Below are 55,243 nucleotides of genomic sequence, written 5' to 3'. Positions count from 1 at the left end.
GGCTGTCTCCGTCTTCGTCAATCCGACCCAGTTCGGGCCGTCGGAGGATCTTTCGACCTATCCCCGGGACCTCGCGCGTGATCTCGACCTGCTCGCCGACGCCGGCGTCGACCTCGTGTGGACTCCTCGGGTCGAGGACATCTATCCCGGAGGATTCTCGACCTATGTCGACGTCGAGGGGGTCACCGACGTCCTCGAAGGCGCCGAACGGCCCGGGCATTTCCGGGGTGTCGCGACGGTCGTGAACATCCTGTTCAACGCGGTGCGACCGGTGGCGGCGTACTTCGGCCAGAAGGACGCCCAGCAGTGCGTCGTGCTCCGCAAGATGGTGCGCGACCTCGCGATGGACGTCGACGTGGTCATCTGCCCGACCGTCCGAGAGGCCGACGGACTCGCGATGAGCAGTCGGAACGCCTATCTCGACGAAACCCACCGCGCGGCGGCGACCGTCCTCATCCGCGCCCTGCGCGCGGCCGAGTCGGCCTGGGCTGCGGGCGAGACCGATGCCGACGCGCTGCGGTCGCGGATGCAGACGGTGCTGGCCGCGGAGCCACTCGCGCAAGTCGGCTATGTGAGCATCGCCGACACGGACGACCTCCGGGAGATCGATGCGATCGACCCGGCCCGGGGTGCGCTGGCCTCGCTGGCGGTCAGGGTCGGCAAGCCGCGCCTGATCGACAACCTTCTGCTCACCCCGCGCTGACCGCACGGAGCGTCACCGCCGTCGCGACCGCGGCGGTGGCGGCCTCGTGACCCTTGTCCTCGGCCGAGCCGTTCAGGCCCGCCCGGTCGAGAGCCTGCTCCTCGTTGTCGCAGGTGAGGACGCCGAACCCGACGGGTACGCCCGTGCGCACGCTGACCTCGCAGAGCCCGTTGGTGGCGGCCGAGCACACATATTCGAAATGCGGCGTCCCACCACGGATCACCACACCGAGCGCCACCACGGCATCGTGGGCGGCCGCGAGCCGGGCAGCCGCGACCGGGAGCTCGAAGGAGCCCGGGACGCGCACCTCGGTCACCTCGCTCACGCCGGCCTCGGACAGCGCGCGGCGTGCGCCGCCGAGCAGTCCGTCCATGACCGTGGTGTGCCAGCTCGCGGCAACGATCGCGACGCGCAGACCGCTGCCCTGCGGCGAGAGGGTGGGTGCTCCGTGGCCGGCCATGTCAGGCTCCTTTCCGGGCCCGGAGGCCGTTGTCGGGGATGGCCAGCAAGTGGCCGAGTCGGTCTCGTTTGGTGTCGAGGTACGCCCGATTGTGCGCGGTCGCACCGACCTGGCTCGGCATCCGTGTCACCGCGAATCCCGCCTCAGCCAGGGTGGTGAGCTTCGACGGGTTGTTGGTGAGCAGCCGCAATCGGTCGATGCCGAGGTCGTCGAGGATCGCGACAGCCGCGGCGTACTCCCGCGCGTCCACCGGCAGACCGAGTGCCAGCTGCGCGTCGATCGTGTCCAGTCCGGAGTCCTGGCGTTCGTAGGCGGCGAGTTTGTTGGCGAGACCGACGCCGCGCCCCTCATGGCCCCGCAGATAGATCACCGCTCCCGGCTCGCGCGCGATCCGCTCCAGGGCGTCGTCGAGCTGGGGGCCGCAGTCGCAGCGCGCGGAACCGAACGCGTCACCGGTGAGGCACTCCGAGTGCACCCGCACCACTGGGTCGCCGGTCAGGCCATGGGGCGAGACGAGCACGAGATGGTCGGCGCCGGTGCGGAGATCGGCGTACGCGGTCGCGCTGAACTCACCCGCCCGCGTCGGAAGCGAACCGGATGCGCCGCGGCGCACCCGGTCATGGCGGTCCCGCCAGGAGACCAGGTCGGCGATGGTGATGACCGGGAGATCGTGCTCGGCACCGAGCGCCAGCACGCCCGGGGTGCGCAGCATCGACCCGTCCTCGGACACCAGTTCCGCGATCGCGCCGACCGGGGCCAGCCCGGCCAGGCGACAGAGGTCGACGGCTGCCTCGGTGTGACCGCGGCGCGTGAAGACGCCACCCCCGCGGGCCCGGAGAGGGACGACATGACCGGGGCGGATCAAGTCGCCCGGCGTGGTCGTGGGATCGGCCAGGACGCGCAGCGTCCGGGCACGGTCCGCGGCCGAGATGCCGGTGGTGATCCCTGCGGCGGCGTCGACGGTGATGGTGTAGGCGGTCCGGAGGCGGTCCTCGTTGTCGGTGACCATGAGAGGCAGTCGGAGAACGTCGGCGGTGGCCTCCGGCAGGGGCGCGCACAGATAGCCGGACGTGTGGCGGATCGTCCAGGCCACCCAGGCATCGGTCAGGGTCTCGGCGGCGAGGATGACGTCGCCCTCGTTCTCCCGGTCGGCATCGTCGAGGACCAGGACCGGGCGGCCGGTGCGGAGCGCAGAGAGAGCGTCCTCGATCGGTGCGATGTTCACCGGTTGTCCCTCGGACCGGTGAGGCGCTCGACGTACTTCGCCAGCACATCCACCTCCAGATTCACCATCTCGCCGGGCTGCTTTCGGCCGAGCGTGGTGAGCTCCAGGGTGGTCGGGATGAGCGAGACCTCGAAATAGACATGGTCGCTGTCGTCGCGGCCCAGGTCCGAGACGGTGAGGGACACCCCGTCGACGGCGATGGACCCCTTTTCCACGACATAGCGGGCAAGGCTCTCGGGCAGGGCGATGCGCACGACCTCCCAGTTCTCCCCCGGCGTGCGGGAGACGATCTCGGCGACCCCATCGACATGTCCCTGGACCAGATGGCCGCCGAACCGACCGTCGGCGCGCATGGCCCGTTCGAGGTTCACCGGGTCGCCGACCCGGAGCGCGCCCAGGCTCGAGCGCTTCAGGGTTTCGGCCATGACGTCGACCGTGAACGTCTCGGCATCATGCGCGACAACGGTCAGGCAGACGCCGTTGACGCTGATCGACGCGCCGTGCCGGGCGTCACTGACCACGGTCGGGCCGTGCAGCGTGAGGGTCGCCGACTCGGCGCCCAGAGTGAGCGCGCGGACCTCGCCGAGCTCTTCGACTATGCCGGTGAACATGTGCAGGTCTCCTTGCTGTTTGGTGTCGTGTCCGAGATGGGGTCGGGGCCGGATGGTCGTCGGCGGACGTCGGCGACGATGACGACATCCGGGTCGAGGTGCTCCACCGTGCGGATCGTGAGGCGGCAGGCATCGGCGAGGGTCCCGATGCCGAAGTCGCCGAGGGTCGTTCCGGCGCCGAACAGCGCGGGGGCGAGATGGAGTTCGATGCGGTCCACGAGTCCGGCACGCAGAAAGGCTGCGGCGAGCGTGGGGCCGCCTTCGAGCAGAACTTGGCGTACGCCTCTGTCCTGCAACTCGGCCAGCGCACGGGCCGGATCGCGATGCCGAAGGTGAAGCGTGGGCGCCGAGTCGTCGTGGAGTGCCGCGGCCGGGGGCAGGGCCCGCCGGCCCAGCACGACCCGCAGCGGCGGCCGTGCCCGCCCGTCGGGCATTGCCCCGCCGGGCTCGTCGGCCAGGCGGACGGTGAGCGAGGGGTTGTCGGCGAGCGCCGTGCCGGTGCCGACCAAAATCGCACCGCATTCCGCACGCAACCGGTGGCCCCGGGCGCGGGTGTTCGGGGCGGTGATCCACTGGCTCGAGCCGTCGGCGGCAGCGCTGCGACCGTCCAGCGTGGTGGCGGTCTTCCACACCACCCGGGGGCGGCCGTGGCGCAGCGCGAACGCCCACGCCTCGTTGAGCGCGGCGGCCCGCGCGATGACGGGATCTCCCGCCGCGGGCGAGGCAACCGCCACCCCGGCCGCGCCGAGTTCGGCTGCGCCACCGCCCGCTCGCGGATCGGGGTCCGGCTGGGCGAACACCACGCGGGCGATGCCGGCCTGGATCAGCGCGCGGGTGCAGGGGCCGGTGCGGCCGGTGTGGCGGCACGGTTCGAGGGAAACGTACGCGGTCCCGCCCGACGCCCGCACCCCCGCCTCCGCCAGCGCCACGGTTTCGGCATGGGCTGTCCCGGCGCCGCGATGCCAACCCTCCCCCACCACGTCGCCGGTGGCGTCCACGATCACCGCTCCGACTCGCGGGTTCGGATCGGCAGCCGGACCGTGCGCAGCAAGGGCGACGGCCTGCTCGAGGTGGACGCGGTCGGCGAGGGACAGCACCGGAGCGCGTGCAACGCTGCCGGCAGAGGTCACCGGATCATCGGTTGTTCGTGGGTGCATCATCGCCCTCCGTTCGCTCCTGCGAACTCCGGGCGGACGGGCGTGCAACCCAGCGGATCGCCCACCGATCACCGCGACCCACGCCGGACACACCGGCGCGACGGCCCGGCCTCGCCTGAACGACCACCGACGCTGACGCCGACCGACGGACCAACCACCCTGCGGGCCATGGACCCGTCGGCTCGTGCTGCCTCCCATCCGGACTTTCACCGTCGGTCCTGGAATTTCACCAGGTCAACCGGACGCAACATCGTGCCTGGCTGGCACGCGCGGCGTCCGGGTCGCGGACTCTCACCGCCGGTTCGGATTTTCACCGACCCCGGAGCACGTTGCGGCCACCCTAGCGGGTGCACCAGCCGGGGTCGACAGGAAGGCCGGGCAGACTGCGATCGGACATCCGTCCCAACGCGGCTAATCTTCGCCCATGGAAGTGTTGCCGCTGGCCTTCACGTCGGGCTGGGCCTCCGGGCTGAACGCTTATGCCACCGTGCTGGCGCTCGGTCTGCTGGGTCGTTTCGCCGACCTCGATGCGGTGCCCGACGGCCTGCAGCGCACCGATGTGCTGATCGTCGCCGGAGTGCTGGCGCTGATCGAGTTCGTCGCGGACAAGGTCCCCTATGTGGACACGATCTGGGACGGGCTTTCGACGGTCCTGCGCCCGGTCGCCGGGGCCACCATCGGCGCACTGCTCGCCGGTTCCCAGGGCGACCTCGTGACCGTCACCCTGGCGGCGGTCGGTGGAGTGACCGCGCTGGTGTCCCATCTGGTCAAGGCGTCGCTGCGCATGGCGATCAACACGTCACCGGAGCCGGTGACGAACATCGGCGCCTCCGTCGCCGAGGACACCGCAGCGGTCGGGGTCACGACCTTCGCCGTCCTCTTCCCGATCCCGGCGGCGATCATCGCCGGAATCCTGCTGCTGGCCGGCATCGTCGTGGCGGTGTGGGCGCTCAACCGGGTGCGGCGCGGGTGGGCGGCTTTCCACAGGTGGTACGCCAAACGCACCGCCGATGCCGAGATGCCGGCCAACTGATGCCCGCCGTCACCGTCCGCGGCGGCACGCTCGCGGGGATGGCGGTCGCTGCCCGGCTGGCCAAGGTCGGTCACGACGTGACCCTCGTGCACGACGACGGACCGCTCGGCCCGGAGAACCTCCCGGACGTGTTCACGTTTCCCGCGCCCTGGCGGGACCTGTTCACCAAGTCCGGGCGCACGCTGGCCGCCGAGTTGGCCCGCACGGGGCATGAGCTCACCGCCGTCGCGGCCCGGCCGGTCGGCGACGGGCTCCTGCTGCCCGCCGAGCGCGGCGGACAGTTCGCCGTTCTCAGCGAGGCCTTCGGCACCGCGGTCGCCGAGCGCTGGCGGGACCTGCTGGATGCCCTGGACGACGTGTGGCAGGCCCGTCGCCCGTTGGGTCTGGAACAGGAGTTCGATGCGGCGCGCTTCCGGGCCGCCCGCAAGGAACTCTGGTGGGGCACATCGGTGGAGCGGCTCGCCCGCCGGTTCGGTCATCCGGTGCTCGCCCAGGTGATCCGGCAGTCCGCGGAGGGCGAGCCACGCCGGTCCCCCGCCGACGAGGCGATGTGGCTCGCGGTCGAGCGGACGTTCGGCCTGTGGCAGGTCACCACCACCGCCGGTGAGCCGGCGGGCAGCGGCGTACTCGTCACCGCCCTCACCGAACGACTCCGCACCCGGAAGGTCACGGTGACCGACCGCGAACCCGCGTCCTGCGACGCCGTCGTCACCGCCCACGGACCGCTGCCCCGCGGCTGGCGGGGCCCGCACCCGTGGCCGCGGCGGACGGGCAGCCGGGTGGGTCCGGGACGGTACACCTGCGGGGACCACACGCACGCCGGTCGCACCGTGGCCGGCCAGCTGCTGTCGGCCGCGCTGGCCGCCTATGCCGTGCATCTGGACCTCACCGGGGAGAACATCCACCCGACCAACAAGGACCGCCGGCGGGGAAAGCGGACTCGTCCCGGTCCACCCGGTGAGCAGCCTCATCATGGACCCACGGGCCCACCGGGAGAGGGGTAGACTCAGGTGTCCGTTTTTTCCGGGGAAGGACTGGCCCGACTTGACTGCAGACCCGACTCCCGACAGCGCCGTGATCGAGCGCGAGTTGGCCGTTGAGCAGGCGCATATCGATGCGGTGTACGCGCGGTTGGAGGAGGCGACCAGATCCGCCGAACAGGTGGCGACCGAGGGCCGATCCCTGTTCCAGACCGACCGCTCGAGTTTCGTCCGCGAGGAGGACGGCACCGGACTGTTCGAGCGCGACGTCTTCGCCTTCCAGGCGGCGAAGCGGCTCGCGGTCCTCGACGCGGAGCACGAGGGGCTGGTGTTCGGCCGGCTGGACCGCACCGACGGCGAGATCCGTTATATCGGGCGGATCGGGGTGCGGGACGAGGACTACGAACCGCTGGTGATCGACTGGCGCGCCCGGGCCGCGGAACCGTTCTATCGGGCGACCCCGACCGAGCCGATGGAGGTCGTGCGGCGTCGGGTGCTGCGGTGTCGCGGCGACAAGGTCATCGGGATCGAGGACGATCTGCTCGACTCCACGAGCACCGACACGGATCTGGTCATCGTGGGTGAGGGCGCGCTGATGGCGGCCCTCTCCCGGGCGCGTGGTCCGCAGATGCGCGACATCGTGGCGACCATCCAGTCCGAGCAGGACGAGGCCATCCGTGCGCCCTATCAGGGCTTCACGATCATCTCGGGCGGCCCCGGCACCGGAAAGACCGTCGTGGCGCTGCACCGGGCGGCCTATCTGCTCTATTCGCACCGTCGCCGGTTCGAGAACGGCGGCGTGCTGGTGGTGGGCCCGTCGCGGGTGTTCATGAACTACATCGAGCGGGTGCTGCCGAGCCTCGGTGAGGACTCCGTCACCCTGCGCGCGATCGGCTCGGTGGCGTCCGATGTGCTCGGTTTCCGTGCGGAGCGGGTCGATTCCGCTGCGCTGCACGTGATCAAGGGCTCCACCCGGATGCTGCCGCTGCTGCGCCGGCTGGTCAACGAGCCGCTCGTGGCGCAGTCGGCCGACCAGGCCCGGCTGCGGGTCGTGATCAAGGGAGAGGTGCTCACCCTGTCGGCCGACCGGCTGGCGAGCATCCGCGAGAACGTGCTCCGGCACCACAAGCTCAACCAGGGTCGCGGCGCTGCCGAGCAGGGCGCACTCGCGGCCCTCTGGGAGCTGAAGCCCGACGAGATCGAGATCGAGCGCGACGAGTTCGACGATCTCGTCACCGATCAGGCGGCCTATCGCATGTTCATGCAGTCGTGGTGGCCGAGCCTGAGCCCGGTCCAGGTGCTCGTCCGTCTCGGCGATGCCCGTCTCACCGCGCGGCTCGCGCACGACATCCTGTCGCGGGAGGAAGCCGAGCGACTGGCCGCCAGCTATGTCGAGGCGGCCGACTGGTCGGTCGCCGACGTGGCACTGCTCGACGAACTCGGCGCGATCCTGGGCCCGGTCGTCGAGGAGGCCGAGGCGGACCCTCTGCTGTTCCTCGCCGACGGCGCCGATGTCGCTGAGGTGGTGACCACCGCCGACCGCGCCGCCCAGCGCCGCGAGGTCGACCCGTTCGCCGACGCCCACGAGACCTTCGCCCACGTGCTCGTGGACGAGGCCCAGGACATCACCCCCATGCAGTGGCGCATGCTGCGCCGCCGCGGTGCGCAGGCCAGCTGGACGATCGTCGGCGACCCGGCCCAGAGTTCCTGGCCGGACCAGGAGGAGAGCGGCCGGGTGCTGAACGACCTCATCGGCCGAGCACCGCACCGGAACTTCCGGATGAGCACCAACTATCGCTCTCCCGCCGAGGTGTTCGAGCTCGCGGCGAAGGTGGTGCAGACCGTCGCCCCCCACGCCGATCTGCCGCGCGCCGTGCGCCACACCGACATCGAGCCGCGGCTGTTGGCCACCACGCTCCTCGACCAGGACGGGGCGCTCGTCGACGAGCTCCGCGTGCTGGTCGGTCAGGTGGAGGGCACGATCGGCGTCATTGCCCCGCCCTCGCGCATCGGCCACGTCAACAGGGTTCTCAATCGATCCGCGCTGACCGAACACGCGGACCGCATCAGCGTCGTGACGCCGCTGGAGTCCAAGGGCCTGGAATACGACGCGGTGTTCGTGCTGTCGCCGGACGAGATCGTGGCCGAGTCACCCGGCGGGGTCCGGGTGCTCTATGTGGCCCTCACCCGTCCCACGCAGCGGCTGGTCACCCTCGACGTCACCTCCGACGGACGCGCCGGGGAGTGGCGCGGAACTCTCGATTGACCGTCAGCCGACCAGCTTGCGGCTGAGCGGCCGCGACGCCTGGAGGTTGGCATAGATCGCGCGCGTCGCCGTCGACCGGTTCAGGGTGAAATAGTGCAGCCCCGGCGCCCCGCCGTCGAGCAGTTTCTCGCAGAGTTCCGTCGCCACCTCGATGCCGATCGCACGAATGCTCGCTGGATCGTCCGCGTGCGCCCGCAGCCGGGCCACCAGGGAGGCCGGCAGTTCGGCACCCGACAACTCGGCGAACCGCTCGATCTGCTTCACGTTGGTGACCGGCTGGATGCCCGGAATGATCGGGAGGTCACACCCGTGGGCGCGCACCCGTTCCACGAGTTCGAAATAGGCATCCGCATCGAAGAACAGCTGGGTGATCGCGAAGCTCGCGCCGGCCTCGGCCTTGTCGACGAGGATGCGGGCGTCGAGCTCGGGGTCCATCCGCTCGGGGTGGATGTCGGGGAACGCCGCGACACCGATGCAGAAATCACCGAGGGACGCGACAAGCCGCACCAGTTCGGTCGCATTGCGCAGACCGTCCGGGTGCTGGACCCACGGGGCGGTCGGACCACCCGGAGGGTCGCCGCGGACTGCGAGGATGTGCCGCACCCCGGCGTCCGCGTACGCCCCCACGACGCGGCGGACATCCTGGCGGGACTGGCTCACACAGGTGAGGTGGCCCATGGTGCGCAGGGTGGTCTCCTGCGAGATCCTGCGGGTGACGTTGATCGTGCGATCCCGGGTCGAGCCGTTGGCCCCATAGGTCACCGAGATGAAGTCCGGGGCCAGTGCCTCGAGCTCGCGGATCGTGCGCCAGAGGATCGTCTCCGCCTCGGCGGTCGCCGGCGGGAAGAACTCGAAGGAGAAGAGCGGTCGTTCGGCGTACGCCAGCATCTCGTCGATCTTCGGGATGATCGACGGGAACGGGTAAGGCCGGCTGCGCCCACCGGCGGAGCCGCCTGCGGCGGAGATGCTTGGCATGCGCGACACCCTAAGTCAGTGATCATGGCCCGAGCCCCCTAGGCTCAAGCTGTGAGCACTCTCCTGGATCCCCGCGACCCCCTGTCCACCGCCCTGCGGGATCAGATCGGCGCCGAGATCGCCCAGTTCATCGACGACCGCCGTGGCCTGCTCACCGATGTCGGTTCCGAGGCGCTGGTGCTCGGCGAACTGGCCAGGGCTTTCACTGCCGGGGGCAAGCGCATGCGACCCGCCTTCGCGGTGTGGGGTGCGGTCGCCGCCGGCGGACTGCCGCGGGACCCCGCGCCGGCGATCCGTGCCGCCGCCAGCATCGACCTGCTTCACACCGGCATCCTCGTCCACGACGACGTAATGGACTCGTCGGACACCCGCCGTGGTCTGCCGGCCGCGCATCGCCAGTTGGCGGCACGGCACGCCGACGAGCAGCTGCTCGGCGCGGCCGACGAGTTCGGCCAGGCCGGCGCGATCATCCTCGGCGATCTTCTGCAGTTGTGGTCGATCGAGATGCTCGACACCTCGGGGCTCCCCGCGTCGGATCTGGCCCGGGCCCGACCCGCTCTGGCCCGCATGCGGACCGAGGTGACCTGCGGGCAGTTCCTCGATGTCCACCTGCAGCACGAGCCGATCACCGATGGCCAACACGCGTTGTTGGCCGCCGCGCGGGTCGTGGAATACAAGACCGCGAAATATACGGTCCAGCGGCCGGTCCAGTTCGGTGCGCTGCTCGCCGGCGGCACCGACGAGTTGCTGGGCGGTCTCGAGGCCTATGGGTCCGCACTCGGCCGGGCTTTCCAGTTCCGCGACGACCTCCTCGGCGTGTTCGGCGATGAGGCGACGACCGGCAAGCCGGCGGGGGACGATCTGCGGGAGGGCAAGCGGACCGTGCTCGTCGCGCATGCCTTTTCGGGCACCTCCGACGCCGGCCGCACGCTCCTCACGCGGCTGCTCGGCGACCCGGACCTCGACGACGACCAGATCGCGGAACTCCGCGCGCTCATCGTGGAATCGGGTGCGCCCGAGTTGGTGGAGGCGATGATCAGCGAGGGCTTCGAAGGAGCGCTCGCCGCCCTCGACGTCCCGATGACCGATGACGGTCGCACTGCGCTGGTCACGCTGGCACGGGCGGCGACACAGCGCACCGCCTGACCCCCGCCGCTGGGCGTTTGGCCACCGCCGCGGACAGGCCTAACGTTTGGTGCATGAAGGCATTGCAGGTCATCTATTCGTTCTTTCTGGGGCTTGCCCTGGCCACGTTTGTCGGCATCGGCATGGCAACCTTCTATCCCCGGCCGGAGGCGAATTTCGACTATCCGGTCGAGGAGAAGTCTCCGGCCGAGATGGAAGCCTATCGCGCCGAGTCAGAGGCCTATGCGGCCGTGCTCGACACGTGGAGCCTGAACACGAGCATCGTCCTGTTGGTCCTCGCGACGGTCATCCTCGTCGTGGCTCTGGTGCTGGGGGAACGTCTGGTGGTGCTCAGCAACGGCATGCTCATGGGCGGCCTGTTCACCCTTCTCTATGCCGTTGCGAACTCGTTCTCGAACAGCCAGAACCTGCTGCGTTTCGGCGTCATCGCGGTGGCCTTGGCGGTGACGATCGTGGTCGGCTGGATGAAGTTCCGCACCGGTCCTTCGGTGGAGGCCGCGGACAGGGTCGCGGCGACGGCTGGGGGTCCGGGTGACGCGACGCTCGAGGGGAGGGTCGCCGAACTCGAGGAACGGCTCGAGTCGATGCGGAAGGCGTTGGGCGACTGATTTCGTGCGGCTGTTGCTCGTGCGGCGGGTCAGACGAGGACGACCGCGAACGGCGGTTCCTGGGTGACCCGATCGCCGAGGACGTGCCGGAGACGTGCCCAGTCGTCGGCGTGATAGACGGCGAAGTCCTGCCAGCCTTCCCAGATCAGCACGGTCGGACGCGTCAGATCGGTGAGGCAGTCCCACAGGGCATCGAGGTTCTGCCCGTAGTAGTCCGGAAATCCGAGAGCCCGCCCGATCCCCTCGAGCACCCCGGCGCGGTCGGTCACGCGGGCGAGTTGGCCGACGGCCCAGCCGTGACCTCGCAGCCGGCGAATCAGGTCGTTGGGCGGCCGGCTCATCCGATAGACGCCGGGCGTGCCCCGGACGAGGCCGGCCGGGATGTCGAGGGGGCTCATCGTCGAATCCTCTTGAACGTTTCGTAGTGATCGTCGGTCCAGTAATGGATGCGATCATTGTCGCCCGTGACGATGCGGCGTGCCCCGCGATTGCGTGAACCGGGGGTGTCGACCGTATACTCCCGGTAATATCCGCGCCGCTCCTGCGGCAGGATCCCCTCGAAGTTGCCGAACGTCGAGCCGTCCTTGTCGTAGGGGAACGGGCCACCCCGGTCGATCAGCGTCAGCGTCTGCCGGGCCTCCCGCGGCAGGTCCGCCACGGCTATCCACGGCAATCCGGAGACTGGGTCGATGGTTTCGGCGCGGGAAGCCTGCGTACGCCTCGGCGGGGTGGGCCGACCGGTCTGCGCGTCCGTTGCGGGTTGGCCCGGTGTCGTGGTGGGCGGCGACGAGATGGACGTGGGTGCGGGTGTCGTCTGCGTACGCGGGTCCTCGCCCCCGCCCCCGCCCAACAACCACCACGCGCCCAGCGCAACCACCAGCAGGACAGCGACGAGGGCCCACGAACGGGGCCCTCGACGGGTGCCGGGCGACGGTGTGCCGGCGGTCACTGGATCGTCGGTGAGCCGTCGGCCGGAGGCTTCTCCTGCACGGGAATGAACGGATCGGCCTGCAGGCCCTGTTTGAAGACCGAGCCCAGGAACTCCTGCATGTGGGGATCGTTGTTCCAGGCTTCCCGGAGCTTGCGGGACAGGCGGCCGGCCGCGGCCTCTGCGTCGGGTGCGCGGGTGATCGCCCTGGTCACCCAGACCCGGCGGGCCCCCGCGGCGAGGACGTCGTCGATCGTCTCCTCGTCGATGCCTCCGCTGGCGAACCACGGCTTCGATTCCGGGTCCCCCGGGGGCTGCACGGTCGCGGTGAACCGCACGAGGTCATGTCCCGGTGCCCGGAACTGCGGGTGGGACTGGGACAGATAGACCGGCCCGATCGACAGATAGTTGACCTCCTGGTCGCGCACGGCGGCGTTGACCTGGTCCTCGTCGTGCGCCGACTGGCCGATGAGCGCCCACTGGTGGAGCTGGGGCCGGGCGACCTTGGGCGTGGTGTCGATCTGTGAGAGATGCAGCACGTCACCGTTGAACTGCTTGGCCAGTGCCGGGGACCCGTTCACCACGACCAGACCCTGGTAGTGGTAAGCCACCGTCCGGGCAAGATCGAGGGCATCGAGCAGTTGCTCGTCGGAGGCGTCGTCCTGGCGTACCTGAAGAACGTCCACCCCGCCCGCGAATGCCTTCTCCACGAAGCTCACGAAGTCCCCGGTCTCCGCGCGCAGATCGGTGCTCAGATAGAGTCGCGCAGTTTTCAGCCGGACATCGAGTCCCATGAGTGCTGTCACGGGAGTCAGCCTAGGACAGCCAACGGGTGTCCGACACCCCGCATCGGTTGGACATGTCCACCGGATTCCCTGCCTAGACTGCGGGGCAGGCTTTGCACGAGTGCCACCTTCCTCTACTTGTGTTCGGAGCGTGACGTGACGACAACCAGCATCGGTGACCCCTTGGTCGGCGTTGTGCTGGACGGTCGGTACCAAGTTCTGCAGCGTCTCGCCCGAGGCGGCATGGCGACCGTCTATCGGGCCACCGATATGCGGCTCGGACGGGTCGTTGCCGTCAAGGTGATGCACGAGGGACTCGGCGAGGACGACGACTTCACCCGGAAGTTCGACCGCGAAGCGCGTTCTGCGGCGAAACTGTGCCACCCCAACGTCGTGTCGGTGTTCGATCAGGGGCACGATGCCGGGCGGCCTTACATCGTCATGGAATATGTGGAGGGGTGCACGCTGCGCAATGTCATCAGCGCCGACACCCCCATGGAGCCGCTGAAGGCCCTCGAGCTGATCGATCTGATCCTCGCGGCACTCTGCGCGGCCCATGAGAACGGTCTCGTGCACCGCGACATCAAGCCGGAGAACGTGCTGATCTCGGCCAAGAACCACCTCAAGGTCGCCGACTTCGGGTTGGCTCGGGCGGTCAGCGCCCACACGACCGCGACGCAGGGCGTGCTGATCGGAACCGTTTCCTATCTGCCGCCCGAATTGGTGCTGCACGGGAAGGCCGATACCCGGTCGGATGTCTATTCGACCGGGGTCGTGCTGTTTGAACTGCTGACGGGCACGAAGCCCTATACGGGTGAAACGCCGATCCAGGTGGCTTATGCGCACGTGCACAACCGGATCCCGGCGCCCTCCACGCGGCTGGATACGCATTGGCAGGTGTCTCGGAACGGGATTCCGCCTTATCTTGACGCGCTGGTCCGTGCGGCGACCCAGCGCGAGCCCGATCGGCGGCCGCGGGACGCCCGCGAACTCCGCACGATGGTCGGGCGCGCCAGGGAGGCGCTGTCGAAGGGGATCATGGATGATCCCGCGCTCACGGCCGCCTTCACCGCACGGTTCGTCGATCAGGAAGACACCCAGACCCATATCCGCGGGAGCGTCGACGAGGTTGATCTGCCCGCCCTCCCTGTCGTTGCCGAGGCGCGAGAGGCATCCCGGCAGGCGGCCGGATCGCCAATGTCGCCGTCGCGACCCGAGCCCGCGCTCCCACCGACGGTGCGGCAGCCTGCGGTCCGGAAACAGAAGCACCGGACGCAGCGCGATCAGCGCTCCGAGAGCGTGCGGAAGCAGGCTGCTCGGCCCTCGCCTGTCGCGGTTCGCCGTCGTCGTTTCGTGACGCTGCTGCTGTTGATCGCTCTCACGATCGGCGGGACGGGCGCGTGGTGGATGCTCGACGGCCGTTTCGTCGAGGCTCCCGAGATGGCGGGGCTCACCCAGGCGGACGCCACGCGAGTCGCCGAGGAGAGGGGTCTCACGACCGAGACCACCCAGGACTTCAACGAGAATGTCCCGGCCGGCACGGTCATCTCGACCGAACCGGTCGCCGGTGCGGACGTCCCACGCGGGGGCAGCGTGGCGATGGTGGTGTCCAAGGGGCCGGAGCGGTTCTCAATGCCACGGGTGATCGGCCTGACCAAGGATGATGCCGAGAAGATGCTTGAGCAGGCGAACCTCGCGGTCGGCACGGTCAACGAGGACTGGCACGAGGAGCTCGCGCCGGGGCTGGTCACCGAGACCTCCGCGGAGTCCGGCACCCCGATGCGCCGGGATGCCCGGATCGACCTGACGCTGTCGAAGGGCCCCCGTCCGATCCGGATCGTCAACCAGTCGGGGCGCCCGGCGGATCAGGCGCAGGCCACACTCGAGAACGCCGGTTTCAACGTCGTCGTGAAGACCGCCCATTCACCGTCGGTGCCCGCGGGCCATGTCGTGTCCCAGGATCCGGCGAGCGGCACCACCCATCGCGGCCGCACTGTCACGATCGTCCGCTCGCTCGGCCCGGCGATGGTCAAGGTGCCGGACGTCCGGGCGCTTCCTGTTCAGGAGGCGGCGGACCAGCTCACGAAGGCGGGCTTCCGCGTCGAGACCAAGCACGGCGAGAACTTCCTCGACCTCGGCTTCGCCCAGCGCACCGATCCCCCGGCCGGCCACGAGGTCCCGGAGGGGTCGACGATCACGTTGTTCTTGGTCTAGGCAGGGACTAACTCCGCGACCCGCGAGCGACGACGTGAGGAGCGCAGAGCGAGCCCCGCGAGCGACGACGTGAGGAGCGCAGAGCGAGCACGGGGGTCCGGGGGTCGCCCCCCGCGCGGCGCGGCAGCGCCGCACTACACAGCGTGCGGCTGGCCGTCCCGATAGTCGTTGAGGCGGGTTTCGGTCATGTCGTTGATGCGGTTGACGACCAGGTTCCAGCCGCGGTCGTTGATGAGACCGTCATGGATCGGGAAGCCGAGGGGGGCTCCGATGGTGCGGGCGAAGTCGATGTGCTCTTTCATAGCTGCCCAGGGCCCCATGGCCGGGAGCGCGAGCACATCGATGCCTGGCGGGCAGGCAGCGAGTGAGTCGCCTGGGTGGAACAGGGTGGGGTGGCCCTCGGCGGAGACGACGACGCCGACGTTGCCGATCATCGGGATGTCGCGGTGGATGACGGCGTGCTGGCCGCCGACGGTGTGCAGGAGGACGGCGCCAATGCGGATGCTGCTTTCCGCCGGGATGCGCTCGGCGGTGGGCAGATCGACTTCGCCGGGCACGCCGGGCTCCACGAGGAGTCGGGCCTCCGGATTGGCGGCGACGAGCGCGGGGACGTGCTTGGGGTCGACGTGGTCGGGGTGCAGGTGCGTGATGACGATGGCGTCAAGCTCGGTGAGTCCGTGCCAGTCCTCGGAGAAGTTGCCCGGGTCGAGGAGGATGCGGACTCCGTCGACGTCGAGGAGCACCGTGGAGTGGCCCAAGTGTGTGATCTCCATGACAGCACGCTAGCTCACGGGATCAGGCGAGCAGCGCCCCGAGGGTCTCGCCGGCGCTCCTGGCCTCCTTGACGGTGACGTCGAGGTGGGTGACGGCACGGATCATCCGGGCGCCCAAGGCGGACACCGCGACACCGGATTCCAGTGCCCGGCCGGCGATCTCGGCTGCCCGGTGGTGTCCGGTGTCGAGGACGACGATGTTCGTTTCCACCTGGGCGGGGTCGACGGCGGTGGGCGTACGCTCCGCAACCGCTGCGGCGAACGCCTGCGCCGCTTGGTGGTCGTCGGCCAGTCGGTCGATGTGGTGGTCGATGGCGTACGCGGCCGCGGCCGCCAGGACACCTGCTTGACGCCAGCCGGCGCCGAGGCGCTTGCGGAGGATGCGGGCGGTGTCGATGCGTTCCCGGGAGGCGACGAGCATGGATCCGACGGGCGCACCGAGCCCCTTGGAGAAGCAGACCGAGACGGTGTCGAACAGGCGGCCGTAATCCCGCATTCCCACCCCTGTCGCGACGGCGGCATTCCACAGTCGGGCGCCGTCGAGATGGAGTCCGACGCCCGCGTCGCGACACAGTGCATGGACAGCCTGCAGATGGTCGAGCGGCTGGATCGTGCCGCCGCCGAAGTTGTGCGTGTTCTCGAGTGCAACGGCGGCGGTCGACACCAGATGGGGCCCGGCGTCCGGTTCGAGCAGCGCTTCGATGGCGGCCGCATCGGCCACCCCGCGCGATGACGTCCATGTCCGCATCGTCACTCCGAACACCGCGCCGTGGGCCCCGAGTTCGGCCCGGGCGATGTGGGCGCGGGCATCGCAGAGGACCTCCTGTCCGGGCTCCACGAGGAGCCGGACGCCGAGCAGGTTGGCCAGCGATCCGGTGGCGCAGAACAGTGCGGCTTCGTGGCCGAGCAGGTCGGCGACGCGCTCCTCGAGAGCGAGCACGGAGGGGTCTTCGGCGTACACGTCATCCCCCACCTCCGCCGCCGCCATCGCGGCCCGCATGCCGGGCGTGGGCTTGGTCAGGGTGTCACTGCGGAGGTCGATCACGGCGCCACGATACGGCCCACCGACCCCATGTCGCCCACGGCGCCCGAACCGGGAGAGCACCGGTGAGGCACGATGGAAGGACAGCGGCGCGCGTCCGGGCGGGACCCTCGGGCGAAGCAGTACGCCGGCAGAGTCGCCGGACGCTGCCCGCACTGCCCTGATGTCAGACACATCAGCTGAGCGAAGGACGAGACGTGAGCACGAATCCGGACAGCTTCGGCGCCAGGGGCACCCTGACGGTCGGAGAGAGCAGCTACGAGATCTACCGCATCGGCGGACTCCCGGGAGCCGCCTCGCTCCCCTATTCACTGAAGGTGCTGCTGGAGAATCTCCTGCGCACCGAGGACGGTGCGAACATCACCGCCGACCATGTCAACGCGTTGGCCGGGTGGGATGAGAACGCCGACCCGGACACGGAGATCCAGTTCACCCCGGCGCGGGTGATCATGCAGGACTTCACCGGCGTCCCCTGCATCGTGGACTTGGCCACCATGCGCGAGGCGATGGTCGATCTGGGCGGCGACCCGACGAGGATCAACCCGCTCGCACCCGCCGAACTGGTCATCGACCACTCCGTGATCATCGATGTCTTCGGCCGGCGGGACGCGTTCGAGCGCAACGTGGAGATCGAATATCAGCGCAATGGTGAGCGCTATCAGTTCCTGCGGTGGGGGCAGACCGCGTTCGAGGACTTCAAGGTGGTGCCTCCGGGCACCGGCATCGTCCATCAGGTCAACATCGAGCACCTGGCCAAGGTGACCATGACCCGCGACGTCGAGGGCACTGTGCAGGCGTACCCCGACACCTGCGTCGGCACGGACTCCCACACCACGATGGTGAACGGGCTCGGGGTGTTGGGCTGGGGTGTCGGCGGCATCGAGGCCGAGGCCGCGATGCTCGGCCAGCCGGTGTCGATGTTGATCCCCCGCGTCGTCGGGTTCAAGCTGACGGGCGCTGTGCCGCCCGGCGCCACCGCCACGGACGTGGTGCTGACGATCACGGAAATGCTGCGCGAGCACGGTGTCGTGGGCAAGTTCGTCGAGTTCTATGGCGAGGGTGTGGCTGCCGTCCCGCTCGCCAACCGCGCCACGATCGGCAACATGAGCCCCGAGTTCGGCTCGACCTGTGCGATCTTCCCGATCGATGACGTCACGCTCGACTATCTGCGGCTCACGGGCCGTGCGGAGGAGCAGGTGGCGCTGGTGGAGGCGTACGCCAAGGAGCAGGGCATGTGGGCGAACCCGCAGGCCGAGGCCCGCTACAGCGAACGCCTCGAGCTCGACCTGGCGACAGTCGTGCCCTCGATCGCCGGACCCAAGCGCCCGCAGGACCGCATCGACTTGGCCCAGGCCAAGCAGCAGTTCCATGCGGACCTGCAGAACTATGTCGTCGACGGCCAGGGCATCGAGAAGAGCGCGGTCGATCAGGAACTGGCCGACACCTTCCCGGCGTCCGACGCGCCCTCCCACGATCCGCGCCACCAATCGCAGGCCGCCGGACACCCGTCCCACTCGTTGGCGTTCAACGGTGAGCGAACCAGCACCCCCACTCCGGTCGAGATCGGCGCCGAACAGGTCGAGATCGACCACGGACACGTGGCGATCGCCTCGATCACCTCGTGCACCAACACCTCGAACCCCTCGGTGATGATGGCCGCGGCGATGCTGGCGAAGAACGCCGTCGAACGGGGGCTGAGCGTGCCGCCATGGGTGAAAACCTCGATGGCGCCCGGCTCGCAGGTTGTGACCGGCTATTTCGAGAGCGCCGGCATGTGGCCCTATCTGGAGAAGCTCGGGTTCCACCTGGTCGGCTATGGCTGCACCACCTGCATCGGCAACTCCGGTCCGGTGATCGACGAAGTTTCGGAGGCGGTCAACGCCGCTGATCTGGCGGTGGTCTCGGTGCTGTCCGGCAACCGCAACTTCGAGGGCCGGATCAATCCCGATGTGAAGATGAACTATCTGGCGTCTCCGCCGTTGGTGATTGCGTACGCCTTGGCGGGGACGATGGACTTCGACTTCGAGAGCGAACCGCTCGGCCGGGACAGCGACGGCAACGACGTCTTCCTCGCCGAGATCTGGCCCGACCCGGTGGCCGTCGAACGGACGATCGCCGAGTCGATCAGTCGCGAGTTGTTCGTCGCGGACTATGCCGATGTCTTTGCCGGGGATGAGCGCTGGCAGTCGCTGCCGACGCCGGAAGGTGACACGTTCGAGTGGGCGACCGACTCGACCTATGTCCGCAAGCCGCCGTACTTCGACGGCATGCAGGCCCGGCCCGAGCCGGTCGCGGACATCGCCGACGCACGGGTGCTGGCCAAGCTGGGCGACTCGGTCACCACCGACCACATCAGCCCGGCGGGATCGATCAAGGCCGACAGTCCCGCGGGGCGCTATCTGTCCGAGCGCGGCATCAAGCCCAAGGACTTCAACTCCTATGGCTCGCGGCGCGGCAACCACGAGGTGATGATCCGCGGCACGTTCGCGAACATTCGGTTGCGCAACCAGCTGCTGGACGGTGTGGAGGGCGGCTTCACCCGCGACTTCACCCAGCCGGACGGGCCGCAGACGACGATCTTCGAGGCGGCCGAGGCGTACGCGCGGGCGGGCACGCCGCTGGTGTTGCTGGCCGGCAAGGAGTACGGCTCCGGGTCCTCCCGTGACTGGGCGGCGAAGGGCACCCGGCTGCTGGGTGTGCGGGCGGTCATCGCGGAGTCCTATGAGCGGATCCACCGCTCCAATCTCATCGGCATGGGCGTGTTGCCGCTGCAGTTCCCCGAGGGCGAGAACGCCGACTCGCTGGGTCTCGACGGCACTGAGACGTTCACCATCACGGGCGTGACGGAGCTGAACGAGGGGCGGACGCCGAAGACCGTGCACGTCGTCGCGGCGAAGGACGACGGGCAAGCGGTCGAGTTCGACGCGATCGTGCGGATCGACACCCCCGGTGAAGCGGACTACTACCGCAACGACGGGATCCTGCAGTTCGTGCTGCGCTCGCTGGTCGACGGCTGAGAGAGCGTCCGGGCGATCACGGTCAGAGGTCGACCGGCACGAACTCCTGGATCGGGTTCGGGCGCTTGATGCGGCCGTCGGTCAGGCGCTCGGCCACGGTGAACGCGAGTTCCAGCGACTGGTTGCGGTTGAGACGCGGATCGCAGACGCTCTCGTAGCGGTTCTCCAGATCCGTCTCGTTCACCTCGCCCACGCCGCCCACGCACTCGGTCACGTCGTCACCGGTGAGTTCGATGTGCACGCCACCGGGCCACGAGTCCATCTGGTCGTGGACGTCGAACCAGCCGTTGAGCTCCGCGACGATCTGGTCGAAGGCCCGGGTCTTGAAGCCGTTGGACGTCGAGAAGGTGTTGCCGTGCATGGGGTCGCACACCCACACCGGCGTGCGGCCGGCGTTGTGCAGGGTCTCGATGATCGGCGGCAGCGCGTCCTTCACGTTGTCGGCGCCCATGCGGGTGATGAACGTCAGGCGGCCCGGCTCGTTGTCCGGATCCAGCCGTTCGGCCATCGCCAGGGCATCCGCGCCGGTGACCTTAGGCCCGAGCTTCACCCCGATGGGGTTGCGGACGTGCCGCAGGAGCTCGACGTGAGCACCGTCCAACTGCCGCGTACGCTCCCCGATCCAGATGAAGTGACCGGAGGTGTTGTAGGGCTGCTGCGAGCGCGAGTCGATGCGCGTCAGAGCGTGCTCGTATTCGAGGAGCAGGGCCTCGTGGGACGCATAGAAATCGACCGTGCGCATGTGCTCGTCGGAGATGCCGCAGGCGACCATGAAGGCCATCGCCCGTTCGATCTCGTCGGCGAGCGCCTCATAACGGGCTACCGCGCCCGAGTTGCGCACGAAGTTCGAGTTCCAGTTGTGGATCGTCCGGAGGTCCGCGAAACCACCGGTGACGAACGCCCGCGTCAGGTTCAGGGTGGCCGCGGAGGCGTTGTAGACCCGGAGCAGCCGGTCGGGATCCGGGATCCGGGACTCGGGGGTGAACTCGAAGCCGTTCACGGCGTCACCGCGGAAGCTCGGCAGCGACACGTCACCGCGGGTCTCGGTGGTCGAGGATCGGGGCTTGGCGTACTGACCCGCGATCCGGCCGACCTTCACGACCGGCACCTGGGCGGCATACGTCATGACGACCGCCATCGCCAGGAGCACCTGCAGCTTGTTCTTCACGTTCTGCGCGGTCACTCCCGCGAACGTCTCCGCGCAGTCACCGCCCTGCAGGAGGAAGGCCTCGCCACGGGCGACGGACGCGAGCTTGGTGCGCAGATCGTCGCACTCTCCGGCGAACACCAACGGCGGACGGGTGGACAGGTCGCGGCTCACCGCATCGACAGCTGCCGGATCGGGATATTCCGGCTGCTGCTGCGGGCTGAGTGCGTGCAACTGCTCCAGGCTGGGGAAAGACACGAGGTGAAGGATAGGCGCTGCTGTCAAGCGCGACCGGTGATGCCAGAGACCGGACCGTGGCGCACGCGGGCGCCCGGTGTCGTGGTGAGAGTCTGCGCGCCGGCCTTGGGTGTCAGCCCTCGGCTCAGACGGTGTATCCGCGCTCCACGGCGTACAGCGCCAACTCGACGCGGTTGTGGAGTTGAAGCTTGCGGAGCACGTTCTGGACGTGGTTCTGCACGGTGCGGTGGGAGACGAAGAGTTCGTCGGCGATCTCGCGATAGGCCATGCCCTTGGCGACATAGCGCAGCACCTCGATCTCGCGGGCGGTGAGCGCCGGGCCCGGATCGTTGTGGGCCTCGGCATTCGTGACCATGCGGCGGAACTCACCGAGCACCAGGCCCGCCAGGCTCGGGGTGAACACGGCCTGACCGAGGGCCGTCTGTCGCACGCCGTCCAGCATTTCCTGAGGTGTGGCGGACTTGAGCAGATAACCCCGTGCACCCGCCTTGACGGCACGCAGCACGTCACCCCGCTCCCCCGACGCGGACACGACGAGCACCTTCAGATCGGGAAACTCCTGCATGAGGATCTCGGTGCAGGTCGCACCGTCGGGTTCGGGGATCTGCAGGTCCATGACGAGGACATCGGGGCGCGTCGCCCGGGCGCGGATGAGGCACTCCTCCCCCGCCCGAGCCGTGGCGACGATCTCGAACCCGTCGTCCTCGAGGTCGCCACCCATCGCTTCCAGCCACATGGGGTGGTCGTCGACCAGCATCACCCGTCGTGGCATGTCCTTGGCCTGCTTCATCGTCCTCTCCGCGTTGCTCGTGCCGTCGACGCCCGTCGTCAGGTCCCAGCTTCGATCGGCACGCGGAACTCCCACTCGACGCCCCGTCCGGGCGCCGTGCGCATGGTCGCGGTGCCGCCAAGATCGCGGATGCGTCCGTGAATCGAGTCTTTCATGCCGAGGCGACCAGCGCGCATTGCCGCGGCAAACTCTTCAGGCTCGCCGCCCACGCCGTTGTCCCGGATGGAGACGACCGCATCGGTCCCCTCGACCTCCAGAAGCACCCAGGCCCGGGCATCCGGACCGGCGTGCTTCTCCACGTTCGCGAGCGCCTCACCAATCGCCGCATCCAGTTCCATCGAACGGCGGGACTCGATCAGCAGCGGTTCAGCCGGTGTCGAGACCGTCACGGTTGCACTCGCGTGGCGGTCGAGCGCGGCGCAGAAGTTGCGATGGGTCACCTCGCGCGAATCCCCCGCGGTTGCGTCGGTCTCGTCCCGGATCAGCGCCCGCAGCTGGCTCTCCTGTTCGCGTGCCAGCCGGGCCAATCGCTGACCCCGCGGGCCCAGCCCGGGCGCTTCCCGTTCGACCATCGCCAGCACCTGCAGGACTCCGTCGTGCACGATCCGGGAGAGTCGTTGGCGCTCGGTGCTGAGGGCGGTGGCGGCACTCAGCCGCTCGTGTTCCGCGGTCACCCGGTGGAGCTGGTCGACCATGAAACCAAGACCGCCGGCGCCGATGACCAACACGACCAGCAGACCCCAGCGCTCCGGGTTGGGATCCGGATTCTGCGCGAACGTGATGAGACACATGGCAAGCGCCGCATTGCCGCCCGGCAGCCAGCCGCGACCGAACGCGATCGCCAGTGGGGCGGCAGCAGTCCAGAACCCGGTGATCGGCACCGTGTCCCCCGGCCCCAACACCGCCGGTGAGAGCGCCAGGAGGATGAACGTGCACGCGAAGTCGAGCCCGAGCACCCAGCCCGGAACGCGGCACTTCCCTGCATACAGCCGATGCAGCAGCACCGACACCACAATCATCACCAGGCAGAAGATGACGACCGCCACCGGCATCAGCGCGCGGTCCAAGCGGGCCATGTTGACGACAACGGTCAGCAGGACGAGGACATAACGCATGGAGGCCAACGCGGAGAACAGCGGCGGGGTGACCTCGGTGCCCGGATGGGCGCTGCCCCGTCCGAACATCGGCATGGTCATCCGGCTGTTTCCTTGGCCTTCTCGCGGGCCACCGTCGCATATTCGTCGACGTATTCCTGCCCGGAGAGCTCCATGATCGCGTACATCACCTCATCGGTGATCGATCGCAGGATGAACCGGTCCTCGCTGACGTCTGCGTACCGGGAGAAATCCAACGGCCTGCCGAACTTGACGATGGGCGTCACGACCCGGCCGAAGTGTTTGTCGCGGGGAGCGATGAGATCGGTGTTGATGACCGCCGCGGGGATGACGCTCACGCCCGCCTCGAGCGCCAACCGAGCGACTCCGGTGCGCCCCTTGTAGAGCCGCCCGTCGTGACTGCGCGTTCCCTCGGGGAAGATGCCGAAGAGTTCGCCACGATTGAGTACGCGGAGTCCGGCGCGCAGTGCGCCCTTCGACGCCTCGCCTCCGGAGCGGTCGATGGGCACCTGTCCGGTGCCGGCGAAGAACTTGCGTTGCAGCAGCCCTTTGAGGCCGGTGCCGTTGAAATAGTCGGACTTCGCCACATAGGTGATGCGCCGCCGCAGGGCGAGCGGCGTGAACAACCAGTCTGCGATCGACAGGTGGTTGCTGGCGATGATCGCCGCGCCCTGCTCCGGGACGTTGTCAGCGCCCTCGACAACCGGACGGAAGATGCGCTTGATGCCCGGCCCGAGCAGAATGTTCTTGAAGAGCCAGTAGGTCCCACCGCCCGAGCCGTCACCTTCCTCGCCGACCCGGACCACGGCATCGGTCGCGGTCGGGTCCGGCCGAGGGCTCTTCTTCATTTCTGCTCCGCCGCGTCCTGCTCGGCCTGAGCAGCCAGCTCACCAGTGGTCGGCGGCACACGGTTGCCTGCGCCTGGCCGGACCATGACCTTCTCCTCGATGTTGCGGCCGTCGAGGGCACCGGACTTGATGGAGGTTGCGTACACGTCCACGTATTCCTGGCCGGTCAGTTCCTGGATGGCGGACATGATCTCGTCGGTGACCCACCGCAACACCTCGCGATTGTTGGGTTGATCGAAGTACTGACTGAAATCGAGCGGCTTGCCGATGCGAATCCCGGGGCGGCGCATATAAGGAATGCCGAACCAACCCTTGACGAACTGCGTGCTCACCGTGCCGACCGGCAAGACCGGCACCTGGTGGGCGAGAACCAGCCGGGCCACCCCGGTCTTGCCCTTGTAGAGCCGGCCGTCGGGGGAACGCGTGCCCTCTGCATAGATCCCGACGATCTCCTGGGACCGCAGAATCTCGCCGACGTGGTCCACCGAGTCGGCGGAGGCGCGACCGCCGGAGCGGTCCATCGGCAACATGCCCACGTTGCGGAGGAACCAGGACACGACCTTGCCGCCGAAGGACTTGCCCCGGAACAGTTCAGCCTTGGCCGGAAAGGTGATCTTGCGCTCGACGATCGCGGGCAGGATCACGGTGTCGCCGTAGGACAGGTGGTTGCTCACGAGGACCGCAGCGCCCTTGCTCGGGATGTTCTCGGCACCCTCTAGCCACGGCCGGCACACGGCCTTCAGGACCGGCGCGAACAGAAACCACTTGAAAAGCCAGTAGTACACAGTCGAAACCCTAGGCCACAAGGGCGACAGCGGTACACCTCTTGCGGGCCACGGACTGCGCGCGGTGGGTAGCATGACAACCGTGAGATGGCGCAGTCGCCCGACAACGAAGGCAGGTGTCCGCGAGAACGCGGTCGGGTTCACCGGCGGCTCCGGCCGCGTCGGGGTGGTTCTGTGCCACGGCATCACTGGATCGCCGTTCTCGCTGCGCGCATTCGCCGATCACTTGGTGGCAGAGGGTTATCGGGTCGCGCTCCCGCTGTTGCCCGGGCACGGCACGTCGTGGCAACAACTCAACCGCACGTCGTGGCACGACTGGTTCGCCGTGGTCGACGGGGCGCTGCGTGCACTGCGCCGGGAGTGCGACGAGGTGTTCGTGATGGGGATTTCGATGGGTGGGGCCCTCGCGCTTCGGCTGGCCCAGGTCCATCCGGACGATGTGCGCGGGATCGTTCTGGTGAACCCGTCGCTGGGCACCGCGGACAAGCGCTATCTGTTCCTGCCGTTCCTCAGCCGCTTCGTTCCCTCGCTGGCCGGGATCACCGACGACATCGCCAAACCCGATGTGACCGAGCACGGTTATGACCGCGTGCCGCTCAAGGCGGTGGTGTCGATGATGGACCTGTGGACGACGGTGCGGGCCGATCTGCCTCGGGTTGAACAGCCGATCCTGATGTTCCGATCCGAAACCGATCACGTCGTGGACGACACCTCGGCGAGGATCATCCACCATTCGGTGGCCTCCGCCGAGGTCACCGAGCGACTGCTCACCCGCTCGTTCCACGTGGCGACACTGGACTTCGAGGCCGAGGACATCTTCAGCGAGTCGGTCGACTTCATCCGCGGCCACAGCGCGTTTCACGGCGATGCTCCGGACGGGATTTCCGCCGGCACCGGAGTCCCCGATGAATGACCGGCGCCAGGAAGACTTCGATCGCGATTTCACCGAGATGGTCTCCGGTCTCACGATGGAGGGATTCGGGGAGGCCTCCCACACGACGCGGCCCGTCGACCCGCCGGATCTCCGGGATTCACCCCGGCCCTTCGACCCGTCCGGCCCCACAGCAAACTCGGCCCCTCGTCCGCCCCGCCCCGCAGCCGAGCCACCAAAGGCCTTCAGCTTCGATTCCGCGATGGCCGAGGCGGAGCCGGACGACCCGGATCCCTCGGAATACACCCCGCCGCCACTGCCACCGCTGCGCACGCCGCGCGGATGGGCCGCTCTGGGGTGGGCGTGCGCGGCCTACGTCCTCGCTGCGCTCCTGTTGACGATCGTGGGCGTACGCCTGCCTGGGTGGGCCGGCTGGCTCGCAGTCATCGCGTTCGTGGCCGCAGTGTTCATCGGTTGGCGATCGCTGCCGAAGGATCGGGACCCCGATGACGACGGGGCGGTCGTCTGAAGCCCAGACGACCGCGCGTACGCCGGCAGAATCCAGAACTGCGTCACTGCCTTCCCCCAGGAGACAGTGACGCAGAAGAACTGGTCCAGATGAGGCTCAGCGCCCCAAGAGTTTGCCGAGGAACCCACCGCCGGAGCTTGCCGGCGCCGAGTTCTGGTCACAGGTGCAGCGGTCCGCCTTAGCGACCCCGGACATCACTTGGTCGACATGCATGCCGCAGCCGGCCCACGTCGTCTTGCCACACTTCCGACACTTAACCGCACGGCACATGCCTGCCTCCATTTCACTGGATCTCGAATCATCCTTCCCCCTTTATACCCTAGGGGGTATCAGCGATCAAGTCGCTTGCCGTGCACCGCCCATCCGATCCAGGTGAGGCGTGGAGCGCGCACCGCCGCGCACGGACCGCGTGAAGCGCTCAGCGAGAGCGATGTGACGCGCGATCAGGCCGCGTTGCTAGATTCGATGCGAGGTCGCACCGCACAAAGGAGTCCCTGATGAGCCAGACCGTGAAAGCAGTCATCGCCCGCAGCAAGGGCGCCGACGTGGAAGTCGTCGACATCGTGATCCCCGATCCGGGCCCCGGCGAGGCCGTGGTCAAGATCCAGGCCTGCGGGGTCTGCCACACCGATCTGCACTATCGCGAGGGCGGCATCAACGACGAGTTCCCCTTCCTGCTGGGCCATGAGGCCGCCGGCGTGGTGGAGTCGGTCGGCGAGGGCGTGACAGAGGTGGCACCCGGCGACTATGTCGTGCTGAACTGGCGCGCCGTCTGCGGCCAGTGCCGGGCGTGCGCCAAGGGCAAGCCGTGGTATTGCTTTGCCACCCACAACGCCAAGCAGAAGATGACACTCGCCGAGGGCGACCCCGATGCCGGCAAGGAACTCTCACCCGCGCTGGGCATCGGGGCATTCGCCGAGAAGACGCTGGTGGCGGCGGGACAGTGCACGAAGGTCGACCCGGCCGCCGCGCCGGAAGTCGCCGGCCTGCTGGGCTGCGGCGTGATGGCAGGCCTGGGTGCCGCCATCAACACGGGCAACGTCGGGCGGGGCGACTCCGTGGCGGTCATCGGATGCGGCGGAGTCGGCATGGCATCGGTCGTCGGCGCCAGGCTGGCCGGCGCGGCGACGGTCATCGCGGTCGACACCGACTCGCGCAAGCTCGAGCAAGCGATGGCGCTGGGGGCCACCCACTCGGTCCACGCCGACGGCAAGCTCGATGTGATCGAGGAGATCAAGAAGCTCACCGGTGGGCACGGCGCGGATTGTGTCATCGACGCGGTCGGCCGGCCGGAGACCTTCACCCAGGCGTTCCAGGCCCGGGACCTCGCGGGGACCGCAGTCCTCGTCGGCGTGCCCACACCGGAGATGACCTGGGAAGTCCCACTGCTGGACGTCTTCGGCCACGGCGGTGCCCTGAAGTCGTCGTGGTACGGGGATTGTCTGCCCAGCCGGGACTTCCCGATGTTGGTGGACCTCTATCTCCAGGGCCGCTTGCCGCTGGAGGCGTTCGTTACCGAAAAAATCGGCATCGGCGACGTCGAGGCAGCATTCGAGAAGATGCACCACGGAGATGTCCTGCGCTCCGTGGTCATGGTTGACTGACCGCGATCGCCAGGAAAAAAACTAGAAAACGTGACTATAAAAGAGGAAAGAGGCATCTGATGGGCGAGGTCCGCATCGACCACTGCGTCACCAAGGGCACCTTCAGCCTGGACGGCGAGACCCACGAGGTGGAGAACAACGTCTGGATCATCGGCGACGACAAGGAGTGCTTCGTGCTCGACGCTCCCCACAGTGTCGACGACATCATGGCGGTGGTGGGTGACCGGGACGTTGCGGCGATCTTGTGCACGCACGCCCACGACGACCATGTGGGGGCGGCGGTGGATCTTGGGATCAGGACGAACGCACCGATCCTGCTCAACCCGCGGGACCTGCGGCTGTGGAAGCAGACGCACCCGAAGGTCAATCCCGACAACGAGATCAACCACAACGACGTCTTCTACATCGCCGGCACGGGCGTGCGGGTCCTCCACACCCCGGGCCACTCCGAGGGCGGCGTCTCGCTGTATGTGCCGAATCTCGGCGTCGTGTTCTCCGGGGACACCCTGTTCAAGGACGGGCCCGGAGCGACCGGCGGCAGTTTCTCCAACAAGGAGGTCCTGCTGGATTCGATCCACAAATACCTGTTCACCCTGCCCGACGAGACGATCGTTCACACGGGCCACGGTGAGTCCACCACGATCGGTGCGGAGCGGGCCAAGACGGAGATCTACGGCGAAGCCTGATCCCAGCGCTCCCTGCTGAATCGGCGGCGGTCACCCCAGGTCGAGCACCTGGCGGAGGACCGCCGCCGTCGTCGTTGGTGAAAAGCTCGTGGCCACGTGGGCACGTCCGACCTCACCCATCGCGCGGGCGCGTGGCAGATCCGTCAGCAGTTCGAGGAGGACGGCAGCCAAGCCCGCCGGGTCGTCCGGTTGCACGAGAAGACCGGAGGCTCCTGGCACGAGTGTGTCCCCGGTCCCACCGGAATCCCCCGCGATGACCGCCAGGCCGGCAGCAGCGGCTTCGGCGAACACCATCCCCAGCCCCTCGGGGTTCAGCCCCCGGAACCTGGTGCGGACCGGCAGCGCGAACACATGCCCTTCGGCCAGCAGTGCCGGCATGAGGCGATGCGGCACCGGCCCTGCGAATCGCACGCAGTCCGATTGGGTCAGTCGCGCGGCCTTGGCCATCAGGCGCTGCCGCAGTGGTCCGTCTCCGATGAGCACCAGCTCGGGGGACCGGCGTTCGACCGGCCACGCAGCCAACACGAGGTCCCAGGCTTCCAGAAGTGTGTCGAAACCCTTCTGACGGATGAACCGGCCGGCGGCGACCACTGTCGGACGCGCCGCTCCCCCGGTGCCAGCCGGACGGAATCGGGTGATGTCCACCGGCGGTGCCAGTCGCACCATCGCACTGCGTGCCTCCGGGGAGAGGGCCGGGGCGATCGCGGCGCGGGTGAAGCCGGAGATATAGGACAACGCGTCCACGTTGTCACCGATTCGCCGCAGCATCGCTCGGCTCACCGGCAGCCGCGCCCACCACGTCTCGTGTCCATGGGTGATCGCGAGCAGGTGAGTGGCGCCGGCCCTGCGCAGCGCCGGTGCCAGCAAACCGAGTGGCGCAGCTGCCCCGAAGATGATCCGGGTCGCCCCATGACGAATCATCAGTGCCTCTGCTGCGCGGCGGGTGCCGCGATCCGGCAGGAGGAGGCGGCCGTGCCGGTGCACGGGGAATGGCAGGGTCCCGTCGGCGGTGCGGGCACCGGGGTGTCGGCGCGTGAGCACCACCACATCACCGAGGAGCTCACAGATCTGGGCGACGAACGCTTCGATGCCCCCGATGGTGGGCGGGAAGTCGTTCGTGATGACCAGGGTCGTCGGCATGGCGTGGTCCTGTCAGCCCGTGAGGCGGCGCAGTTCGGCGTGCACCTCGGACTGAAGGGAGCCCCGGTTCCAGCCTTCGTCCTCCAGGGCCTGGTCCAGTGCGGCACCCGACTGGACGGCCGCATGGATCCGATCGGCCGTTCCGGTGTTGCGGTCGAGCACCCGCACGGTCAGCCAGGCCCGCTGATAATGGGCATCGACGCGGGGATTGCCGGGGTCGAGGTCGGCGTCACTCACCAAGGCATCGGCGATCCCGTGCCGCCGCTGATCGGCCGCCAGGTGCGCTTCGTGCGCCGCCCGGACCTCGGGATGAGCCGAGAGCGCGACCAGATCTGCGTACCCCTCCGACAACCACAACAGACCACGACGCTGCACCGACCCCGACGCGACATGAACGGCCTCATGGGTCAGCAGCACCTGACGTGCCTCTGCCCGCAGCGACCTCGTCGCGAGCGGGTTCACGACGATGTGCGCCGTTTCGCCGAACGGCCAGGTCGAGGCCGCGACGGCGCGGTGACTGTCGGCGTGCACTCCGAGAACTCGTTCGAAATCAGCGGGCGAATCGGGCAGTTGGACCACGAGCGACGAAGGGTCCAAGTTGTGCTGGCGGAGCTCAGCACGCGCGGTGGCCAGCCCTGCGAGCCATGGCCCTGCGTCGCGGTCATCGGCGGCGAGAACCGCATCCGATCCATCGACCACCACGCGGGTTTCCTGGAGGAGCCACAGCGGGACAGCACCCGAAGGCCCATCGGTCAGGCCCGCCAACCGGGGGCTGCCGGTGTCGGTTGTCACCGTGAACCACACCGTGTGGGTAGCGGCGGGAAACCCGGGGACGGCCCAGTCAACCCGCGCGGCCTGCACGGTGGCGCTCGACCCCAGGAGCTCACGCCGTGCCGCCGAAAGCGGGTGCGTCCGGCCGGTCGGGGTGATCGCCACCTCGAGCTGGGCGAGGTTCGCCCGCAGTTGGTCCGCCCTCGCCGCGAACTCGGGATCGCGCCTGTCGAGCAGGACTTGCCAGGCGGCGGGATCCGCCCGCTTCGCGACCAGCACACCCAGGAAATCCTGGAGCTGGGACCCGGTGAGAGGCCCGGCGGGACCTTGAGCAGCGGTTGGCGTCGTGACGAGGCCGGGCGGAGCGTGCTCGGGCGGCCGAGCCGTGTCCGCAGGTCCGGCACAGGCCAGCAACGGGACGACCCCCAGCAACATCACGAGGATGCGGCTGGGGGTCGCGCGGAGACTGGTCGCGTCAGCCAACCCGACGGGCGCCGGCGATCGGCATGGACCGCAGGGGGTCATAGCCGATGGGCTTCCCCGGGCGGGAGGCGTGGACGATCTGGCCTCCGCCGGCATAGATGGCGACGTGGCTGATGCCGGAGTAGTAGAACACGAGGTCACCCGGCGCGAGCTGGTCGATCGACACCGGACGCCCGGCACCGAACTGTGCCTGCGACGTGCGCGGCAGCGACACGCCTGCGGAGCGCCACGCAGCGCCGGTCAGGCCGGAGCAGTCATAGCCCGACGGGCCGGTGCCGCCGTAGATGTAGGACTTGCCGATCTGGGCACGCGCGAACGCAAGGGCCGCCAGTCCCCGAGAGGTGGAGGTGGCAGCCGGCGGGGCTGCAGGGGCGGGGGGCTGCGTCGCGGCACGTGCCGGACGCGGCTCGGGCCGCGCGGGCTCCGGGGCGGCGGGCGTCCGGGTCGGGGCCGGCGTGCGCTCCCGGTCGCGGGACGCGGACTGCTCGCGCTGTGCGGCCTGCTGGGCCTGGGCCCGCTCTGCTGCCGCGGCGGCCTCGCGGGCCTGACGCTCTTCCTCCGCCTGCAGGCGGGCGCGCTCCTCGGCAGTCAGCCGGGCCAGCACCTTTTCCGCATCGTCAAGCTTGCTGGCCGACGCGGCACGTGCTGCCTTGATCTCTTCGGTGGACTTGTTGATGGTCTCGACGTCCGCGGCGGCGCCACGCTTCATGTCCGCGAGGTTGGCCTGCTCGGCCTGGAAATCCTGGAGGGCGCCGTTCTGATTCGCCGTGACCTGCTGAATAGTCGCGTACTGGCTCAGGAACGTGTCCGCATCCGCCCGCAGCAGGAGCTGAGTGGTCGGATCGAGGTCCCGGTTCTGGAACTGCGCGAGCGCCACCTGACCGACCTGGGAGCGCATCACCGCAACCCGCTCGGTCTGCTTCTTGACGTCGTCCTCGCGGGTGGCGAGGCGCTTCTGGGCTTCGTCCAGCTTGCCCTGTGCGGCGAGTGCGTCCTGATCGAGCGCGGCCGCCTCCATCGCAAGCTTGTCGACCTCGGCCTTCGCCTTGGCAACGGTGTCCGGATCCGCATGACCTGTGACGGGAAAACCGGTGACCACCAAGGTCGCGATCGTGGCCCCGAGGACCCCCGCTCGCAGCGCCTTCTGCCTGCGTGTAGCCACGCCCGTTCCCTTCGTCGACCAACAGAAATAGACCAGCAGTGGCTGAACCACCGCGAATCACCATAAGTCACGGTTAGATCACGCGCAAAACGATCGATTCACTCAGCGAAACGCTCGTCCAGCCAGGGTTGAGCGTCACCGTGCCGCGGCCGATCGACCGCGCGCACCAGTCTCAGTGGCGGGACCAGCCCTGAACCAGCAAGCGCGGCCAGGGCCTGCTGCTCGTCATCCCCCAGTTCCAAAGCGCCACCGCTGTCCTCCGGCACCCCCAGCAACACGGAAATGACGCAGTCCGAGCAGCCGGTCCCCCGCACCACACAGTCGTTGCAGTCCACACGCAAGATCTCCATGACAAGAGCATGGCGAGAGCGTCCGACAGTTTGTGTCGCGCCGGGTGCTGTCGCGCCGGTCGGATGCGGAGAGGGCCACTTTCGCAAACTGAATGTCGGACCCGCTCCCTACGGTCCGGGTCATGAGCGCGCACGCATTCCAACCCGCCCTCGACGAGGGCACCCCGTTGATCGACACGACCTTCGTGGTGGTCGACCTGGAAACGACCGGCAGCGGATCGGATGCGTCGATCACCGAGATCGGCGCCGTGAAGGTGCGCGGAGGCGAGGTCGTCGGAGAGTTCCAGACGCTGGTGGATCCACTGACACACATTCCGGCGCTCATCCAGGTCCTGACCGGCATCACGGACCGCATGGTGGCCGGCGCGCCGCGGCTCGGCGCGGTGCTGCCCGGGTTCCTCGAGTTTGTGGGCGATGCCGTCCTGGTCGCCCACAACGCCGGTTTCGATATCGGTTTCCTCAAGCGGGCGTGCGCCGCCCACGACGCGCCCTGGCCCGGGAACACCGTGATCGACACCGTCGGGCTGGCCCGCAGCGTGCTGCTGCGCGACGAGGTGCCCAACCACAAGCTCGCGACGCTGGCTCGTCATTTCTCGTCTCCGACGGCTCCCGACCACCGTGCGCTCACCGATGCTCGCGCGACGGTCGACGTGCTGCACGGGCTGATTGCCCGCATCGGCAATCTCGGTGTTCATTCGCTTGAGGATCTGAAGGAGTTCACCCGGCGTGTCCCCGCGCAGCGACGGGCCAAACGGACCTGGGCCGACGGTCTGCCCGAGTCCTGCGGCGTCTACTACTTCTACGACCATGTCGAGACGGACGAGGGGCGCGACCGGCGGATCCTCTACGTGGGCAAATCGGTCAATGTGCGGCGTCGGGTCCGCAGCTATTTCACGGCGGCAGAGACCCGTCGGCGCATGGACGAGATGGTGCGCGTCGCCGCCGGGGTGGATGCGGTGGTCTGCGCGACCCCGCTGCAGGCCGAGATCGTGGAGTTGCGGATGATTGCGCAGCATGCGCCGCGCTACAACCGGCGGTCGAAGAACCCACACAAGGTGCAGTGGCTCAAACTCACCCAGGAAGCTTTCCCCCGCCTCTCCGCCGTGCGCAAGGTGGCGGCGGACGGCGCTGCATACTTCGGGCCTTTCCGCACGCGCGACGGCCTCGAGCGGGTCGCGTCGGCTCTGCACGATGCGTATCCGATCCGTCGCTGCACGGATCGGCTGTCCCCGCGGCGGCCGCGAACCGCCTGCGCGCTGGCCGAGCTGGGTCGCTGTGTCGCGCCGTGCGATCGGTCAGTTTCCGAGGCGGAGTACGCAGCGCTGGTCGACCAGGTGCGTTCTGCTCTCGACGGCGATGTCCGCCCTGTCCTGTTGGCCGCACGCGATCGCGTGCAGCGGCTCATCGTGCAGGAGCGCTTCGAAGAAGCTGCTGAACTCCGGAGCCGACTGGAAGCGTGGACGGACGCGTCCGTGCGCCATCACCGGGTCGCCAGTCTGGCCGGTTGCGCACAGATCGTGGCCGCCGCACGCACCGAGGCAGGTTGGGAGATTCATGTCATCCGCCACGGACGCTTGGCCGGAGCGGCGGTCGCACGCCCCGGCGAGGTGCCGCAAGCAGTGGCGCGCGAAGCGCTCGCCCTGGCCGAAACCGTGCCTGCTCCCGTCGGCCCGCAGCCAGCCGGGACGGTGGAGGAGGCGGAGCGCGTTGCTGCGTGGCTGGAACGTCCGGGCGTGCGGCTGATCGAGATCGACGGCGACTGGTCCTGGCCCCGCTTTGCGGGCCTCGCGGAAGGGGAGCTCGCGCAGATCCTGCTCGGTCCGCGGCCCGACGATGACGGGCCGGACGATACGATCACCGCATGATCACTGCGATTGTCTTCGTGAATGCCGATGTGGCGCGCATCCCAGAGGTGGCCGAACAGATCGCCTCGCTTCCCGGTGTCACCGAGGTCTATTCCGTCACCGGCCAGATCGACCTGATCGCCATGATCCGTGTTCGTGACCACGACGGGGTCGCGTCGGTGGTCGCTGACAAACTCAGCAAGGTGGCAGGGGTCCTCAACACCGAAACGCACATCGCCTTCCGCGCCTATTCCTCGCACGACCTGGAAGCGGCCTTCTCCCTTGGCGGCTGACGCGGATCCCGTGCTGGGGCGTGAGCCCCGGACGCTGCGGTGGTGGGTCGTCGCGGCTGTCGTCACCACCGTGATCGCGCTCGGCGTCATCGTCGCGACCACACTCCTGTCCCGGCAACCGCCCTGGGACGCAGTCCCCGTTCCGACCGGGCAGCCCACCTGAGCAAGGCTGCTCAGAGGAGGAAACGCACTCCGATGAGCAGCAGACACCCAGCAGCGATCCCTACCAGACCTATCGTCTGCCAGCGCCCGCGATTCTCGCGCGGTGCGTACGCCAGCACGGCCCCCGCACCCGCTCCGGCAGCGATGGCGCCCAGCTGGCTGATCCAGCCCGGCACATATCCCATCACCACGCTGAATGCGACCATCAGCCCGAGCAGGATCAGGTCGCCCTTGATGTCCTCACCGAATCGATATTTCATGGCCGCCACAGCGGCCAGCATCCCGAGAATGGAGGCATAGGCGAGGGGGACGATGAACTCATAGGTCGGCATGAACAGCATCAGGGCCGTGGACCCGCCAAGGCCCGCGAGCACCAGCACCGCCAGCATGCGGCCCCGTCCCAACTCGCCCTCCACGCTGCGTCCCACCAGCCAGAGGAACAACAGACAGATCGCAGTGTTGAAGAGGCTGCCGCTCACCAGCAGGCCCGTGACCAGTCGCCACAGGTGACCGGCCATGACCCCTGGTCCGACATAACCCAGGAGTCCGGCGCCGGCGCCGCGCGCGACCAAGTCGACCAGACCCACCACACCGATCAGGATCATGACCACGACCGTGGTGCTGGCCGGGCCGCCGCTGAGTTTGATGCCCGCGAGCGAGCGCCCGCCCCGACTCCCACCGCCGACCCGCTTGCCCACCCGGTTCGTCACCGGCCGGGCCGCCATCTGCTGTTCCGCCACGCACACCGGGCACTGGAAACCCACCGAGGCAGGCACCATGCACTCGCCACAGATGGGCCGGTCGCACCGTTGGCAGTTGATGCCGGTCGTGCGCTCGGAGTGCCGGAAGCAGGGTTTGAAGCGGTCGGCATCGCGCGGGGCCGATTCGCCGCGGTCCTTGCCGGCGAATTCGTCCCAGGTGAAGTCAGGGCGGTCGTCGCTCATCGGATCAGGCCCCAGTGACCTCGACCGAGTTGATCACAACCGGCTCAGCCGGACGGTCCATCGGGCCGGTGCGGACCTTGGCAATGGCGTCGACGACGTCACGGCTCGCCTGGTCGGCGACCTCGCCGAAGATCGTGTGGCGGCGGTTGAGGTGCGGCGTCTGGGTGACGGTGATGAAGAACTGGGACCCGTTCGTGCCGGGCCCGGCATTCGCCATCGCCAACAGATAGGGCTTGTTGAACGCGAGCTCCGGGTGAAACTCGTCCCCGAACTTGTAGCCCGGGCCGCCCGTGCCCGTCCCCAACGGACAACCGCCCTGGATCATGAAGCCGTCGATCACCCGGTGGAAGGTCAGCCCGTCATAGAAGTTCCCCGTCGTGGGCTTCCCGGTCTCGGGGTCGGCGTACTCCTTCTGCCCGGTCGCCAGCCCCACGAAATTGGCCACGGTCTTGGGCGCATGGGTGTCGAGAAGGTTCACCACGATGTCGCCGTGGTTGGTGTGCAGGGTCGCGGTCGGTGCCACGTCGGCCCCTTTCTGTTGCTCGCTTGATCAGCGACCGGCAGGTCGCGGATTCCATCTTGGCACGCTCAGGCCAGCGGACCGGTTGAGCGTACGCCGCCCGACCCTGCCCGGACCCTGAAATTGTCCCCCGCCGCTTCCGTCGAAGACTCGAGCGGATAACGTGGCTGGAACTCCGGTCGGAGATCACCTCCCACCCGAGCACCAACCCACGGAGGACACGTGAAGAAGAAGAACGCCGCCGCAGAGACCACTCACACGGCCGCGGAAAACGCCGCGGCACTCCTCAACGAAGCCAAGGACAAGCTCGGCCCGTTGCTGGATCAGAGCAAGGACAGGATCACCCCGCTCCTGGACCAGAGCAAGGAAAGGCTCGCCCCGTTCGCCAACGAGGCGCGCGCACGTGGCACGGAATATGCGCACCAGGCAGCCGTTGCCGTCGCCCCCGCCCTCGCTGCCGCCAAGGGAGCAGCCAGGGAGCGTTATGACGACATGCTGCCGAAAGTGACGGAAGCCCTCGAGAACTTGGCGAACAACCCGAATGCCCAGGAGGCGCAGTTCCGGGGTGTTGCTGCCATCAAGGCGCTTCGCGGCGACCTGCAGCTGTCCAAGAAGGACAGGAAGAGGCTGCACCAGGAAAGCCTCGCGCAGATCCAGTCGCTCAAGGACACCGCGACCCCGAAGCGGAAGAAGAAGGGCAAGTTCCTCCCGCTCCTGTTGCTGGGTGCACTCGGTGGCTTGGCTTTCGTCGCCTGGAAGAAGTTTTTCGGCGCCCAGGAGACCGACTGGCAGACGCACACCGCGTCCGCTTATCAGTCGTCGACCGGCCAGCCCACGCCTGCGACCTCCGTGACGGAGCCGGCCGCGAGCTCGCCCGCAGCGGCTGCTGCCGCGGACACGACCGCAACCGCGCCGAAATACGGCGAGGGAGCGTACGTGGGTGCTGAGCCGCCGGAGGGCTACACCATCAAGGGCAACGAGCGTTCGAAGAAATACCACACGCCGGAGACCGGCGGTTATGAGCGCACGATCGCCGATGTCTGGTTCCAGTCCGAGGAGGCGGCCGAAGCCGCCGGCTTCGCGAAGGCCCAGCGCTGACCTGGACGAGCTGAACCGCTGAGGGGCGGGCCTCCCAAGGGAGGTCCGCCCTTCGCATGCCCGGACCGAGCCTGACCTTCCTATTCCGGAAGCAATAGTGCAAATCCGGTGCGAAAGAGTGCCGGTTCCCGGCCTTTCCAGGGTGAGACCTGCGAAAGGACCCGAGATGACCCGCACCCATCCCCCGACAACGCTGACCGGCGCCACCGGCCTGCTCTCGCGCGTGCCGACCGAGCGTGCAGTCCTCGCCCACGGAATGAACCAGGCAAGGGAGGACTGGACGTGGGTGACGGCGGCGCCCTTCCGCGCGCATGTGCGGCAGATCCTCTCCGTGACCCCACTGCCCTGGCGGGCGTTCGCCGGTCACGTCAGCGTCCCGGACAACGTGTTGCGCGGCCTGCTCGGACTGCGCAGACGACCCGTGCAGCGCATCGCACCCCACTACGCTCGCGCGCTGATCTCCGTGGACGCCGCAACCCTCCGATCCGATCTGCTGCGCCCCGTGTCACCGGAGGGCGCCCTCATCGCGGCCCGGTCGCTGCTGGCCGCGAACTGGTCGGTCGCCGACATCGCGACGGTGGCATCGCTGCCGCTCGAACGCCTCAGCGCGCTGCTCGATGGCCAGGATCTTCTCATCACCCGCAGGAACGAGCTCCTGGTGACAGCCGCGGCCCGCGCCCACGGTCATGACGAAGATGCGCCCGACACGGGCAGCCACTGTGCCGAACCTGCTGCGGCCTAGGGTGGCTGCGATGTGGACGATGGCGCTCGTCGCCGCGCTCGGCGTGCTCACGGGCTTGGCGACGGCCCCGGTTCTCCGCGCCCTCCCGGAGCCCGTCTCCGACGACGCACGGGACAAACCTCTTTATCGCACGCTGGCGACGAGCCGATTCGCGATCGCGACAGCTGCGTGCGCGATGGCCGCCGGCGCAGTGCTCGCGCTGAGGCTGCCACCGGCCGCCTGGGTCACGTGGCTGCCGCTCAGCACCGTCGGCATGCTGCTCGTGGCCATAGACGCCCGGACCACCTGGATGCCGTTGCCGCTCAGCCGAGCCCTCTGGCTCTCCACTCTGGTCGCCGGCGCCGCGCACGTCGCGCTCGCACCACCGGCTGACCGCGGACCGGTGGCCGTGCGCATGGCGTTGGGGGCGGCAGCGGTGGGCCTGTTCTTCTGGGTGTTCTGGCGCATGAGCGGCAGCTTGGGCTTCGGTGATGTCCGGTTGGCTCCGGTGTTGGGTGCGGTGACCGCTTCGATGTCGTGGTCGGCGCTGATCGCAGGGCTGCTCCTCGGCACGATCGCAGGCGCACTGCACGGCGTCGTCCGGCATGCCCGCGGTCGGCACGGCCCCTTTCCCTATGGGCCCGCGCTCACCCTGGGTGCGTTTCTCGGAGTCCTGGTCGCACGGTGAGACCGGGCCGAGACGCAGAAGGGCCATCGCCTCTCGCTCGTCAGGCTGTGGCGCTTTTCGCTGCTCGCGTCGCGCTCACCCAGTCCTCGAGCTTCGTCGCAGCGGTTCCGTCGGTCAGGACGGTCCGGGCCCGGAGAATGCGCTCCGCCAACTGTTCGTGGACCGGCACGTCCAGCTCCGGCCCTTCGAAAGCCAGGAGGGCGGCCGCCGCGTTCAGCACCACGATGTCCTGCACAGGACCATTTCGCCCTGCAAGCGTCTCGTGCAGAACCCAGGCATTGGTCTCGGGCGGTCCGCCGACAAGGTCCGCCACCTCCGCTCTCGGGAGTTCCACCTGCAGCGGGTCGAACACCGTCTCCCGGACCTCGCCGTCCCGGATCAACCACACCCGGGACGTGGTGGTGGTCGTCAGTTCGTCCAGCCCGTCCCCACCGTGGAAGATGAGGCCTCGGGCGCCCCGTCCGGCCAGCACGCCGGCGATGAGTGGCGCCATCCGCGGATCGGCCACTCCGATGGCCTGTGCGTTCGGCCGGGCCGGATTGGCCATCGGACCGAGGAAGTTGAACGTGGTGGACACGCCCAGCTCTCGACGGACCGGCGAGACGTGCCGCAGGGACGCGTGATAGCCGGCGGCGAAAAGGAAAACGAGGCCCGCGCGGTCCATCACACCCTGCTGAGCAGTTGGCGGAAGATCGAGGACCACGCCGATGTGCTCGAGCACGTCAGCGGTTCCGCACGCGGACGAGGCTGCGCGGTTGCCGTGCTTCACGACCTTGGCACCGGCCGCGGCGGCGGTAATGGCAGCCATGGTGGAAACGTTCACCGTGTTCGCCCGATCGCCACCGGTGCCGACGACATCGACTGCCTCGCGGTCCAGGGTGATCGGAGTGGCGAACTCAAGCATGACGTCGGCCATCGCCGACAGTTCCTCCACGGTCTCGCCCTTGGCCCGGAGCGCGACCGAGAAGCCGGCCACCTGCACCGGGCTGGCCGCGCCGAGCAGGATCTCCCCCATCGCCCATTGGACCTCAGCCGAGGTGAGGTCGAGGCCATTGATCAGCCGGGTGGTGAGGTCGGGCCACGTCGGAGTCGCCATCAGACGCGAGCCGGGGTCGCATCAAACCGCTGGCGCAGGAGCCCCGCAACGGCATCGGGCAGCGCCACCGGATCGATCGGGTGGGCAACCACCGCGTCAGCCCGCGACCACGTCGCCAGCCACGCGTCATCCAGTCGGCCCACCACGACGAGGATGGGCGGACAGTTCACGATCTCGTCCTTCACCTGCCGGCAGATCCCCATCCCCCCAGCGGGGACAGCCTCGCCGTCCAACACCGCCGTGTCGATTCCACCGGCGTCCATGGCCTGGATCACCGCACGTGGCGTCGCACATTCGACGACGCGGACCTTCGGCAGGTCAGCGGCCACTGTGGTGCCCATGGCGAGTCGGATCTGGTCACGCGTCGTGCGGTCGTCCGAATAGACGAGGACCGTCGCCTCGGCCTCGCTGGGCTGCTGTGCGCTCATTCTTCTTATCCCTCGGGGTTTCGATCGGCGGTGCCACCGCCAGGTCACCCGGGCTGCAAGTCGCGCGGCGGCAAGCCCGGTGGCAGCGCTCCGACTGTACGCCGCGCGCGCACCCAGTGCTGCCGCGCTCAGCATATCGACACTCCCCGGAGTCGCCAGCGCGGCATCGTGGCCTATCAACGCGACAATGGCAACGATCACGTCGCAACCGGTCCGAACCGCCCGAATGAGGTGACGGGGCCACAAAGTATGGCAATAATGTGCGCGTGGCTACTTCATCCGATACGACTCACTCGCTCCCGACGGGCGCGCTGCATCCCATCGCCAGGACCCGACTGAGCGGCGTCAAGGGCCGCCCGGACATGGTTTCGATCGGCGTGATCATCTGGCTCGCCTCCGAGTTGATGTTCTTCGCCGCGCTGTTCGCGGCGTACTTCACGATCCGCTCCGTCACGAACGCCGCCACCGGGGGCGAACTGTGGAACAGCGGCACCGCGATGCTGAACGTCCCCTTCGCTGCGGCTATCTCCGCGATCCTGGTCGCCTCCTCGGTCACCTGCCAGATGGGCGTGTTCGCGGCCGAGCGCGGTGATGTGAAGAAGCTGCGGATGTGGTACATCATCACCTTCCTCATGGGCTCGATCTTCATCGCCGGCCAGGTGTGGGAGTACGCGTCGCTGTTCGGCCACGGCATGTCCCCGCAGACCAATGTCTGGGGCTCGCTCTTCTTCCTCGCGACGGGTTTCCACGGCCTGCACGTGATCGGCGGCCTGGTCGCCTTCCTGTTCGTCTTGGCTCGCACCTATATGGCGCGCCGCTTCACGCACGAGCAGGCTGTGTCGGCGGTCGCGATCTCCTATTACTGGCACTTCGTCGACGTGGTCTGGATCGTTCTCTGGGCCGTCATCTACATCATCAAATGACAGCCACCCCGAGCATCCCCAGCACCGTGCACCTCCGCGTCCGCATCTGCCCGTCCGGCATGGTTCGCACGACGCACCACCGAAACAACCCGATCACGAAGGGAACCCCTCAGTGAGATTCCTGTCAGCCAAGCGCCGGCATCGCGCAGCACGGCCACTGCTGCTCATCATGGCGCTCTTCCTGCTCGGCGTCGTGTATGCGGGTTTCGCTCCCGCCGGCAAATCCAACGCAGACCAGACGAACACCACCGCGGTGCAGGCCGGCAAGGAACTCTTTGCGGTCGGTTGTTCCTCGTGCCACGGCCTGAACGCCGAGGGCACCTCCCAGGGTCCTTCGCTGGTCGGCGTCGGTGCCGCCGCGGTGGACTTCCAGGTGGGCACCGGTCGCATGCCGATGGCCGCCCCGGGTCAGCAGTTCCCGCGCAAGGACAACACCTACACGGACGCCGAGATCGAGCAGCTGGCCGCATACGTGTCCAGCCTGGGTCCCGGCCCGGGGATTCCTGCCCCCGAGGCGTACAGCCCCGACGGCCTCACGGAGCGTGAGATCGCCATCGGCGGCGAGCTCTTCCGCACCAACTGCTCTGCCTGCCACAACGTGGAGGGCCTCAGCGGCGCGCTGCCCAACGGCCGTCACGCACCGACTCTCAAGGGCGTCGACAACAAGCACATCTATGAGGCGCTGCGCACCGGCCCTCAGCAGATGCCGGTGTTCTCCAAGCAGAGCCTGACCGACGATGAGGTCCGGTCGATCATCGGTTACCTGAACAACATCCACAACGAGCCCAACCACGGTGGTTGGAGCCTCGGCGGCCTGGGCCCGGTCCAGGACGGCTTCTGGGTGTTCTTCGGCGGCATCGCCGTCCTCATCATCTTCGCGACCTGGATCGCCTCGAAGGGAGCACGGGCCAAGTGAGCACTACGCACAACGACAACCCGGGGAGGGCGCTCGACGCCCGACCCGCCCCCGACGCGAACGGCATCATCGAAGAACACCCCATCGATGACCCGGGCGTCGAGGCGCACATCGAGCGCCATGCCGATGTGGACGACAGCGCCGGGAGGCGCGCGACCCTGCAGGTCCTGACCTGCTTCGCGCTGGCGCCGCTCTTCGCTCTCGGCTTCGTCATCGCCTATTTCTGGCCCGGATTCGACCGGATGATCGTGGACTTCGGCCCGATCTATTCCAACGCGCAGCACTTGGTGATGGGCGGATTCCTCGGGTTCGCCGTGCTCCTGATCGGCATCGGGGCCATTCAGTGGGCCCGCGAGATCATGTACGACGGCGAGATGGTCGAGGAGCGCCACGGCGCGGCCTCGAGCGCCGAGGACCGCGCCGCCACCCTCGCCGAGGTCGACAAGGGCATCGAGGATTCGGGCATCAGCCGCCGCAAGGTGCTCGGCACCAGCCTCGTCGGCGCGATCGGTCTCACCGCCCTCGCTCCCCTGGTGATGCTCCTGGACGCCGGTCCGTGGCCTCTGCCTTCCCGGCGCCGCGAGACCATCGAGCGCACGATCTGGGATGCCGGCACCCCCGAGGAGCCGATCTATCTCGTCAACGACGTGACCCGCTCCCGCATCCGGGCCGCCGACATGGAGATCGGGCAGCTGATCAACGGCGAGCCCGAGAACCTCTGGGACCACCACGGCACCGACTTCCAGGTGGAGAAGGCCAAGGCAGCCATCATCATCGTGCGGATGGACCCGAACTCCATCAAGGTGCCCGACCGGCGCCAGGACTGGCACGTCGGCGGCATCCTTGCCTACTCCAAGATCTGCACCCACGTCGGGTGCCCGATCTCCCTCTGGGAGCAGCAGACCCACCACCTGCTGTGTCCCTGCCATCAGTCCACGTTCGACCTCGGCGATGCCGGCAAGGTCGTCTTCGGGCCGGCCGCCCGGGCGTTGCCCCAGCTGCCGATCACCGTTGACGACGAGGGTTACCTCATCGCGCGCAGTGACTTCACGGCGCCGGTCGGTCCCAGCTATTTCGAGCGCGACCTCTATCCCGACGACAAGGGCGAGTGATCACCAATGGCAAAGCCTGCACAGGTAAGCGAGACCGGTGGCGCTGTGGCGCAGTCGCCCGATGCCGCCCACCCGCTCAAGAAGCTCGGGCCCGCCGCCACTTGGGCGGACGACCGCCTCGGCTTGGCGTCCCTCGGCAAGAAGAACCTCCGGAAGGTCTTCCCGGACCACTGGTCCTTCCTGCTGGGTGAGGTGGCGCTCTATTCGTTCATCATCCTGCTCATCACCGGCGTCTTTTTGACCCTGTGGTTCAAGCCGTCCATGGCGGAGATCGAATACGACGGCAGCTATCAGCTGCTGCGTGGTCTCCACATGTCGGAGGCCTTCGCCTCCACCCTGGACATCTCCTTCGACATCAAGGGCGGTCTGCTGATCCGCCAGATGCACCACTGGGCCGCGCACCTCTTCATCGGTGCGATGTTCATCCACATGCTCCGCGTGTTCTTCACCGGCGCCTTCCGCAAGCCGCGTGAGATCAACTGGCTGCTCGGTGTGGGGCTTCTGTCGATGGGCATGGTCGAGGGCTTTGCCGGCTATTCGCTGCCGGACGATCTGCTCTCGGGCACCGGCCTGCGGTTCGCCGACGGCATGATCCGCTCGATCCCCATCGTGGGCACCTGGCTGGAGTTCTTCGTCTTCGCCGGCGAGTTCCCCGGTGAGCTCATCATCGCCCGGCTCTACATGGCGCACATTCTGTTGATCCCCGGGCTCCTGCTCGGTCTGATCGCAGCGCACATGGCGCTGGTCGTCTATCACAAGCACACCCAGTACCCCGGTCCGGGACGCACCGAGCGCAACGTCGTGGGCTACCCCCTGTTCCCGGTCTACATGGCCAAGGCGGGCGGCTTCTTCTTCATCGTGGCGGGCGTGATCACCCTCATGGGCGCGTTCCTCCAGATCAACCCGGTGTGGACGATCGGCCCGTACAACCCGGCGCAGGTGACCGCGGGCTCGCAGCCCGACTGGTACATGGGCCCGGCTGAAGGCGCGGTCCGCATCATGCCGGGCTGGGAGTGGCATCTCTTCGGCACCACGTGGTCCTGGAACATCTTCCTTCCGGGCGTCGGTCTGCTCGGGCTGCTGTTCACCTCTGCGGCGCTCTATCCGTTCTTCGAGCGGTGGATCACCAAGGATCACCGCGAGCACCACATCCTGCAGTACCCGTGGCAGAACCCGAACCGCACGGCCTTCGGCGTTGCCGCCATCACCTGCTATCTGCTCTTCCTGATCGCAGGCGGCAACGACATCATCGCCGTGATGTTCTCCGTGTCCTTGAACGCGGTGACCTACTTCCTGCGGGTCGCGGTGTTCGTGGTGCCGGTCATCGCGTTCATGATCACGAAGCGGATCTGCATCGGCATCCAGCGCAGCCACCAGGAGCGTCTGCTCCACGGCTCCGAGTCCGGAAACATGGAGCGGTCGGCGACCGGCGAGTACTTCGAACACCACGTGCCGATCTCGGACGACGAGGCATACACGCTGACCTACGACAACGACGTGGTGCCCATCGAACCGGGCGCGGCAGAGGATGCTGCCGGGGTCGCGGTCAAGGGCGGCGTCAGCAAGCGTCGTGCTCGTCTCCATCGCTGGTATTTCGGTGACAACGTCCGCAAGCCTTCCCGCGCAGAGGTCGAGGAGGCCCGTTCCCACGGCCACCACGACGACACGCCGGAGCTGACTGACCACAAGCACTGACAGCGTCGAACCGAGAGCGGCCCGGACCCACTGCGGTCCGGGCCGCTCTTGCTTTCCCCGCTCCCCCACCGCGCTGGCCGACCTGCGTTCTTGAACTCCGCCGCGCCACGCGTACCACCCCTCACGACGATCGGTCGGGCCTCCTGACTGGGGCAATAATGGGCAGGTGCGATTCCTCAACAACATGCAGCCCGCTCACGACCTGACCTACAACGATGTGTTCATGGTCCCGAGCCGCTCTGCTGTCAGTTCCCGGCTCGACGTGGACCTCACCAGCACTGACGGTCTCACGACTCCCCTGCCGCTGGTGGTGGCCAACATGACGGCCATCTCCGGTCGCCGCATGGCCGAGACCGTGGCCCGCCGCGGCGGAATCGCGATCATCCCGCAGGACATCCCCACCGCGATCGTCGCCGAATCGATCGCCAAGGTGAAGCAGGCGCATGTGGCTTTCGATACCCCGATCATGGTGCGCCCGGACACGACACTGGGTGAGGCCATGAGCCTGCTGCCCAAACGCGCGCATGGTTTCGTCGTCGTGATCAAGGGCGAGCGCAAGCTGGGCAACGTGACGCCGATCGGAGTGGTCACCCCTGCCGACGTGGTGGACGAGGACCGGTTCGCTCAAGTCCATGAGGTCATGAACAGGGATTTCCTGGTGGTGGAGCCGACTGCGTCGCCCCGGGAGATCTTCGACAGCCTGGCCGTGCACCATCAGGAGTACGCAATCGCCGTCGACGGCGCACAACTCGTCGGCGTGGTCACCCGCAAGGGTGCCCTCCGTTCGGCGCTGTATGCGCCCGCAATCGACGCACAGGGCTCACTGCGGGTGGGAGCTGCCGTCGGTGTCAACGGGGACGTGGCAGGACGCACGGAGCAGCTTCTGACGGCTCGCGCGGATGTGCTCGTCGTGGACACCGCCCACGGCCACCAGGACAAGATGATCGAGGCCCTCGGTCACGTCCGTCGCGTGCGGGACGAACTGTGCCCCGAAGTGCGGATCGTCGCGGGCAATGTCGTGACCCCCGACGGCGTGCGGGACCTCGCCGAGGCCGGTGCCGACGTGCTGAAGGTGGGGGTCGGCCCAGGCGCCATGTGCACCACTCGCATGCAGACCGGCGTGGGCCGCCCGCAGTTCTCCGCGGTGCTCGAGTGTGCGGAGACCGCCAGGAGTCTCGGCAAGTCTGTCTGGGCGGATGGCGGTGTCCGTCATCCACGGGATGTCGCCCTTGCCCTCGCTGCCGGGGCGGGGTCGGTGATGATCGGTTCCTGGTTCGCGGGGACCCACGAGTCCACCGGTGCCCTGCTGACGGACCCGAACGGGCGCATGTACAAGGAATCGTTCGGCATGGCGTCCGCGAGAGCCGTCCGGATGCGGACCCGCGAGCAGTCCGGCTTCGACCGCGCACGTGCCGGCCTGTTCGAAGAGGGGATCTCCAGTTCCAAGATGTTCCTGGACCCCGACCGGCCCGGTGTGGAGGACCTGATCGACTTCATCGTGTCCGGCGTGCGCTCCTCCTGCACCTATGCCGGTGCGCGGAGCCTGGAAAAGTTCTCCGAGCTCGCAATCGTCGGCATCCAGTCACCGTCAGGATATGAGGAGGGCCGTCCCCTCCACGCGAGCTGGTGAGGCCAGGGCGGGCTTCCGCTCAGCGCACGAGCGGTTTCCAGAACTTCCGCCCCGGCTCGGCGATAGCGGCCGTCAGCAGCGACATGAGCACCGACACGACGATCAGGATCAGAACGGCGGGGATGAAGCTCGGCCCGAAGACCAGAGCCCCCACGAATGTCACGAGGCAGACTGCCAACAGGTTGGTCACCAGGGCCAGCTTGAAGCGCTGGCCGAAAGTGTCGGGCCATGTCAGGTCCACGATGCTGCGCATGGAGCTCCCCCAGAACGACGTTGGTTTCGAACACGAGTCTAGAAGGCACGAACAACGCAGCAGGGCCGCCGGGAATCCCGGCGGCCCTGCTTGTGTCCAAGGGGTGAATCAGTGCTGATAGTCGCCCCGGTAGTACTGGAACAACCAGCCTGCCAGAGCCCAGATGCCGAACCCGACACCGAGGAACGTCAGCCACCAGCCGAACACCGGGCCGAGGAAGATCAGGCCTGCGGTCAACGCGGTCCAGAACGGCCAGATGCTGCTCGGGGGGAAGAACCCGATGTCACCAGCACCGTCGACGACCTCGCCGTCCGTCCGGTCCTCCGGCCGCGGGTCCATCTTGCGGCCGGTCAGATAGAAGACACCGGCGATCATGAGCATCATCAACCCGCTCAGCGCCAGCGCGGCCACGCCGGCCCACTCGATCTGGTTGACATGGGTGTCCTGGACCACACCGCCAATGTTCGGCTGAAGGTCCACCCGGCCCAGGAAGAAATAGATGACCGTCGCGAGGAAGAAGAACGCCGCGAGCGGGAAATAGATCCAGGCTTCACGCTTCACGACTTGTCTCCGTCCAGTTCTGCGGCGCGCTCCGTGAGCAACTGCTGGCGTCCGGTGTCCTCGCCTGCATCGATGAGGTGACCGTGGTCGGTGACCACGTTGTCCGGGTATTCCAGCAACGCGATCTCAGGATGGTGCAGATCGAAGGCCGGCGCCTCGGAACGGATCCTCGGCAACGAGACGAAGTTCTTCGGGGGCGGCGGGCAGGAGGTGGCCCACTCGAGCGAGCGGCCCCAGCCCCACGGATCATCCACAGTGACCTTGGGCGCGTTGCGGCTGATCCACATGTTCCAGAAGAACGGCAGGAACGAGATGCCCAGCAGGAAGGCACCCACAGTGGAGACCTGGTTGAGCGTCGTGAAGCCCTCATCCGGCAGATAGTCGGCGTACCGACGCGGCATGCCCTCGACACCCAGCCAGTGCTGGACGAGGAAGGTGGTGTGGAAAGCCACGAACAGCAGCCAGAAATGCACCTTGCCCCAGGTCTCGTTGAGCATCCGACCGGTCATCTTGGGCCACCAGAAATAGAAGCCCGCGAACATTGCGAACACCACGGTGCCGAAGAGGACGTAGTGGAAGTGGGCCACCACGAAGTAGGTGTCGGACACCTGGAAGTCCATGGGCGGGCTGGCGAGAATGACGCCCGTCAGTCCACCGAACAGGAACGTTGTGAGGAAGCCCGCTGCCCAGAGCATCGGCGTGTCGAAACTGACGGATCCGCGCCACATCGTGCCGATCCAGTTGAAGAACTTCACGCCGGTCGGGATCGCGATCAGGAACGTCATGAAGGCGAAGAACGGCAGCGAAACGGAGCCGGTCACATACATGTGGTGGGCCCACACCGCCATCGACAGCGCGGCGATCGTCAGCGTGGCCCCGACCAGACCGATGTAACCGAAGATCGGCTTCCGGCTGAACACCGGGATGATCTCGGTGATGATGCCGAAGAACGGCAGCGCCAGCACGTACACCTCGGGGTGACCGAAGAACCAGAAGAGGTGCTGCCACAGGATCGGTCCACCGTTGGCGGGATCGAACACGTGCGTCCCGAGACGACGGTCGGCCTCAAGCACCAGCAGACCGGCGGCCAGGACCGGGAAGACCAGCAGGATCAGCAAGGCCGTGACCAGCACGTTCCACACGAAGATCGGCATGCGGAACATGGTCATGCCGGGAGCGCGGAGTGTCGCGATGGTCGTGATGAAGTTGACGGCGCCCAAGATCGAGGACAGGCCGACGAGATAGAGACCCATGAGCCACAGGTCACCGCCGACGCCGGGGCTGTGCACCTCGTTCGACAGCGGCGTGTACGCAAACCAGCCGAAGGATGCCGCACCCTGCGGGGTCAGGAAGCTCGACATCACGATCAACGAGCCGAACACGAACAGCCAGTAGGAGAACGAGTTCAGCCGCGGGAACGCGACATCGGGGGCGCCGATCTGCAGCGGCATCACGACGTTGGCGAACCCGGCGAACATGGGCGTCGCGAACATCAGCAGCATGATCGTGCCGTGCATCGTGAACATCTGGTTGAAGGTTTCCAGCTGCATGTATTGCATGCCGGGGAAGGCCAACTCGGCCCGGATCGCCAAAGCCATGACGCCGGCAATCAGGAAGAAGATGAACGCGGTGACCATGTACATCTTGCCGAGCAGCTTGTGGTCAGTGGTGGTCAGGAACTCCATGACCACCGCGCCGAGCCGACGCTCCCGAGGAGCAGTGCTCGTTGCATCTGCGACACGTTCGACTGTTGTCATCACTCACCCTCCTTCATTTCGAAGCCCGCGAGATCGTTGTTGCCGATCGAACCCTTGATTTCGCCCACCTGGCCGCGGTCGCGGAGTTCGGCCATCTTCTGATCGAACTCGGCCTGCGAGACGACGCGAACGTTGAACAACATCGCCGAGTGATAGGTGCCGCACAGCTCGGCGCACTTGCCGGCGAACGTGCCCTCACGATTCGGGGTGACCTGGAACGTGTTCTGCTTGCCCGGGACCACGTCGAGTTTCATATAGAAGCTCGGGACCCAGAACGAATGGATCACGTCCGGCGAGTTCAGGTTGAACGTCACCGTCTCGCCGACCGGGAGATAGAGATCCGGGGTGCGCTCGACCGTGCCGGCGTCCCACACCGTCTCGCCGTCGGCGCTGTCCATGTAGTTGAACGTCCAAGACCACTTCTGGCCCACCACGTTGACCGTGTGGGCGTTCGGCGAGGTCTGGTTGGTGTCCAGAACCCTGTCCTGCGCCTGGACGGTGTAGAAGAACAGCACGCCGACGATCAGGAAGGGCACAATCGTGTACATAATCTCGAGCGGCAGGTTGTAGCGCGTCTGCTTCGGGACCTGGCCGCTGTGCTTGCGGCGATAAACGATGAACGCCCACCCCATCAAGCCCCACACGAGGACACCGATGATCAGGCTGGCGATCCACGACCCCACCCACAGGTTGCCGATGTGGGGCGCTTGCTCACTTGCCGCCTCCGGGAGGCCGAACAGCCGGGCCTTCCCCGGGCCCTGCCCGAGATCGCCGCATGCCGACAACGATGCGACGGCCAGACCGAGCAAAGCCACTCCGGTCAGCCGCCGGGCACCACGCCGACGAATCCTCATCAGACTCACGTCACGCCCTTCCTGGGGTTCGATTCGTTTGCGCGCCACCGCCCGGGGGCGGCAGAGACGCGCTCACAGTACCGTAAATGTAACCTGCGGTCCTGCTGATCCGTAATCCCCCGGGCGAGGTCGGAGAATTGTTGATCAGCCGTGACCACGCGCGTGCGCAGAGCGCATCGTGCCTAGTCCCGCCGGACAACAGCCCACCTCGTCAGCAGCGTGGCCGACTCCTGCAACACCACCAAAGAAGTCAATTCGACGGGTCGCCCCGCGGACGCGACGAGACGCGGCCCGTTGTCCCCGAGTCGCGGAACCACGGTCAGGCACAGCTCGTCGATGCACTCGGCGCCCAGCCATTGCGTCGCCAGCGACGGACCGCCCTCGTGCAGGATCCGCCGGTGTCCTCGGTCGAACAGCTGGTCGCGCAACAGCCGCGCGGAGACGTCCTGCTCGCCCAGCACCCACACGCGATCGTCACCCAGATCCCGAATCGCACGGTCCAGCGCGGTCCCTGCGGCCGAGCAAGTCGCCAGAACGACGTCGGGACAAGTGATCAGCCCGGCCGGGATCGCTGCTTGGCGACTGACGATCACGAGCGGGGTGCCGCTCGGCGGCGGCCCGTATCCCTCATCCCGCACCGTCCCCGCCCCAACCACGATCGCTTCGCAGGTGTCCCGCAGGTGATGAAACACCGCCTGATCAGCCGCCGTGCCGAGGCTGCCGCTGAGCCCGTCGGGTCCTGCGATCGAGCCGTCGAGCGTGGTGATGAAGTTGGCACGGACCGTGGGGCGCGCGGGCCACGCGTACGCCCGGCCGAGCGACCCGACACCGAGCGTTCGGGGCAGGTCCTCGGGTCCGCTGAGGACGCGGAACGCCAACCGGTCAGACATGTGCCGACCAGGTCCAGAGCGCGAGGTGATAGAGAACCCCGAACGGATCTTCCGCGTGCGCCACACTGCGCTCCGGCGGCCGATCGACGATGGCGGCAAGCACCTGCCAGGCGGCCCGACCGGCAATGATCAGTTCCTCCGCGACCGCCGGATCCAACTCCGTCAGCGGCCCGGGATCTCCCGCGGAGAGCGCGTCGGCGATCCGCTGATCGACTGAGAACGCACGCTCGTCGAGATGGCCGGGGGCCTTCTCGCCGCGTCGCGCGGAACCGTCCCCCATCACAACCACAGCGCTGCGGCCCGCGCTGATGCTTTTGAGCCGCTCGGCACACGCTGCGACCTCGTCGGGGCCCGCGTCCAACGCCACGGTGATCTCGACCGGATCCGGCAGCCCCAGTCCGGCCAGGAGCTCCCGGGCGACACGCAGCCCCAGTGGCCGCCGGCTGTCGATCGCCGGCGGCCGCCGCGGCGCACCCGAAACCACCACCAACGTCTCCGGCTCGCCTGTCGCCAGCTGCGCCACCATGTCGCGGCACCGCACCCGCAGGGCAGCGCCCGGGTCGGCCAACGAGGCGTACTCTCCCAACAACAACGGCGGGTGCGGCAGGAAGCAGGCGGCAATCATGCGAGCCCCCGGACGGCGCGCGCCAGCGGGCGCTGCCCGGCGATGGTCGACACCATGTCCAGCACCTGCCGGGTCTCGGCGACCTCGTGGACCCGATAGACGTGCGCGCCGTGCCAACTCGACACGGCGGTGGTAGCCAAGGTGCCGATCACGCGCTCGTTGACCGGTCGATCGAGCGTCTCGCCCACAAAATCCTTGTTGGACAACGACACCAGCACGGGCCAACCGGTCGCGACTAGTTCGTCAAGGCGCCGGGTCAGCTCGATCGAGTGAAACGAGTTCTTCCCGAAGTCGTGCGCGGGGTCGATGAACAGTCGTTCCCGGTCGACGCCGACCGACACTGCTCGCTCCGCCTGCGCGACCGTGGCGGAGATCGCGGCCGCAACCACGTCGTCGTATTCAATGCGGTGCGGTCTCGTGCGTGGCGTCACGGAGTTGGTGTGCGTGCAGACCATCCCCACCCCGAACTCGGCCGCAACCTCGGCCAGACCCGGGTCGGCGCCGCCCCAGGCGTCGTTGAGGAGGTCGGCGCCCTCCGCGCACACGGCCCGGCCGACCTCGGCCCGCCAGGTGTCCACGGAAATCACGAGATCCGGATGTGCAGCCCGGACCCGCGCGACGAACGACACCACTCGGCGGGCCTCCTCCACCGCATCGATCTCCACGCCGGGCGCGGCCTTGATGCCGCCGATGTCGACGAGATCGGCACCTTGGTCGACCACTTCCGCGACCCTGTCGAACGCGGCATCCTCCGCCCAGGTGAGCCCTTTGTCATAGAAGGAGTCGGGCGTGCGGTTGATGATGGCCATGACCAACCGGGCCCGTTCGTCGAAAGCCCGCTTCCCCAACATGAACCGCATCGTTCCCCCTTTGCCCGCGTCACCCTAGTGCAGCGTTCAGAGCGGCGGGGAGCGGCGCGGAGCGGGTCAGTCGAGGAACGTGCACCACTCCGCCAGCGGTGCACGTTCGGTGCGGAGCCGATTGATGGCGGCGGTGGAATCGGCGTACCCGATCGCCAGACCACAGAACAGCATCAGCTCGGGCGGCGGCTGAAGGACTTCGGCGACCGCTTCGTGATGGATCGCCCAAGCCGCTTGGGGACAGGTGTCGACCCCCTCAGCGGTGAGCAGCAGCAGCAACGACTGGAGGAACATGCCGAGGTCGGCCCACTGGGGTTGGTGCATCGAGCGGTCGATATAGAGGAACAGCGCGACCGGCGCGTCGAAGAACCGGAAATTGCGGTCGAACTGCCGGAACCGCGCCGGGCGGTCGTCGCGCGGGATGCCGAGCAGCGCGTACAGCTCCTCCCCGTTGCTGAACCGACGCTCCCGATAGGGGGATTTCAGCGGGCTCGGATAGACCGGGAAGACGGGCGTCGGCGGCGGCGCGTCGGGATCATGGATGCGGGCGGTGACGTGGTCGACGAGGGTACGCAGACTCTGTCCGCGCAGGACGACCGCGTGCCAGGGCTGGATGTTGCCGCCGGACGGGGCGTACGCGGCGTCGGTCAGCGCCCGGGTCAACAGCTCGGGCGCCACTTCGCGGTCGGTGAACGCCCGGGCCGAACGCCGCGCGTGCAATGCCTCGCGAACGTCCATCAGTCTGCGAACTCGGCCGGCCGCTTGGCGAGGAACGCGGTGATCCCCTCCACGGAGTCCGGGTCGTGAGCAGCGGACGTCATGGTGCGCGCCTCCCGCGCCAGTTGGGTCTCGACGTCGTCGGTCATGGCAGCCCGGATGACGCGTTTGATGCCGGCCTGAGCACCGCGGGAACCGGCTGCGAGGCCAGCGATGATTTCCGTGGCCGCCGACTCCAGTTCGGCCGCGGGAAACACACGCGCGACCAGACCCGCGGAATGGGCCTCTGCCGCCGTCAGCACGTCGTTGAGCAGGGCGAGGCGGAGCGTGCGATGCAGACCGAGGCTCCGGGCCAGGAGGCCGGTGCCGCCGTCACCGGTGAGGCCCACCTTGGTGTAGCCGAGGGTGAACTTCGCCGCGTCCGACGCCAACACGAGATCGGCGGCCATGGCGATCGGAAACCCGATCCCGGCCGCAGTGCCCTGCACGACGCTCACGACGATCGCGTCGCTGCGCGTCAGCTCGGCGATGATGCGGTGGCCGGCCGTGGCGAGATCGTTCAGATAATCGGGAAAGGACGCCGCATCGGTGAATCCGGTGAGGTCCCCGCCGACGGAGAAAAAGCGGCCCTCGGCGCGCAGGACGATCACCTTCACGCGCTCGTGCACCGCACGCCGGACAGCAGCCGCCAGCGCATCCGCGGCCTCGAAATTGAACGCGTTGCCACCGTCGGGGTTGGCCAGCGTGATCCAGCCGACCGCATCTCTGCACTCATAATCCACCAGCGCCATCGGATCCTCCTCGATTCGTCGGCCGCATTCTCAGCCTAGGTGGGTCATCGAGGTGGCATGCGGATTGCGCCGTCGAGCCGGATCGTCTCGCCGTTGAGCATCGGGTTGGCCATGATCTGGGTCGCGAGGAGAGCAAACTCACCCGGCTCCCCCAGGCGTGATGGATGCGGCACCTGGGCGCCGAGCGCAGCGACGATGTCGGGCGGAAAGCCGGTCAGCATCGGTGTGCGGAAGACCCCCGGGGCGATGGTGACGACGCGGATCCGGTGGCGAGCGAGCTCTCGGGCCAACGGGAGAGTCATCGCGGCGACCCCGCCTTTGGACGCGGCATAGGCAGCCTGTCCGATCTGGCCATCGAAGGCGGCGATGGAGGCGGTGTTGATGATGACCGCGCGGTCCTCGGCCTCGCTGTCGGTGTGCTCGGCGATCGCCTTGGCGGCGAGCCGCACGACGTTGAAGGTGCCGATCAGATTGACCTGGATGATGGTGGTGAACAGTTCGAGCGGGAACGGTTGGCCCTGTCTGTCCAGCAGACTGGCCGGGGTGCCGATGCCGGCGCAGTTGACCACGATGGCGAAGTCGCCGAGGGCGACTGCCTCATCGATCGCCTGCTGGACATCCGCGGGATCGGTGACGTCCCCGGCCACGAACCGCACCGCGGCTCCGAACTCGGCCAAGGTTTCCTGCGCCGATGACGACGGCAGGTCGATCACGACCACGCGCGCCCCTGCAGCCGCCAAGGCACGGACAGTGGCGAGACCCAGACCCGACGTGCCGCCGGTCACCAGCGCGGTTCTGCTCGCAATGTCCATGGAGCGAGTATGCGACGGCCCGGGTGGCAGTCACCACCCGGGCCGGATTGCGCTCAGTGGAACGAGTCGCCGCAGGCGCAGGAGCCGCCCGCGTTGGGGTTGTCGATGGTGAACCCCTGCTTCTCGATCGTGTCCACGAAGTCGATGACAGCCCCGCCGAGATAGGGGGCGCTCATGCGGTCGGTCACGACGTTCACACCGTGGTAGTCCCGCACGACGTCACCGTCGAGCTGACGGTCGTCGAAATACAGTTCATAGCGCAGGCCGGAGCAGCCACCCGGCTGCACGGCGATCCGCAGCGCCATGTCGTCGCGGCCCTCCCGCTCGAGGAGGTCGCGCACCTTGGACGCGGCCTCGTCGGTGAGGATGACGCCTTCGGTGGTCGCGGTGGTCGCCTCGGTCATATCTGCCTCCAGTCGAAATGATTCAGAGCGTGCGGGGAATCCTAACCCGCGTGGTGCACAACACCAGGGGCTCAACAATTGTTCCCGGCCATCCGATAGTCACGGTAACACTATGAAAACTCACCAGGACCACGTGCGAGCGATGCGTGCAGTGGCCTCCGTCAAAGCTTCGGCCGTGACGTCCCGA

The 55,243-nt window shown here is 68.0% G+C and carries 59 protein-coding genes and 1 riboswitch (2 of these 60 running past the window's edge); of the genes, 23 read left to right on the top strand and 36 right to left on the bottom strand.

What is annotated here, in order from left to right:
• On the top strand, positions 1-703 hold the 3' portion of the coding sequence (gene panC, locus ACQ260_RS09410) for a pantoate--beta-alanine ligase (protein WP_432559169.1). Its footprint begins 140 nt before the window's first position; only the last 703 of its 843 coding nucleotides appear in the window; its start codon lies off the left edge, out of view; it ends in the stop codon at positions 701-703.
• On the opposite strand, the gene ribH is transcribed toward panC, so the two are convergent.
• From ribH to ribD, 4 genes are read right to left on the bottom strand one after another with little or no spacing between them, the layout of a single operon-like run.
• The gene (ribH, locus tag ACQ260_RS09405; RefSeq protein WP_432559168.1) at positions 690-1,163 is read right to left on the bottom strand and encodes a 6,7-dimethyl-8-ribityllumazine synthase; all 474 of its coding nucleotides are present in this window, start codon (positions 1,161-1,163) and stop codon (positions 690-692) included. The two genes, panC and ribH, sit on opposite strands and share 14 nt — an antisense overlap.
• A 1-nt stretch (position 1,164) precedes the next feature.
• On the bottom strand, positions 1,165-2,388 hold the full coding sequence (gene ribB / locus ACQ260_RS09400) for a 3,4-dihydroxy-2-butanone-4-phosphate synthase (protein ID WP_432559167.1): 1,224 nt from the start codon (positions 2,386-2,388) through the stop codon (positions 1,165-1,167).
• Positions 2,385-2,999 (bottom strand): riboflavin synthase, encoded by a 615-nt coding sequence (locus ACQ260_RS09395; protein WP_432559166.1) that lies wholly within the window; start codon positions 2,997-2,999, stop codon positions 2,385-2,387. Before ACQ260_RS09395 ends, ribB begins: the two co-directional genes overlap by 4 nt.
• Positions 2,984-4,159 carry a bifunctional diaminohydroxyphosphoribosylaminopyrimidine deaminase/5-amino-6-(5-phosphoribosylamino)uracil reductase RibD gene (ribD, locus tag ACQ260_RS09390; protein ID WP_432559165.1) on the bottom strand — a complete coding sequence of 392 codons (1,176 nt, stop codon included), beginning with the start codon at positions 4,157-4,159 and terminating at the stop codon, positions 2,984-2,986. Before ribD ends, ACQ260_RS09395 begins: the two co-directional genes overlap by 16 nt.
• A 178-nt stretch (positions 4,160-4,337) precedes the next feature.
• Positions 4,338-4,487: riboswitch (FMN riboswitch) on the bottom strand.
• Between the two features lie 93 nt (positions 4,488-4,580).
• Between ribD and ACQ260_RS09385 the strand changes: the two genes are divergently transcribed.
• From ACQ260_RS09385 to ACQ260_RS09375, 3 genes are read left to right on the top strand one after another with little or no spacing between them, the layout of a single operon-like run.
• Entirely contained in the window at positions 4,581-5,189 is a 609-nt protein-coding gene (locus tag ACQ260_RS09385) for a DUF4126 domain-containing protein (protein WP_432559164.1), read from the top strand.
• Positions 5,189-6,193: a phytoene desaturase family protein gene (locus tag ACQ260_RS09380; RefSeq protein WP_432559163.1), complete on the top strand. Its 1,005-nt coding sequence runs from the start codon at positions 5,189-5,191 to the stop codon at positions 6,191-6,193. The genes ACQ260_RS09385 and ACQ260_RS09380 overlap by 1 nt, the downstream gene beginning before the upstream one ends.
• Before the next feature lie 40 nt (positions 6,194-6,233).
• Positions 6,234-8,435 carry a HelD family protein gene (locus tag ACQ260_RS09375; protein ID WP_432559162.1) on the top strand — a complete coding sequence of 734 codons (2,202 nt, stop codon included), beginning with the start codon at positions 6,234-6,236 and terminating at the stop codon, positions 8,433-8,435.
• Positions 8,436-8,438: 3 nt separating this feature from the next.
• Here the strand turns inward: ACQ260_RS09375 and metF are convergent, their stop codons facing one another.
• The gene (gene metF, locus ACQ260_RS09370; RefSeq protein WP_432559285.1) at positions 8,439-9,323 is read right to left on the bottom strand and encodes a methylenetetrahydrofolate reductase [NAD(P)H]; all 885 of its coding nucleotides are present in this window, start codon (positions 9,321-9,323) and stop codon (positions 8,439-8,441) included.
• Between the two features lie 138 nt (positions 9,324-9,461).
• On the opposite strand from metF, the gene ACQ260_RS09365 reads away from it, so the two are divergent.
• Positions 9,462-10,556: a polyprenyl synthetase family protein gene (locus ACQ260_RS09365; RefSeq protein ID WP_432559161.1), complete on the top strand. Its 1,095-nt coding sequence runs from the start codon at positions 9,462-9,464 to the stop codon at positions 10,554-10,556.
• 53 nt (positions 10,557-10,609) lie between these two features.
• On the top strand, positions 10,610-11,164 hold the full coding sequence (locus ACQ260_RS09360) for a DUF1129 domain-containing protein (RefSeq protein WP_432559160.1): 555 nt from the start codon (positions 10,610-10,612) through the stop codon (positions 11,162-11,164).
• A gap of 29 nt (positions 11,165-11,193) precedes the next feature.
• Here the strand turns inward: ACQ260_RS09360 and ACQ260_RS09355 are convergent, their stop codons facing one another.
• From ACQ260_RS09355 to ACQ260_RS09345, 3 genes are read right to left on the bottom strand one after another with little or no spacing between them, the layout of a single operon-like run.
• Positions 11,194-11,562 carry a barstar family protein gene (locus ACQ260_RS09355; protein ID WP_432559159.1) on the bottom strand — a complete coding sequence of 123 codons (369 nt, stop codon included), beginning with the start codon at positions 11,560-11,562 and terminating at the stop codon, positions 11,194-11,196.
• A complete protein-coding gene (locus ACQ260_RS09350) occupies positions 11,559-12,113 on the bottom strand; it encodes a guanyl-specific ribonuclease (protein WP_432559158.1) in 555 nt (184 codons plus the stop codon). The genes ACQ260_RS09355 and ACQ260_RS09350 overlap by 4 nt, the downstream gene beginning before the upstream one ends.
• Positions 12,110-12,898, bottom strand: a complete 789-nt coding sequence (locus ACQ260_RS09345; RefSeq protein ID WP_432559157.1) for a thiamine phosphate synthase — start codon at positions 12,896-12,898, stop codon at positions 12,110-12,112. Before ACQ260_RS09345 ends, ACQ260_RS09350 begins: the two co-directional genes overlap by 4 nt.
• A gap of 135 nt (positions 12,899-13,033) precedes the next feature.
• Between ACQ260_RS09345 and pknB the strand changes: the two genes are divergently transcribed.
• Positions 13,034-15,091: a Stk1 family PASTA domain-containing Ser/Thr kinase gene (gene pknB / locus ACQ260_RS09340; protein WP_432559156.1), complete on the top strand. Its 2,058-nt coding sequence runs from the start codon at positions 13,034-13,036 to the stop codon at positions 15,089-15,091.
• Positions 15,092-15,225: 134 nt separating this feature from the next.
• Here the strand turns inward: pknB and ACQ260_RS09335 are convergent, their stop codons facing one another.
• Both ACQ260_RS09335 and ACQ260_RS09330 read right to left on the bottom strand, forming a co-directional pair.
• A complete protein-coding gene (locus ACQ260_RS09335) occupies positions 15,226-15,864 on the bottom strand; it encodes an MBL fold metallo-hydrolase (protein ID WP_432559155.1) in 639 nt (212 codons plus the stop codon).
• A gap of 22 nt (positions 15,865-15,886) precedes the next feature.
• Positions 15,887-16,909 (bottom strand): threonine aldolase family protein, encoded by a 1,023-nt coding sequence (locus tag ACQ260_RS09330; RefSeq protein ID WP_432559154.1) that lies wholly within the window; start codon positions 16,907-16,909, stop codon positions 15,887-15,889.
• Positions 16,910-17,103: 194 nt separating this feature from the next.
• Here ACQ260_RS09330 and ACQ260_RS09325 point away from each other — a divergent pair, with 194 nt between their 5' ends.
• Entirely contained in the window at positions 17,104-19,923 is a 2,820-nt protein-coding gene (locus ACQ260_RS09325) for an aconitate hydratase (RefSeq protein WP_432559153.1), read from the top strand.
• A 22-nt stretch (positions 19,924-19,945) separates the two neighbouring features.
• Here the strand turns inward: ACQ260_RS09325 and ACQ260_RS09320 are convergent, their stop codons facing one another.
• The 5 genes from ACQ260_RS09320 to ACQ260_RS09300 form a co-directional block, all read right to left on the bottom strand.
• Positions 19,946-21,328, bottom strand: coding sequence for a class II 3-deoxy-7-phosphoheptulonate synthase (locus ACQ260_RS09320; protein ID WP_432559152.1), 1,383 nt, complete (start codon positions 21,326-21,328; stop codon positions 19,946-19,948).
• A gap of 124 nt (positions 21,329-21,452) precedes the next feature.
• A complete protein-coding gene (locus ACQ260_RS09315) occupies positions 21,453-22,118 on the bottom strand; it encodes a response regulator (protein WP_432559151.1) in 666 nt (221 codons plus the stop codon).
• A gap of 38 nt (positions 22,119-22,156) precedes the next feature.
• Positions 22,157-23,314: a MacS family sensor histidine kinase gene (gene macS, locus ACQ260_RS09310; RefSeq protein ID WP_432559150.1), complete on the bottom strand. Its 1,158-nt coding sequence runs from the start codon at positions 23,312-23,314 to the stop codon at positions 22,157-22,159.
• Complete coding sequence (locus ACQ260_RS09305; protein ID WP_432559149.1) at positions 23,311-24,081, bottom strand: lysophospholipid acyltransferase family protein; 771 nt, start codon at positions 24,079-24,081, stop codon at positions 23,311-23,313. The genes macS and ACQ260_RS09305 overlap by 4 nt, the downstream gene beginning before the upstream one ends.
• Complete coding sequence (locus ACQ260_RS09300) at positions 24,078-24,866, bottom strand: lysophospholipid acyltransferase family protein (RefSeq protein ID WP_432559148.1); 789 nt, start codon at positions 24,864-24,866, stop codon at positions 24,078-24,080. Before ACQ260_RS09300 ends, ACQ260_RS09305 begins: the two co-directional genes overlap by 4 nt.
• Before the next feature lie 73 nt (positions 24,867-24,939).
• Here ACQ260_RS09300 and ACQ260_RS09295 point away from each other — a divergent pair, with 73 nt between their 5' ends.
• The gene (locus tag ACQ260_RS09295; protein WP_432559147.1) at positions 24,940-25,779 is read left to right on the top strand and encodes an alpha/beta hydrolase; all 840 of its coding nucleotides are present in this window, start codon (positions 24,940-24,942) and stop codon (positions 25,777-25,779) included.
• Positions 25,772-26,266 (top strand): hypothetical protein, encoded by a 495-nt coding sequence (locus ACQ260_RS09290; RefSeq protein ID WP_432559146.1) that lies wholly within the window; start codon positions 25,772-25,774, stop codon positions 26,264-26,266. The genes ACQ260_RS09295 and ACQ260_RS09290 overlap by 8 nt, the downstream gene beginning before the upstream one ends.
• Before the next feature lie 96 nt (positions 26,267-26,362).
• Here ACQ260_RS09290 and ACQ260_RS17325 read toward each other — a convergent pair whose 3' ends face one another.
• Positions 26,363-26,536, bottom strand: a complete 174-nt coding sequence (locus tag ACQ260_RS17325) for a DUF8730 family Cys-rich protein (protein ID WP_502219706.1) — start codon at positions 26,534-26,536, stop codon at positions 26,363-26,365.
• 227 nt (positions 26,537-26,763) lie between these two features.
• Between ACQ260_RS17325 and ACQ260_RS09285 the strand changes: the two genes are divergently transcribed.
• Positions 26,764-27,870, top strand: a complete 1,107-nt coding sequence (locus ACQ260_RS09285; RefSeq protein ID WP_432559145.1) for an S-(hydroxymethyl)mycothiol dehydrogenase — start codon at positions 26,764-26,766, stop codon at positions 27,868-27,870.
• A 59-nt stretch (positions 27,871-27,929) separates the two neighbouring features.
• Positions 27,930-28,556 (top strand): MBL fold metallo-hydrolase, encoded by a 627-nt coding sequence (locus ACQ260_RS09280; protein WP_432559144.1) that lies wholly within the window; start codon positions 27,930-27,932, stop codon positions 28,554-28,556.
• A 30-nt stretch (positions 28,557-28,586) separates the two neighbouring features.
• On the opposite strand, the gene ACQ260_RS09275 is transcribed toward ACQ260_RS09280, so the two are convergent.
• The 4 genes from ACQ260_RS09275 to ACQ260_RS09260 all read right to left on the bottom strand — a co-directional run bounded on the left by ACQ260_RS09275 (position 28,587) and on the right by ACQ260_RS09260 (position 32,462).
• The gene (locus ACQ260_RS09275; protein ID WP_432559143.1) at positions 28,587-29,696 is read right to left on the bottom strand and encodes a glycosyltransferase family 4 protein; all 1,110 of its coding nucleotides are present in this window, start codon (positions 29,694-29,696) and stop codon (positions 28,587-28,589) included.
• Between the two features lie 12 nt (positions 29,697-29,708).
• Positions 29,709-30,950 carry a hypothetical protein gene (locus ACQ260_RS09270; RefSeq protein ID WP_432559142.1) on the bottom strand — a complete coding sequence of 414 codons (1,242 nt, stop codon included), beginning with the start codon at positions 30,948-30,950 and terminating at the stop codon, positions 29,709-29,711.
• Entirely contained in the window at positions 30,943-32,112 is a 1,170-nt protein-coding gene (locus ACQ260_RS09265; protein ID WP_432559141.1) for a C40 family peptidase, read from the bottom strand. The genes ACQ260_RS09270 and ACQ260_RS09265 overlap by 8 nt, the downstream gene beginning before the upstream one ends.
• Before the next feature lie 98 nt (positions 32,113-32,210).
• Complete coding sequence (locus tag ACQ260_RS09260) at positions 32,211-32,462, bottom strand: hypothetical protein (RefSeq protein ID WP_432559140.1); 252 nt, start codon at positions 32,460-32,462, stop codon at positions 32,211-32,213.
• A 122-nt stretch (positions 32,463-32,584) separates the two neighbouring features.
• Between ACQ260_RS09260 and ACQ260_RS09255 the strand changes: the two genes are divergently transcribed.
• The 3 genes from ACQ260_RS09255 to ACQ260_RS09245 are packed head-to-tail and all read left to right on the top strand — an operon-like array spanning position 32,585 to position 34,762.
• On the top strand, positions 32,585-34,327 hold the full coding sequence (locus ACQ260_RS09255) for a DEDD exonuclease domain-containing protein (protein ID WP_432559139.1): 1,743 nt from the start codon (positions 32,585-32,587) through the stop codon (positions 34,325-34,327).
• Positions 34,324-34,599, top strand: a complete 276-nt coding sequence (locus ACQ260_RS09250; RefSeq protein WP_432559138.1) for an Lrp/AsnC family transcriptional regulator — start codon at positions 34,324-34,326, stop codon at positions 34,597-34,599. The genes ACQ260_RS09255 and ACQ260_RS09250 overlap by 4 nt, the downstream gene beginning before the upstream one ends.
• Positions 34,589-34,762, top strand: a complete 174-nt coding sequence (locus ACQ260_RS09245; protein WP_432559137.1) for a hypothetical protein — start codon at positions 34,589-34,591, stop codon at positions 34,760-34,762. The genes ACQ260_RS09250 and ACQ260_RS09245 overlap by 11 nt, the downstream gene beginning before the upstream one ends.
• Positions 34,763-34,772: 10 nt before the next feature.
• Here the strand turns inward: ACQ260_RS09245 and ACQ260_RS09240 are convergent, their stop codons facing one another.
• Both ACQ260_RS09240 and ACQ260_RS09235 read right to left on the bottom strand, forming a co-directional pair.
• Positions 34,773-35,705: a rhomboid family intramembrane serine protease gene (locus tag ACQ260_RS09240; protein ID WP_432559136.1), complete on the bottom strand. Its 933-nt coding sequence runs from the start codon at positions 35,703-35,705 to the stop codon at positions 34,773-34,775.
• 4 nt (positions 35,706-35,709) lie between these two features.
• Positions 35,710-36,228: a peptidylprolyl isomerase gene (locus tag ACQ260_RS09235; RefSeq protein ID WP_432559135.1), complete on the bottom strand. Its 519-nt coding sequence runs from the start codon at positions 36,226-36,228 to the stop codon at positions 35,710-35,712.
• A gap of 219 nt (positions 36,229-36,447) precedes the next feature.
• Between ACQ260_RS09235 and ACQ260_RS09230 the strand changes: the two genes are divergently transcribed.
• The 3 genes from ACQ260_RS09230 to ACQ260_RS09220 all read left to right on the top strand — a co-directional run bounded on the left by ACQ260_RS09230 (position 36,448) and on the right by ACQ260_RS09220 (position 38,732).
• Positions 36,448-37,323 (top strand): sunset domain-containing protein, encoded by an 876-nt coding sequence (locus ACQ260_RS09230; RefSeq protein WP_432559134.1) that lies wholly within the window; start codon positions 36,448-36,450, stop codon positions 37,321-37,323.
• Between the two features lie 166 nt (positions 37,324-37,489).
• On the top strand, positions 37,490-38,065 hold the full coding sequence (locus tag ACQ260_RS09225; protein WP_432559133.1) for a hypothetical protein: 576 nt from the start codon (positions 37,490-37,492) through the stop codon (positions 38,063-38,065).
• 10 nt (positions 38,066-38,075) lie between these two features.
• Positions 38,076-38,732, top strand: coding sequence for a prepilin peptidase (locus ACQ260_RS09220; protein WP_432559132.1), 657 nt, complete (start codon positions 38,076-38,078; stop codon positions 38,730-38,732).
• A gap of 40 nt (positions 38,733-38,772) precedes the next feature.
• On the opposite strand, the gene trpD is transcribed toward ACQ260_RS09220, so the two are convergent.
• Both trpD and ACQ260_RS09210 read right to left on the bottom strand, forming a co-directional pair.
• Positions 38,773-39,828 carry an anthranilate phosphoribosyltransferase gene (gene trpD / locus ACQ260_RS09215; protein ID WP_432559131.1) on the bottom strand — a complete coding sequence of 352 codons (1,056 nt, stop codon included), beginning with the start codon at positions 39,826-39,828 and terminating at the stop codon, positions 38,773-38,775.
• A complete protein-coding gene (locus ACQ260_RS09210; RefSeq protein ID WP_432559130.1) occupies positions 39,828-40,256 on the bottom strand; it encodes a hypothetical protein in 429 nt (142 codons plus the stop codon). The genes trpD and ACQ260_RS09210 overlap by 1 nt, the downstream gene beginning before the upstream one ends.
• Before the next feature lie 266 nt (positions 40,257-40,522).
• Between ACQ260_RS09210 and ctaE the strand changes: the two genes are divergently transcribed.
• From ctaE to ACQ260_RS09185, 5 genes are all read left to right on the top strand, one after another.
• Complete coding sequence (gene ctaE / locus ACQ260_RS09205) at positions 40,523-41,179, top strand: aa3-type cytochrome oxidase subunit III (RefSeq protein WP_432559129.1); 657 nt, start codon at positions 40,523-40,525, stop codon at positions 41,177-41,179.
• Positions 41,180-41,291: 112 nt separating this feature from the next.
• The gene (qcrC, locus tag ACQ260_RS09200) at positions 41,292-42,095 is read left to right on the top strand and encodes a cytochrome bc1 complex diheme cytochrome c subunit (RefSeq protein WP_432559128.1); all 804 of its coding nucleotides are present in this window, start codon (positions 41,292-41,294) and stop codon (positions 42,093-42,095) included.
• A 65-nt stretch (positions 42,096-42,160) separates the two neighbouring features.
• On the top strand, positions 42,161-43,207 hold the full coding sequence (qcrA, locus tag ACQ260_RS09195) for a cytochrome bc1 complex Rieske iron-sulfur subunit (protein WP_432559284.1): 1,047 nt from the start codon (positions 42,161-42,163) through the stop codon (positions 43,205-43,207).
• Positions 43,208-43,213: 6 nt separating this feature from the next.
• Complete coding sequence (gene qcrB / locus ACQ260_RS09190) at positions 43,214-44,902, top strand: cytochrome bc1 complex cytochrome b subunit (RefSeq protein WP_432559127.1); 1,689 nt, start codon at positions 43,214-43,216, stop codon at positions 44,900-44,902.
• Positions 44,903-45,068: 166 nt separating this feature from the next.
• Positions 45,069-46,532 carry a GuaB1 family IMP dehydrogenase-related protein gene (locus ACQ260_RS09185; RefSeq protein WP_432559126.1) on the top strand — a complete coding sequence of 488 codons (1,464 nt, stop codon included), beginning with the start codon at positions 45,069-45,071 and terminating at the stop codon, positions 46,530-46,532.
• Positions 46,533-46,551: 19 nt separating this feature from the next.
• Here the strand turns inward: ACQ260_RS09185 and ACQ260_RS09180 are convergent, their stop codons facing one another.
• The 12 genes from ACQ260_RS09180 to ACQ260_RS09125 all read right to left on the bottom strand — a co-directional run.
• A complete protein-coding gene (locus ACQ260_RS09180) occupies positions 46,552-46,785 on the bottom strand; it encodes a hypothetical protein (protein ID WP_432559125.1) in 234 nt (77 codons plus the stop codon).
• A gap of 108 nt (positions 46,786-46,893) precedes the next feature.
• Positions 46,894-47,346, bottom strand: a complete 453-nt coding sequence (locus ACQ260_RS09175; RefSeq protein ID WP_432559124.1) for a cytochrome c oxidase subunit 4 — start codon at positions 47,344-47,346, stop codon at positions 46,894-46,896.
• A complete protein-coding gene (gene ctaD, locus ACQ260_RS09170; protein WP_432559123.1) occupies positions 47,343-49,103 on the bottom strand; it encodes an aa3-type cytochrome oxidase subunit I in 1,761 nt (586 codons plus the stop codon). Before ctaD ends, ACQ260_RS09175 begins: the two co-directional genes overlap by 4 nt.
• Positions 49,103-49,957, bottom strand: coding sequence for an aa3-type cytochrome oxidase subunit II (gene ctaC, locus ACQ260_RS09165; RefSeq protein ID WP_432559122.1), 855 nt, complete (start codon positions 49,955-49,957; stop codon positions 49,103-49,105). Before ctaC ends, ctaD begins: the two co-directional genes overlap by 1 nt.
• A 182-nt stretch (positions 49,958-50,139) precedes the next feature.
• Positions 50,140-50,847, bottom strand: a complete 708-nt coding sequence (locus tag ACQ260_RS09160) for a dihydrofolate reductase family protein (RefSeq protein ID WP_432559121.1) — start codon at positions 50,845-50,847, stop codon at positions 50,140-50,142.
• The gene (locus tag ACQ260_RS09155) at positions 50,840-51,472 is read right to left on the bottom strand and encodes a class III extradiol ring-cleavage dioxygenase family protein (protein ID WP_432559120.1); all 633 of its coding nucleotides are present in this window, start codon (positions 51,470-51,472) and stop codon (positions 50,840-50,842) included. Before ACQ260_RS09155 ends, ACQ260_RS09160 begins: the two co-directional genes overlap by 8 nt.
• Complete coding sequence (gene folP / locus ACQ260_RS09150; protein WP_432559119.1) at positions 51,469-52,332, bottom strand: dihydropteroate synthase; 864 nt, start codon at positions 52,330-52,332, stop codon at positions 51,469-51,471. Before folP ends, ACQ260_RS09155 begins: the two co-directional genes overlap by 4 nt.
• Before the next feature lie 66 nt (positions 52,333-52,398).
• Positions 52,399-53,070 (bottom strand): nitroreductase, encoded by a 672-nt coding sequence (locus tag ACQ260_RS09145; RefSeq protein WP_432559118.1) that lies wholly within the window; start codon positions 53,068-53,070, stop codon positions 52,399-52,401.
• On the bottom strand, positions 53,070-53,840 hold the full coding sequence (locus tag ACQ260_RS09140) for an enoyl-CoA hydratase/isomerase family protein (RefSeq protein WP_432559117.1): 771 nt from the start codon (positions 53,838-53,840) through the stop codon (positions 53,070-53,072). Before ACQ260_RS09140 ends, ACQ260_RS09145 begins: the two co-directional genes overlap by 1 nt.
• A gap of 44 nt (positions 53,841-53,884) precedes the next feature.
• Positions 53,885-54,652: an SDR family NAD(P)-dependent oxidoreductase gene (locus ACQ260_RS09135; protein ID WP_432559116.1), complete on the bottom strand. Its 768-nt coding sequence runs from the start codon at positions 54,650-54,652 to the stop codon at positions 53,885-53,887.
• 53 nt (positions 54,653-54,705) lie between these two features.
• Complete coding sequence (locus tag ACQ260_RS09130; protein WP_432559115.1) at positions 54,706-55,056, bottom strand: HesB/IscA family protein; 351 nt, start codon at positions 55,054-55,056, stop codon at positions 54,706-54,708.
• Positions 55,057-55,176: 120 nt separating this feature from the next.
• On the bottom strand, positions 55,177-55,243 hold the 3' portion of the coding sequence (locus ACQ260_RS09125) for a glycerate kinase (RefSeq protein WP_432559114.1). The gene runs 1,031 nt beyond the window's last position; only the last 67 of its 1,098 coding nucleotides appear in the window; its start codon lies beyond the right edge, outside the window; the stop codon is at positions 55,177-55,179.

It is taken from the genome of Ammonicoccus luteus (assembly GCF_050880385.1).
GTDB lineage: Bacteria > Actinomycetota > Actinomycetes > Propionibacteriales > Propionibacteriaceae > Enemella.
The sequence above is the reverse complement of the archived record's forward strand: the minus strand, read 5'-3'. Positions and strand labels throughout refer to the sequence as shown.

Bases quoted from the DNA above. Each gene is read 5' to 3' on its own strand.
- ribH (WP_432559168.1), bottom strand. From the start codon at position 1,163: ATGGCCGGCCACGGAGCACCCACCCTCTCGCCGCAGGGCAGCGGTCTG.
- ACQ260_RS09395 (WP_432559166.1), bottom strand. From the start codon at position 2,999: ATGTTCACCGGCATAGTCGAAGAGCTCGGCGAGGTCCGCGCGCTCACT.
- ribD (WP_432559165.1), bottom strand. From the start codon at position 4,159: ATGATGCACCCACGAACAACCGATGATCCGGTGACCTCTGCCGGCAGC.
- ACQ260_RS09385 (WP_432559164.1), top strand. From the start codon at position 4,581: ATGGAAGTGTTGCCGCTGGCCTTCACGTCGGGCTGGGCCTCCGGGCTG.
- ACQ260_RS09380 (WP_432559163.1), top strand. From the start codon at position 5,189: ATGCCCGCCGTCACCGTCCGCGGCGGCACGCTCGCGGGGATGGCGGTC.
- metF (WP_432559285.1), bottom strand. From the start codon at position 9,323: ATGCTGGCGTACGCCGAACGACCGCTCTTCTCCTTCGAGTTCTTCCCG.
- ACQ260_RS09360 (WP_432559160.1), top strand. From the start codon at position 10,610: ATGAAGGCATTGCAGGTCATCTATTCGTTCTTTCTGGGGCTTGCCCTG.
- ACQ260_RS09355 (WP_432559159.1), bottom strand. From the start codon at position 11,562: ATGAGCCCCCTCGACATCCCGGCCGGCCTCGTCCGGGGCACGCCCGGC.
- ACQ260_RS09335 (WP_432559155.1), bottom strand. From the start codon at position 15,864: ATGGAGATCACACACTTGGGCCACTCCACGGTGCTCCTCGACGTCGAC.
- ACQ260_RS09315 (WP_432559151.1), bottom strand. From the start codon at position 22,118: ATGAAGCAGGCCAAGGACATGCCACGACGGGTGATGCTGGTCGACGAC.
- macS (WP_432559150.1), bottom strand. From the start codon at position 23,314: ATGACCATGCCGATGTTCGGACGGGGCAGCGCCCATCCGGGCACCGAG.
- ACQ260_RS09305 (WP_432559149.1), bottom strand. From the start codon at position 24,081: ATGAAGAAGAGCCCTCGGCCGGACCCGACCGCGACCGATGCCGTGGTC.
- ACQ260_RS09295 (WP_432559147.1), top strand. From the start codon at position 24,940: ATGACAACCGTGAGATGGCGCAGTCGCCCGACAACGAAGGCAGGTGTC.
- ACQ260_RS09290 (WP_432559146.1), top strand. From the start codon at position 25,772: ATGAATGACCGGCGCCAGGAAGACTTCGATCGCGATTTCACCGAGATG.
- ACQ260_RS17325 (WP_502219706.1), bottom strand. From the start codon at position 26,536: ATGTGCCGTGCGGTTAAGTGTCGGAAGTGTGGCAAGACGACGTGGGCC.
- ACQ260_RS09285 (WP_432559145.1), top strand. From the start codon at position 26,764: ATGAGCCAGACCGTGAAAGCAGTCATCGCCCGCAGCAAGGGCGCCGAC.
- ACQ260_RS09280 (WP_432559144.1), top strand. From the start codon at position 27,930: ATGGGCGAGGTCCGCATCGACCACTGCGTCACCAAGGGCACCTTCAGC.
- ACQ260_RS09275 (WP_432559143.1), bottom strand. From the start codon at position 29,696: ATGCCGACGACCCTGGTCATCACGAACGACTTCCCGCCCACCATCGGG.
- ACQ260_RS09260 (WP_432559140.1), bottom strand. From the start codon at position 32,462: ATGGAGATCTTGCGTGTGGACTGCAACGACTGTGTGGTGCGGGGGACC.
- ACQ260_RS09255 (WP_432559139.1), top strand. From the start codon at position 32,585: ATGAGCGCGCACGCATTCCAACCCGCCCTCGACGAGGGCACCCCGTTG.
- ACQ260_RS09250 (WP_432559138.1), top strand. From the start codon at position 34,324: ATGATCACTGCGATTGTCTTCGTGAATGCCGATGTGGCGCGCATCCCA.
- ACQ260_RS09240 (WP_432559136.1), bottom strand. From the start codon at position 35,705: ATGAGCGACGACCGCCCTGACTTCACCTGGGACGAATTCGCCGGCAAG.
- ACQ260_RS09225 (WP_432559133.1), top strand. From the start codon at position 37,490: ATGACCCGCACCCATCCCCCGACAACGCTGACCGGCGCCACCGGCCTG.
- ACQ260_RS09220 (WP_432559132.1), top strand. From the start codon at position 38,076: ATGTGGACGATGGCGCTCGTCGCCGCGCTCGGCGTGCTCACGGGCTTG.
- trpD (WP_432559131.1), bottom strand. From the start codon at position 39,828: ATGGCGACTCCGACGTGGCCCGACCTCACCACCCGGCTGATCAATGGC.
- ACQ260_RS09210 (WP_432559130.1), bottom strand. From the start codon at position 40,256: ATGAGCGCACAGCAGCCCAGCGAGGCCGAGGCGACGGTCCTCGTCTAT.
- qcrB (WP_432559127.1), top strand. From the start codon at position 43,214: ATGGCAAAGCCTGCACAGGTAAGCGAGACCGGTGGCGCTGTGGCGCAG.
- ACQ260_RS09180 (WP_432559125.1), bottom strand. From the start codon at position 46,785: ATGCGCAGCATCGTGGACCTGACATGGCCCGACACTTTCGGCCAGCGC.
- ctaD (WP_432559123.1), bottom strand. From the start codon at position 49,103: ATGACAACAGTCGAACGTGTCGCAGATGCAACGAGCACTGCTCCTCGG.
- ctaC (WP_432559122.1), bottom strand. From the start codon at position 49,957: ATGAGGATTCGTCGGCGTGGTGCCCGGCGGCTGACCGGAGTGGCTTTG.
- ACQ260_RS09160 (WP_432559121.1), bottom strand. From the start codon at position 50,847: ATGTCTGACCGGTTGGCGTTCCGCGTCCTCAGCGGACCCGAGGACCTG.
- ACQ260_RS09155 (WP_432559120.1), bottom strand. From the start codon at position 51,472: ATGATTGCCGCCTGCTTCCTGCCGCACCCGCCGTTGTTGTTGGGAGAG.
- folP (WP_432559119.1), bottom strand. From the start codon at position 52,332: ATGCGGTTCATGTTGGGGAAGCGGGCTTTCGACGAACGGGCCCGGTTG.
- ACQ260_RS09145 (WP_432559118.1), bottom strand. From the start codon at position 53,070: ATGGACGTTCGCGAGGCATTGCACGCGCGGCGTTCGGCCCGGGCGTTC.
- ACQ260_RS09140 (WP_432559117.1), bottom strand. From the start codon at position 53,840: ATGGCGCTGGTGGATTATGAGTGCAGAGATGCGGTCGGCTGGATCACG.
- ACQ260_RS09135 (WP_432559116.1), bottom strand. From the start codon at position 54,652: ATGGACATTGCGAGCAGAACCGCGCTGGTGACCGGCGGCACGTCGGGT.
- ACQ260_RS09130 (WP_432559115.1), bottom strand. From the start codon at position 55,056: ATGACCGAGGCGACCACCGCGACCACCGAAGGCGTCATCCTCACCGAC.